Source organism: Pandoraea sputorum, from assembly GCF_000814845.2.
In the GTDB taxonomy this organism is placed as follows: Bacteria; Pseudomonadota; Gammaproteobacteria; order Burkholderiales; family Burkholderiaceae; genus Pandoraea; species Pandoraea sputorum.
On sequence record NZ_CP010431.2, the window covers coordinates 4,487,508 to 4,544,934 of the forward strand.

49 protein-coding genes and 3 pseudogenes (1 of these 52 running past the window's edge) are annotated in these 57,427 nt (G+C 62.9%); 28 read left to right on the forward strand and 24 right to left on the reverse strand.

Annotated elements, in window-relative coordinates; all coding sequences use genetic code 11:
- A protein-coding gene (locus NA29_RS19685) for a YeeE/YedE family protein (protein ID WP_039400763.1) crosses the window boundary here: on the reverse strand, positions 1 to 251 show its 5' portion. It extends 196 nt beyond the left edge of the window; 251 of the gene's 447 nt are visible here — the first part of the coding sequence; it begins with the start codon at positions 249 to 251; the stop codon falls past the left edge of the window.
- 22 nt (positions 252 to 273) lie between these two features.
- Positions 274 to 627, reverse strand: coding sequence for an ArsR/SmtB family transcription factor (locus NA29_RS19690; RefSeq protein WP_052253079.1), 354 nt, complete (start codon positions 625 to 627; stop codon positions 274 to 276).
- A 131-nt stretch (positions 628 to 758) separates the two neighbouring features.
- Here NA29_RS19690 and NA29_RS19695 point away from each other — a divergent pair, with 131 nt between their 5' ends.
- Complete coding sequence (locus NA29_RS19695) at positions 759 to 1,628, forward strand: MBL fold metallo-hydrolase (protein ID WP_039400766.1); 870 nt, start codon at positions 759 to 761, stop codon at positions 1,626 to 1,628.
- Here NA29_RS19695 and NA29_RS19700 read toward each other — a convergent pair.
- Entirely contained in the window at positions 1,615 to 2,559 is a 945-nt protein-coding gene (locus tag NA29_RS19700; RefSeq protein WP_072633335.1) for a LysR family transcriptional regulator, read from the reverse strand. The genes NA29_RS19695 and NA29_RS19700 overlap by 14 nt on opposite strands.
- A gap of 110 nt (positions 2,560 to 2,669) precedes the next feature.
- Here NA29_RS19700 and NA29_RS19705 point away from each other — a divergent pair, with 110 nt between their 5' ends.
- The 5 genes and pseudogenes from NA29_RS19705 to NA29_RS19725 form a co-directional block, all read left to right on the forward strand.
- Complete coding sequence (locus NA29_RS19705; protein ID WP_039400769.1) at positions 2,670 to 3,071, forward strand: tautomerase family protein; 402 nt, start codon at positions 2,670 to 2,672, stop codon at positions 3,069 to 3,071.
- 176 nt (positions 3,072 to 3,247) lie between these two features.
- Positions 3,248 to 3,646 carry a YXWGXW repeat-containing protein gene (locus NA29_RS19710; protein WP_039404061.1) on the forward strand — a complete coding sequence of 133 codons (399 nt, stop codon included), beginning with the start codon at positions 3,248 to 3,250 and terminating at the stop codon, positions 3,644 to 3,646.
- A 225-nt stretch (positions 3,647 to 3,871) separates the two neighbouring features.
- Entirely contained in the window at positions 3,872 to 4,654 is a 783-nt protein-coding gene (locus tag NA29_RS19715; protein WP_371328944.1) for an ABC transporter substrate-binding protein, read from the forward strand.
- Positions 4,651 to 5,373, forward strand: a complete 723-nt coding sequence (locus tag NA29_RS19720) for an amino acid ABC transporter permease (protein ID WP_039400774.1) — start codon at positions 4,651 to 4,653, stop codon at positions 5,371 to 5,373. Before NA29_RS19715 ends, NA29_RS19720 begins: the two co-directional genes overlap by 4 nt.
- A 79-nt stretch (positions 5,374 to 5,452) precedes the next feature.
- Positions 5,453 to 6,089 (forward strand): annotated as a pseudogene (locus tag NA29_RS19725) (amino acid ABC transporter permease); the annotation flags it as partial.
- A gap of 222 nt (positions 6,090 to 6,311) precedes the next feature.
- On the opposite strand, the gene NA29_RS19730 reads toward NA29_RS19725, so the two are convergent.
- Positions 6,312 to 8,600 (reverse strand): NADP-dependent malic enzyme, encoded by a 2,289-nt coding sequence (locus NA29_RS19730; RefSeq protein WP_039400777.1) that lies wholly within the window; start codon positions 8,598 to 8,600, stop codon positions 6,312 to 6,314.
- Positions 8,601 to 8,816: 216 nt separating this feature from the next.
- On the opposite strand from NA29_RS19730, the gene NA29_RS19735 reads away from it, so the two are divergent.
- The 4 genes from NA29_RS19735 (at position 8,817) to NA29_RS19750 (ending at position 12,310) form a co-directional block, all read left to right on the forward strand.
- Complete coding sequence (locus NA29_RS19735) at positions 8,817 to 9,779, forward strand: LysR family transcriptional regulator (protein ID WP_039404064.1); 963 nt, start codon at positions 8,817 to 8,819, stop codon at positions 9,777 to 9,779.
- Positions 9,780 to 9,903: 124 nt separating this feature from the next.
- The gene (locus NA29_RS19740; RefSeq protein ID WP_052253080.1) at positions 9,904 to 11,220 is read left to right on the forward strand and encodes an autotransporter strand-loop-strand O-heptosyltransferase; all 1,317 of its coding nucleotides are present in this window, start codon (positions 9,904 to 9,906) and stop codon (positions 11,218 to 11,220) included.
- Between the two features lie 137 nt (positions 11,221 to 11,357).
- A complete protein-coding gene (locus NA29_RS19745; RefSeq protein ID WP_039400780.1) occupies positions 11,358 to 11,897 on the forward strand; it encodes a helix-turn-helix transcriptional regulator in 540 nt (179 codons plus the stop codon).
- A complete protein-coding gene (locus tag NA29_RS19750) occupies positions 11,894 to 12,310 on the forward strand; it encodes a VOC family protein (protein WP_039400783.1) in 417 nt (138 codons plus the stop codon). The genes NA29_RS19745 and NA29_RS19750 overlap by 4 nt, the downstream gene beginning before the upstream one ends.
- 75 nt (positions 12,311 to 12,385) lie before the next feature.
- Here the strand turns inward: NA29_RS19750 and NA29_RS19755 are convergent, their stop codons facing one another.
- Together NA29_RS19755 and NA29_RS19760 are read right to left on the reverse strand one after the other, a co-directional pair.
- Positions 12,386 to 14,578 (reverse strand): putative bifunctional diguanylate cyclase/phosphodiesterase, encoded by a 2,193-nt coding sequence (locus NA29_RS19755; protein WP_039400786.1) that lies wholly within the window; start codon positions 14,576 to 14,578, stop codon positions 12,386 to 12,388.
- A 455-nt stretch (positions 14,579 to 15,033) separates the two neighbouring features.
- Positions 15,034 to 15,954 (reverse strand): LysR family transcriptional regulator, encoded by a 921-nt coding sequence (locus NA29_RS19760; RefSeq protein WP_039400789.1) that lies wholly within the window; start codon positions 15,952 to 15,954, stop codon positions 15,034 to 15,036.
- Positions 15,955 to 16,078: 124 nt separating this feature from the next.
- On the opposite strand from NA29_RS19760, the gene leuC reads away from it, so the two are divergent.
- The 3 genes from leuC (at position 16,079) to NA29_RS19775 (ending at position 19,526) form a co-directional block, all read left to right on the forward strand.
- Complete coding sequence (gene leuC, locus NA29_RS19765) at positions 16,079 to 17,491, forward strand: 3-isopropylmalate dehydratase large subunit (protein WP_039400792.1); 1,413 nt, start codon at positions 16,079 to 16,081, stop codon at positions 17,489 to 17,491.
- Complete coding sequence (gene leuD, locus NA29_RS19770) at positions 17,484 to 18,122, forward strand: 3-isopropylmalate dehydratase small subunit (protein ID WP_039400795.1); 639 nt, start codon at positions 17,484 to 17,486, stop codon at positions 18,120 to 18,122. Before leuC ends, leuD begins: the two co-directional genes overlap by 8 nt.
- Positions 18,123 to 18,203: 81 nt before the next feature.
- Positions 18,204 to 19,526, forward strand: coding sequence for a 2-hydroxycarboxylate transporter family protein (locus NA29_RS19775; protein ID WP_039400796.1), 1,323 nt, complete (start codon positions 18,204 to 18,206; stop codon positions 19,524 to 19,526).
- Positions 19,527 to 19,586: 60 nt separating this feature from the next.
- On the opposite strand, the gene NA29_RS19780 is transcribed toward NA29_RS19775, so the two are convergent.
- On the reverse strand, positions 19,587 to 20,603 hold the full coding sequence (locus tag NA29_RS19780) for a transporter (RefSeq protein WP_039400798.1): 1,017 nt from the start codon (positions 20,601 to 20,603) through the stop codon (positions 19,587 to 19,589).
- A 319-nt stretch (positions 20,604 to 20,922) separates the two neighbouring features.
- Between NA29_RS19780 and ppk2 the strand changes: the two genes are divergently transcribed.
- Positions 20,923 to 21,843 (forward strand): polyphosphate kinase 2, encoded by a 921-nt coding sequence (ppk2, locus tag NA29_RS19785; protein ID WP_039400800.1) that lies wholly within the window; start codon positions 20,923 to 20,925, stop codon positions 21,841 to 21,843.
- On the opposite strand, the gene NA29_RS19790 is transcribed toward ppk2, so the two are convergent.
- The 3 genes and pseudogenes from NA29_RS19790 to NA29_RS19800 form a co-directional block, all read right to left on the reverse strand.
- Complete coding sequence (locus NA29_RS19790; RefSeq protein ID WP_224786960.1) at positions 21,821 to 23,170, reverse strand: ATP-binding protein; 1,350 nt, start codon at positions 23,168 to 23,170, stop codon at positions 21,821 to 21,823. The genes ppk2 and NA29_RS19790 overlap by 23 nt on opposite strands.
- A 125-nt stretch (positions 23,171 to 23,295) precedes the next feature.
- Positions 23,296 to 24,024, reverse strand: a pseudogene (locus NA29_RS19795) (response regulator); the annotation flags it as partial.
- A gap of 17 nt (positions 24,025 to 24,041) precedes the next feature.
- Entirely contained in the window at positions 24,042 to 24,263 is a 222-nt protein-coding gene (locus NA29_RS19800; protein WP_039400802.1) for a hypothetical protein, read from the reverse strand.
- A gap of 672 nt (positions 24,264 to 24,935) precedes the next feature.
- On the opposite strand from NA29_RS19800, the gene macA reads away from it, so the two are divergent.
- The 3 genes from macA to NA29_RS19815 all read left to right on the forward strand — a co-directional run bounded on the left by macA (position 24,936) and on the right by NA29_RS19815 (position 29,736).
- Positions 24,936 to 26,102, forward strand: coding sequence for a macrolide transporter subunit MacA (macA, locus tag NA29_RS19805; RefSeq protein ID WP_039400805.1), 1,167 nt, complete (start codon positions 24,936 to 24,938; stop codon positions 26,100 to 26,102).
- Positions 26,099 to 28,165 (forward strand): MacB family efflux pump subunit, encoded by a 2,067-nt coding sequence (locus tag NA29_RS19810; RefSeq protein WP_039400807.1) that lies wholly within the window; start codon positions 26,099 to 26,101, stop codon positions 28,163 to 28,165. Before macA ends, NA29_RS19810 begins: the two co-directional genes overlap by 4 nt.
- A gap of 101 nt (positions 28,166 to 28,266) precedes the next feature.
- A complete protein-coding gene (locus NA29_RS19815; protein WP_072633337.1) occupies positions 28,267 to 29,736 on the forward strand; it encodes an efflux transporter outer membrane subunit in 1,470 nt (489 codons plus the stop codon).
- 5 nt (positions 29,737 to 29,741) lie between these two features.
- On the opposite strand, the pseudogene NA29_RS19820 reads toward NA29_RS19815, so the two are convergent.
- Positions 29,742 to 30,823 (reverse strand): annotated as a pseudogene (locus NA29_RS19820) (Rossmann-fold NAD(P)-binding domain-containing protein).
- A 15-nt stretch (positions 30,824 to 30,838) separates the two neighbouring features.
- On the opposite strand from NA29_RS19820, the gene NA29_RS19825 reads away from it, so the two are divergent.
- From NA29_RS19825 to NA29_RS19840, 4 genes are all read left to right on the forward strand, one after another.
- The gene (locus tag NA29_RS19825; protein WP_039400812.1) at positions 30,839 to 31,873 is read left to right on the forward strand and encodes a CDP-6-deoxy-delta-3,4-glucoseen reductase; all 1,035 of its coding nucleotides are present in this window, start codon (positions 30,839 to 30,841) and stop codon (positions 31,871 to 31,873) included.
- A 301-nt stretch (positions 31,874 to 32,174) separates the two neighbouring features.
- Positions 32,175 to 33,443: an acetylornithine transaminase gene (locus NA29_RS19830; RefSeq protein WP_224786959.1), complete on the forward strand. Its 1,269-nt coding sequence runs from the start codon at positions 32,175 to 32,177 to the stop codon at positions 33,441 to 33,443.
- Positions 33,444 to 33,534: 91 nt separating this feature from the next.
- Positions 33,535 to 34,032 (forward strand): GNAT family N-acetyltransferase, encoded by a 498-nt coding sequence (locus tag NA29_RS19835; RefSeq protein WP_052253082.1) that lies wholly within the window; start codon positions 33,535 to 33,537, stop codon positions 34,030 to 34,032.
- Positions 34,029 to 34,493, forward strand: coding sequence for a GNAT family acetyltransferase (locus tag NA29_RS19840; protein WP_095178475.1), 465 nt, complete (start codon positions 34,029 to 34,031; stop codon positions 34,491 to 34,493). The genes NA29_RS19835 and NA29_RS19840 overlap by 4 nt, the downstream gene beginning before the upstream one ends.
- A 130-nt stretch (positions 34,494 to 34,623) precedes the next feature.
- Here the strand turns inward: NA29_RS19840 and NA29_RS19845 are convergent, their stop codons facing one another.
- From NA29_RS19845 to NA29_RS19875, 7 genes are all read right to left on the reverse strand, one after another.
- Positions 34,624 to 35,337 carry an ABC transporter ATP-binding protein gene (locus tag NA29_RS19845; protein WP_039400814.1) on the reverse strand — a complete coding sequence of 238 codons (714 nt, stop codon included), beginning with the start codon at positions 35,335 to 35,337 and terminating at the stop codon, positions 34,624 to 34,626.
- Positions 35,337 to 36,110, reverse strand: coding sequence for an ABC transporter ATP-binding protein (locus NA29_RS19850; protein ID WP_039397213.1), 774 nt, complete (start codon positions 36,108 to 36,110; stop codon positions 35,337 to 35,339). Before NA29_RS19850 ends, NA29_RS19845 begins: the two co-directional genes overlap by 1 nt.
- Positions 36,111 to 36,131: 21 nt before the next feature.
- Positions 36,132 to 37,262 (reverse strand): ABC transporter permease subunit, encoded by a 1,131-nt coding sequence (locus NA29_RS19855; RefSeq protein WP_039400817.1) that lies wholly within the window; start codon positions 37,260 to 37,262, stop codon positions 36,132 to 36,134.
- Between the two features lie 18 nt (positions 37,263 to 37,280).
- Positions 37,281 to 38,231, reverse strand: coding sequence for a branched-chain amino acid ABC transporter permease (locus tag NA29_RS19860; protein WP_039400819.1), 951 nt, complete (start codon positions 38,229 to 38,231; stop codon positions 37,281 to 37,283).
- Between the two features lie 211 nt (positions 38,232 to 38,442).
- Entirely contained in the window at positions 38,443 to 39,651 is a 1,209-nt protein-coding gene (locus NA29_RS19865) for a branched-chain amino acid ABC transporter substrate-binding protein (protein ID WP_039400822.1), read from the reverse strand.
- Positions 39,652 to 40,419: 768 nt separating this feature from the next.
- Positions 40,420 to 41,391, reverse strand: coding sequence for a 4-hydroxy-3-methylbut-2-enyl diphosphate reductase (ispH, locus tag NA29_RS19870; RefSeq protein ID WP_039400824.1), 972 nt, complete (start codon positions 41,389 to 41,391; stop codon positions 40,420 to 40,422).
- Positions 41,392 to 41,399: 8 nt separating this feature from the next.
- Positions 41,400 to 41,855 carry an FKBP-type peptidyl-prolyl cis-trans isomerase gene (locus tag NA29_RS19875; RefSeq protein ID WP_039400826.1) on the reverse strand — a complete coding sequence of 152 codons (456 nt, stop codon included), beginning with the start codon at positions 41,853 to 41,855 and terminating at the stop codon, positions 41,400 to 41,402.
- 188 nt (positions 41,856 to 42,043) lie between these two features.
- Here NA29_RS19875 and radC point away from each other — a divergent pair, with 188 nt between their 5' ends.
- From radC to nadB, 4 genes are all read left to right on the forward strand, one after another.
- Complete coding sequence (radC, locus tag NA29_RS19880; RefSeq protein WP_039400829.1) at positions 42,044 to 42,718, forward strand: RadC family protein; 675 nt, start codon at positions 42,044 to 42,046, stop codon at positions 42,716 to 42,718.
- Positions 42,719 to 42,943: 225 nt separating this feature from the next.
- A complete protein-coding gene (gene rpmB / locus NA29_RS19885) occupies positions 42,944 to 43,177 on the forward strand; it encodes a 50S ribosomal protein L28 (protein WP_039400832.1) in 234 nt (77 codons plus the stop codon).
- 15 nt (positions 43,178 to 43,192) lie between these two features.
- The gene (rpmG, locus tag NA29_RS19890) at positions 43,193 to 43,360 is read left to right on the forward strand and encodes a 50S ribosomal protein L33 (protein ID WP_039400834.1); all 168 of its coding nucleotides are present in this window, start codon (positions 43,193 to 43,195) and stop codon (positions 43,358 to 43,360) included.
- A 243-nt stretch (positions 43,361 to 43,603) separates the two neighbouring features.
- A complete protein-coding gene (gene nadB, locus NA29_RS19895) occupies positions 43,604 to 45,208 on the forward strand; it encodes an L-aspartate oxidase (RefSeq protein WP_039400837.1) in 1,605 nt (534 codons plus the stop codon).
- 103 nt (positions 45,209 to 45,311) lie between these two features.
- Here the strand turns inward: nadB and nadC are convergent, their stop codons facing one another.
- The 6 genes from nadC to purN all read right to left on the reverse strand — a co-directional run bounded on the left by nadC (position 45,312) and on the right by purN (position 52,594).
- On the reverse strand, positions 45,312 to 46,214 hold the full coding sequence (gene nadC, locus NA29_RS19900) for a carboxylating nicotinate-nucleotide diphosphorylase (RefSeq protein WP_039400840.1): 903 nt from the start codon (positions 46,212 to 46,214) through the stop codon (positions 45,312 to 45,314).
- Entirely contained in the window at positions 46,214 to 47,347 is a 1,134-nt protein-coding gene (gene nadA, locus NA29_RS19905) for a quinolinate synthase NadA (protein ID WP_039400843.1), read from the reverse strand. The genes nadC and nadA overlap by 1 nt, the downstream gene beginning before the upstream one ends.
- A 94-nt stretch (positions 47,348 to 47,441) precedes the next feature.
- On the reverse strand, positions 47,442 to 48,638 hold the full coding sequence (locus tag NA29_RS19910; RefSeq protein ID WP_039400845.1) for a DesA family fatty acid desaturase: 1,197 nt from the start codon (positions 48,636 to 48,638) through the stop codon (positions 47,442 to 47,444).
- 317 nt (positions 48,639 to 48,955) lie between these two features.
- Positions 48,956 to 50,398 (reverse strand): mechanosensitive ion channel family protein, encoded by a 1,443-nt coding sequence (locus tag NA29_RS19915; RefSeq protein WP_072633338.1) that lies wholly within the window; start codon positions 50,396 to 50,398, stop codon positions 48,956 to 48,958.
- Positions 50,399 to 50,417: 19 nt separating this feature from the next.
- Positions 50,418 to 51,728, reverse strand: coding sequence for an RsmB/NOP family class I SAM-dependent RNA methyltransferase (locus tag NA29_RS19920; protein ID WP_052253333.1), 1,311 nt, complete (start codon positions 51,726 to 51,728; stop codon positions 50,418 to 50,420).
- 206 nt (positions 51,729 to 51,934) lie between these two features.
- Positions 51,935 to 52,594 (reverse strand): phosphoribosylglycinamide formyltransferase, encoded by a 660-nt coding sequence (gene purN, locus NA29_RS19925; protein ID WP_039400848.1) that lies wholly within the window; start codon positions 52,592 to 52,594, stop codon positions 51,935 to 51,937.
- Positions 52,595 to 52,808: 214 nt separating this feature from the next.
- Here purN and NA29_RS19930 point away from each other — a divergent pair, with 214 nt between their 5' ends.
- The 3 genes from NA29_RS19930 to lspA all read left to right on the forward strand — a co-directional run bounded on the left by NA29_RS19930 (position 52,809) and on the right by lspA (position 57,349).
- Positions 52,809 to 53,801, forward strand: a complete 993-nt coding sequence (locus tag NA29_RS19930) for a bifunctional riboflavin kinase/FAD synthetase (RefSeq protein WP_039400851.1) — start codon at positions 52,809 to 52,811, stop codon at positions 53,799 to 53,801.
- Positions 53,802 to 53,969: 168 nt separating this feature from the next.
- Entirely contained in the window at positions 53,970 to 56,807 is a 2,838-nt protein-coding gene (gene ileS, locus NA29_RS19935; RefSeq protein WP_039400854.1) for an isoleucine--tRNA ligase, read from the forward strand.
- Positions 56,807 to 57,349 carry a signal peptidase II gene (gene lspA, locus NA29_RS19940; RefSeq protein WP_039400857.1) on the forward strand — a complete coding sequence of 181 codons (543 nt, stop codon included), beginning with the start codon at positions 56,807 to 56,809 and terminating at the stop codon, positions 57,347 to 57,349. The genes ileS and lspA overlap by 1 nt, the downstream gene beginning before the upstream one ends.
- The last annotated feature ends 78 nt before the right edge of the window (positions 57,350 to 57,427 follow it).

The window sequence follows — 57,427 nt, forward strand, 5'->3', positions numbered from 1 at the left end:
GCGCTCGCCTCCACCTGCACCTCGGGCACGATCGCCACGGCGCGGTACACCCATGGCGCAGCCATCAGGCCGACGATGAATGCGACGCGCCAGGCCACGTCGCCTGCACGCGGCCGCAACAACCCGCCTGCGATGCCGGAGATGCCAGCAATTCGTCCGGCAGACAACATCAGCCAGACGGCCGCAATGCCGATCAGCACGCCTCCCGCGAGCGATGCCCACGGCGTGAAATGAAGGGAGTCGAGTGTCATGAGGAGAGGCTCCGTCGTGGAATCAGGATTTCGGACAGAACTGATCGTAGAGGCACGCCAGCACGGCCAGCACCGCGCCGTCGGCCACGGCGTAATAGATGCGCTTGCCGTCGCGCCGGGTCGTCACCAGTGCTTCGCTGCGTAGAACGGCGAGTTGCTGAGAGAGCGTTGGCTGCCGGATATCGAGCTGCGCTTCAAGTTCGCCCACCGATAACTCGCCCTGCGTGAGCTGACACAGGATGAGTAGACGGTCCTCGTTGGCGAGGGCTCGCAACAGTGCCGTCGCGTCGTGCGCCGCGGCACGCAGGCGCGCGAGATCGAGCGAAGCCGCCGGGGCGACAGGCGCAACAGGGGATAGCGCAGTGACTCGTGGCATGGCAGGATCGATGCAAATCAGGAAACCGGACCGCGACGAGATGCCGCGCCCATTCGAAAGATGTCACGCGTAGCGCGTACACTTTACTGATTTATAATATATGAATCGATAAATTTTTGCAGGAGCCGGTCATGTCAGCCACGCCAGCACACATCGAAGCCTTTTTCGACACGGCCACCTCCACGGTGACTTACGTCGTGTTCGATGCGCCCGGTGGTCGCGCGGCGATCATCGACCCGGTGCTCGATTACGACCCGAAGGCGGGCCGCACGCACACCGGTTCGGCCGAGCGCGTGCTCGACTTCGTCGCCGCGCAGAAGCTGAGCGTCGACTGGATTCTGGAGACGCATGCGCACGCCGACCATCTGTCGTCGGCCCGCTGGCTCAAGGAACGCGTGGGCGGGCGTATTGCGATCGGTGCACACATCCGCGACGTGCAACACGTGTTCAAGAAGCTCTTCCATCTGGGCGCGGACGTGCCGCCCGACGGCTCGCAATTCGACCATCTTTTCGAAGATGGGGAGACGTTCGCCATCGGCACATTGCAGGCCGAGGCGATGTTCGTACCGGGCCACACACCGGCGGACATGGCGTACCGGGTGGGCGATGCCGTCTTCGTGGGCGACACCCTGTTCATGCCCGACGTGGGCACCGCACGATGCGACTTCCCCGGCGGCAACGCGCACACGTTGTTCCGCTCGATCCGACGCTTGCTGACCCTCCCCGAATCGACACGTCTGTACATGTGTCACGACTATCCGCCCGCCGGGCGCACGGCGCATTGGCAGACGACCGTAGGCGAGCAGCGGCGCGCGAACATCCATGTGCATGACGGCATCGACGAGGACGCCTTCGTCGCCATGCGCGAAGCGCGCGACCGCACGCTCGACATGCCGACGCTGATCCTGCCCGCCGTGCAGGTCAACATCCGCGCAGGCGACATGCCCGCGCCGGAGGCGAACGGCACGCGCTATCTGAAGATTCCGCTCAACGCGTTGTAACCGAAGTAGCTGACGGAGCCGAAGTCAGCGACGCAGACGTCGTCAGATGTTCGGCCAGTGCGTCGCGGGCCTGCGTCACCCACTCGGGCTCGCCACGCCGCGCCGGTAGCAGATGAAACTCGGCTTCCGGCAGCGGCGGCAAGCGCCGCCCCGGCATCAGCTTGTCGACGCGCGCGAGCGACGGCCCCGCCGCCGACGTATTCAGACACGCCACGCCCAACCCCGCACTCAACGCCAACTGCAACCCCGCCACGCCCGACGCCACATGCGCGATCGTGTACGGTACCTGCTGCTCGTCGAGCCATTGCGTCGTGAAGCGATGCAGCGCGCACGTGTCGGGCAGCACCAGCAGCGGTAGCGGCGCATCCGCGTCCAGCACGAAATCCGAAGACGCCACCCAATCGAGCGACTCGCGGCCGAGCGCACGGGTGCCTGCGACGGCGTCGCGCCCCAGCGACTTGCCAAGAATGCGCATCGACAAGCCGATGTCGAAATCACCCGTGTCGTAACCGCTCTCGATCACGCCGCTCTTCAGAATCGTCACGTGGATGCGCAACGACGGATACGCCACACCGAGATGCCGGAGCATGCGCGCCACATCGCCAGGACGAAAGTAGTCGGTGATCGCCAGCCGCAACTCTCCCGAGAGCGAGAAACCGCGCACGTCGTGCCAGGCACTTTCCGACTGCGCGAGCAGATGTCTCGCATGCCCGAGCAACCGCTCGCCGGCCGGCGTCGTGGCCACGCCCTGCTTGCCGCGCGTGAACAACGTCACGCCGATACGCTCTTCGAGCTTGCGCATCTGTTCACTGACAGAGGATTGCGACAGAAACACGCGAGGGGCTGCGGCCGACAGACTGCCAGCCTCGGCAACGGCGACAAAGGTACGCAACTGATCGAAATCGAAACCGGGGGCCATGATCTCACCCATTGAAGAAACCGATGGATAAAATCGTATATTCCCGCTTTTCCGATGTCAAACATCTCCCTAGACTGAAGTCGTTGTCACTGCACCGACTCTCACTCTCAAGGAGCTTCACCATGCCGCACATCGTCCTGCAACTCTCCGGCACGCCCGACGACACGCTCTCGCGCAATGCTGTTCGCATCGTCTCGCAACTGACTGTCGACACCTTGCACAAGGCACCGGAAGTCATCGCCGTGACCGTCGATTACATTCCGCACGAACGCTGGTTCATCGGCGGCGCACCGCTCTCGGAGCAAGGCAAGAACGCGTTCCATCTGGATATCAGCGTGACGGACGAAACGAATACGAAAGCCGAAAAGGCGCGGTTCATCGCACAGGTATTCGAATCGCTGTCCGGCCTGCTCGGCAACGTGCACGAATGCTCGTACATCCATGTGATCGACGCGCGTGCTGCGGCGTATGGTTACGGCGGTCGCACGCAGGAGTACCGGCATCAGCGTGCGCCCTCACTGTAAGGTGGATGTGCGCAAAGCCGACCGACGGTCAATGCCACCGAAGCTAATGTTCACGCGGCTTCTCGCGGGACGAAACGAAACAATTTCAACATTTTCTTACGACTATTAGCTTCGTAACCGACGCGCCCCCTCGTACGATGAAGGTGTACCAAGACATCGCTTGCAAGGGGGCGAAAATGAAAAAACTGACGTTGACCATCGCGCTCGTTACTGCCACGCTCGGCGGCTTTGCCGTAGCACCGGCTCACGCTCAGGTGGGCGTGTCCATTAGCATCGGCGCGCCGCCGCCGCCGCGTTATGAACCGGTCCCGCCGCCGCGTGCGGGTTACGTCTGGGCCCCGGGCTTCTGGGACTGGGACGGCCATCGTCACGACTGGCGCGCCGGTCACTGGGAACGTGCGCGCCCGGGGTATGCCTACCGTGCACCGGCCTGGCATCAGGGTCCGCGTGGCTGGGAGTTGAACCGTGGCGGATGGGATCATGGTGGCGGCCCGAACCGACATGACGATCGTGGCCACGGCGGTCATGGCGACCATGGCGATCACGACCACGACCATGACCGCTATCACGGGTAATCGTTTCTGATTCAAGACGTGGTATCGAAACGCCGGCGCTTATCAGCGCCGGCGTTTTGCTAAGGAAAATCGGTTGGTTGGGCACGAGCGCTCGCGCCGTTATCGTAGACATCCGCTCGCTGCTATCCGCAACGATCTACGAAAATCGGAGCCCAACAGGCCATGCAAAACAATATTCGCCAGCCACGCACACGTCTTGCCGTTTCCTCAATTGCTGCGGCAATCATGTCCATCGCAGCCCTCGTGCCGCTCGCCGCACACGCCGACAAGCTCGACGACATCAAGAAGGCGGGTGTGCTGCGCGTCGCGACCTTCGACAGCAATCCGCCGTTCGGCTACGTCGACGCGAAGTCGCACAAGATTGTCGGCCTCGATGTCGATTACGCGAAGGCACTGGCCGACAAGCTCGGCGTGAAGCTCGAACTGCAACCGACGAACCCTGCCAACCGAATTCCGTTCCTCACGTCCAAGAAGGTCGATCTCGTACTGGCCAACTTCACGATCACGGACGAGCGCGCCAAGCAAGTCGACTTCAGCATTCCCTATTTCTCCTCGGGCCAGCAGTTCCTCGCGAAGAAGGGCACGTTGTCGTCGCCGGATCAGTTGAGTGCGCTGCGCATCGGTGCAGACAAGGGCACGACGAACGAAATCACGCTTCGTGAGAAATTCCCGAAAGCGACCATCGTCGCGTTCGACGACACTCCGTTCGCTTTCGCAGCGCTGCGTACGGGCACCGTGCAAGCCATCACGCAGGACGGGCCGAAGCTCGTCGGCCTGCTCGCCAATGTGCCGGACAAGCAGAACTACGAGATTCCTGCCTTCACGATTTCGAACGACTACATGGGGGTGGGCGTACCCAAGGGTGAGGCGCGGCTGACGGCGTTCGTGAACGACACGCTGCGCGATCTGGAAAAGGACGGCACCGCCGCCAACATCTACGACCGCTGGTTCGGTCCGAAGTCGGCCCAGCCGTTGCCGCGTCTGTTCAAGATCGGCGACAAGGCGTGACGGACTGGCTCGCTCCCAAGTATCTCGACTGGCTGTTCACGGGCTTCGGCGTCACCGTCGCACTGGCTGTCGCGGCCAGCGCGACGGCGACGCTGCTCGGCTTCGCGCTGGCCGTGGCGCGCAACTCGCACAGCGCGTTGTTCGCCCGCCCTGCGACCGCGTACGTTGCGCTCATGCGCAACACGCCGCTGCTCGTCCAGCTCTTCTTCTGGTACTTCGGCGTCGCCGCGTTGCTGCCTGCGAGCGCCGTGCAATGGCTCTCGCAGGCGCATGTCTGGCATGTTGTGGTGTTCGACATTCGCTGGCCCACGCTGGAGACGCTCGCCGGTTTCATCGGCCTCACGCTTTACACAACGGCGTTCATCGGCGAAGAGATTCGCGCGGGCCTGCGAGGGGTGCCTGCCGGACAAACGCACGCGGGCGCTGCGCTAGGCCTGAGCCGCTTCGCGATCTTCCGTCATGTCGTGCTGCCGCAGGCGGTGCGCATCGCGATGCCACCATTGTTCGGGCAATACATGAACGTGGTGAAGAACTCTTCGCTGACGATGGCGATCGGCCTCGCGGAACTCTCATATGCCTCGCGTCAGGTCGAGACCGAAACGTTCAAGACGTTTCAGGCGTTCGGCATTGCCACGCTGCTTTATGTCGGCGCGATTGCACTGATCGAAGCCGTCAGCATGGCCACGACGCATCGTCACGCCGCGGCCCCTTCACGCTGAGTTAGCTGAGTTAGCTGAGTCAACTGAGTTAGCTGTCCCTACCGCACCCGACGCCAGCGCCCTCCCCTCTAACGTCCTCATGAATTTCTCCGCCGTCTTCGACAACCTGCCCTACCTGCTCTGGGGCGACTTTCCCGACGGCCCGCTCTCCGGCGCCGCGCTCACGCTGGTGCTCGCCACGGTGAGCGCAGTGGCGTCCGGCGTACTGGGTCTGGCAGGCGGCATCGCCCTCGCGATGCTCGGCGGCCCGGCGCGCTGGGTACTGACTTTCGTGATCGGCTTCTTTCGCGCCATTCCGGTGCTGATGCTGATCTTCTGGACGTACTTTCTGCTGCCGATCCTGTTCGGCGTCGACGTGCCGGGACTCGCCACGGTGGCGTGCGCGCTCGCGCTGATCGGCGGCGCATACCTCTCGCACACGGTCTACGCGGGGATTCGTGGTGTGGGCACGGCGCAATGGCAGGCGGGCATGTCGCTCGGCCTGACACGCGTGCAGACTTTGCGCCACGTCGTGCTGCCGCAGGCGCTGCGCATCATGACACCGTCGTTCGTCAATCAGTGGATATCGCTGGTGAAGGACACCTCGCTCGCGTACATCGTCGGCGTGGCGGAGTTGTCGTTCGTCGCCACACAGGTGAACAGCCGACTGATGGTCTACCCGGCGGAAGTGTTCGCGTTCGTCGCGCTGATCTACTTTGTGATGTGCACCGCGCTCGAATGGCTTTGCACGACGCTGCTCGGCAAACCTCTGCAACCGCAAGCCAGCGCTCCGGACGACGCAAAAGCAAAGCCCCGGCGGGGCTGGCAACGCATCGTATCGATACGGTTGCCGAACTCGCCGGGGCTTGCAAGATTCACTCGATGGCTAAGCCGTCTGGCACATCGCGACCGACGTCGCGCCCCGGAACAACTGCCGGAGCATCGACGCCGGGTGGACTTCAGTCGCGATTGGCCTGGATGACGGTCAGGGCCGTCATGTTGATGATGCGTCGCACGGTCGAGCTGGACGTCAGCACGTTGACCGGTGCGCCCACGCCCAACAGGAACGGTCCGACGGCGACGTTGCTGCCCGCGCCCGTCTTCAACAGGTTGTAGGCGATGTTGCCGGAGTCGACGTTCGGGCACACCAGCAGGTTGGCGGCACCCTTCAGACGCGAATGCGGCAGGATACGGCTGCGCAGACCTTCGTCGAGCGCGCAGTCGCCGTGCATTTCGCCGTCGATCTCCAGATCCGGCGCTTGCGCCGTCACCATCTCCAGCACACGGCGCATCTTCGTGCCCGACGCTGCACTGCCCGAGCCGAAGTTCGAGCGCGAGAGCAGCGCGACCTTCGGGTTGAGGTTCAGACGCGTCATCTGCTTGGCGGCCGCCAGCGTGAACTCGGTAATTTGCTCAGCCGTCGGATCGTCGTTCACGTGCGTGTCGACCAGTGCCACCGTGCGCTTGTCGAGCAGCAGGATATTCATCGCGGCGTAGGTGTTCGCGCCCGGCTGCTTGCCGATGACTTCATCGACGAAGCGCAGGTGGTCGTGATACGCACCGACCGTGCCGCAGATCATGCCGTCGGCGTCACCCAGACGCACCATCATCGCGCCGATCAGCGTGAGACGGCGACGCATCTCGACACGCGCCATTTCCTTGGTGATGCCGTCGCGGCAACGCAGTTCCCAGTAGCTGGTCCAGTACTGATGGAAGCGCTCGTCGTAGTACGGGTTGGTGACTTCGACGTCTTCGCCCAGACGCAGACGCAGACCGAACTTCTCGATGCGGGCGAGCAGCACTTCCGGACGACCGACCAGAATCGGGCGCGCCAGCTTCTCGTCAACGATCACCTGCACGGCACGCAGCACGCGCTCTTCTTCGCCTTCGGCGAACACGATGCGCGACTTGCCGCCATCACGCACGAGTTGCTTTGCGGCCGAGAAGATCGGCTTCATGAACGCGCCCGAGTGGTACACGAACTGCTGCAACTGGTCGGCGTAAGCGTCGAAGTCGGCGATCGGACGCGTGGCCACGCCGTCTTCCATCGCAGCGCGCGCCACTGCCGGGGCGATGCGCACGATCAGGCGCGAGTCGAAAGGCTTCGGAATCAGGTATTCCGGCCCGAACGACAGGTCGTATGCGCCATAAGCATTGGCGACGGAGTCGTTCAGTTCTTCCTGTGCCAGACCGGCAATTGCGTGCACGGCCGCGATTTCCATATTGCGCGTGATGGTGGTCGCACCCACGTCGAGCGCACCGCGGAAGATGTACGGGAAGCACAGCACGTTGTTGACCTGGTTCGGGAAGTCCGAACGGCCGGTGGCGAGCACCACGTCTTCACGGGCGGCGCGGGCGTCTTCCGGGAAGATTTCCGGGGTCGGGTTGGCCAGGGCCAGAATCAGCGGACGGGCTGCCATGTTCTTGAGCATTTCCGGCTTGAGCACGCCGCCGGCGGACAGACCGAGGAACACGTCGGCGCCGTCGATCACTTCGGCGAGCGTGCGCTTGTCGGTCTTCTGGGCAAAGCGCGCCTTGTCCGGGTCCATGCCGACCGTGCGGCCTTCGAACACCACACCGTCGATATCCGTCGCCCAGATGTTCTCGAGGGGCAGGCCGAGGTCGATCATGAGGTCCAGACAGGCGAGAGCCGCCGCCCCCGCGCCCGAGGTCACGACCTTCACTTCGCGGATGTCCTTACCCACGACCTTCAGGCCGTTGATGAACGCGGCGCTCACGGTGATGGCGGTGCCGTGCTGGTCGTCGTGGAAGACCGGAATCTTCATGCGCTCGCGCAGCTTGCGCTCGACCGTGAAGCACTCCGGCGCCTTGATGTCTTCAAGGTTGATGCCGCCGAACGTGGCTTCGAGGCTGGCGATGATGTCGACCAGCTTGTCGGGGTCGCTCTCGGTCACTTCGATGTCGAACACATCGATGCCAGCGAATTTCTTGAAGAGAACGGCCTTGCCTTCCATGACGGGCTTGGAGGCGAGCGCGCCGATGTTGCCCAGACCCAGCACGGCGGAGCCGTTGGTGATCACGCCGACGAGATTGCCACGGCCGGTGTACTTGAACGAAGCCGACGGGTCAGCCGCGATTTCCTGACACGGGATAGCGACGCCCGGGGTGTAGGCGAGCGCCAGATCGCGCTGGGTGACGAGCGGCTTGCTGGCCGTCACGGAGATCTTGCCCGGGGTCGGGAACTGGTGATACTCCAGGGCGGCCTGGTGATCGTTGCTGTTGCTCATGGCAATGTCGTCCTCGTAGGTTCTCTGAACTTGTGTCTCGCTCTGTTTTGCGCGGCGAACCGTTCTGGTGACGGCTGTCGACCCTGACGCATAGAGGTGAGGCCATTCTAGGGAGCCGCCAGCGGGGGGCGATTCTGAATTACTATGGGGGCATCATGTTTTCGATATAAGCCCCGAGCATCGGGGGTTTCAGGGGATTCAGGACAGATGGTGGCGATGCCTTTCGATACCGGGGAAGTGGTCCGGCGGCTGACGACCCGGCTCAAGATGCGTCATCTCGTGCTGTTGTTGCAGATTCAGCAGCACGGCTCGCTCACGCGCGTGGCCGAGCATATGGCGACGAGCCAGCCAGCCGTGACCAGCGCGCTGGCCGAGCTGGAAAGCATGCTGGGCGGCCCGCTATTCGACCGCACCCCGCGTGGCATGACGCCGACACCGCTTGGCGACGTGGTGCTGGCCCGCGCGCAGGCGATGGTCCACGATCTCGATCACCTGACCCGCGATATCGAAGCCGTCATGGCCGGGCATGCTGCCCGCCTTCAGGTCGGTGTGATCCCGTATATCTCCGGCAAGACCCTCTCCGCCGCCATCCAGCAGACGCTGGCCCAGATTCCCCAACGCCTGACCGTCACGTTGCATGAAGGCACGAGCGAATCGCTGATGGCGCAATTGCGCGATCACACGCTGGACGTGGTGATCGCCCGCGCGGCGGCGAACGTCGACGTCACGCAGGTGCAGTTCGAAGTCCTGCACCACCAGGCCCCGCGCGTGGTGGCGAGCCGTCGTCTGGCCGCCCGACTGGGGCGCGGTGCCCCGGTGTGGGCGCAACTGGCAGAACTCGACTGGGTGATGGGCGCACCGAATACGCCGATGCGCGACCAGCTCTCCGACCTCTTCCTGCATGCCGGGGTGGTGCCGCCGGTGCCGGTGGTGGAGAGTTTTTCGTCCCGGTTGACGGGCGAATTGCTGGCCAGCAGCGAGCGCGCGGTGTCGCTGCTACCGGCGGATATCGCCGAGGAACTGGTACGCATCGCGGGCGTGGCCATCGTGCCGTGGTCGCTCACGTGGACACTGCCGCCGGTGGCCATGTTCACCCGCCGCGAGAACCCTCGCGAGACGCACCGACTCTTTACGCAGGCGCTGCGCGCGCAGTATCAGTTGGTGGCTGGAACGTCCTGAGCCGGCACCGGAAAGGCGCTGAAAGTCCCTTTGCCGTCAAAACCGGCGAATTTCGGGAAATGAGGCCTTTTCAGCTCGTTTCCCGCACGATTGCCCGATTTGTGTCCGTCGTATCGTGTGGCCCATGAACGACGCCGTCTCCCTCCCCCCTCAGAACACCACGACATCGGACGCCCCTGCATCGGCCGGGACGCCGCCTGTCACGCCACCTGTCACGCCGCCCATCACGCCATTCGTCGCATCTCCGCACCAGATCTTTCTGGCTCCGGCGTTGCTACCTACGCAGGTCGGCCCTGCCGGGCTGCGCTTCGACTTCAACGACGGCGCGCGCGTGGTCATCCCCGACTTCGGTCAACCGCTGCCTTGGCGCGTGCGCATCAGCGATTTGCGCGACGAGAGCACGCTCACGGAAGTCTCGCTGTCGTCAGGCGTGGTGCGCAGCCCGGCGAAGTACTACGTGCCGTATGGCATCACGATCTGGCTGAACGACGTGGTGGTCTTCGAGCATCGCTTCGACCTCCGCGATCAGGACGTGCTGATCCAGATTCCGCTGGCGGCCCTGGGCGATGTGCTGGGATGGATACCGTACGCCCTGCGCTTCAAGGACGTGCATGGCTGCCGTCTGGCGTGCGTGGTCACGCCAGCGGTGGCCGCGCTGTTCCGCGACGCGCATCCCGACGTCGAATTCGTTGAACAGGAGAAGGTGGAGCGACGCAAGTACTACGCGACGTACAACATCGGCCTGTTCTTCGACGATAAGGAATTCGTCCAGCAACCACGCGACTTTCGCGAGACGGGACTGCACCGTACGGCTGCGCACATTCTCGGCGTCGACGAGACGGAAGCACGGGCGAAGACGGCGTTGCCGGATGTGTCTCGTCCGATGGCCGAGCCTTATGTGTGTATCGCCGTGCAGAGTACGGCGCAGTGTAAATACTGGAACCACCCCGGGGGATGGGACGCCGTCGTGGCAGGCTTGCGCGAGCGCGGCTTCCAGGTGGTCTGTGTCGATCAGAAGCCGCGCTACGGCAAAAACGATTTCTGGCAGTCGATCCCCGTAGGGGCCATCGATGCGACGGGTGACCTGCCGCTGACCGAACGCGCGCGCTGGCTGACGCATGCGAGCGCCTTCATCGGCTTGTCGAGCGGCCTGTCGTGGCTGGCATGGACGATGGACACACCGACGGTCCTGATCTCAGGCTTCACCTTGCCGCACAACGAGTTCGCGACCCCGTACCGCGTGATCAACCCCGACGTCTGCACCGGCTGCTGGCACGACCCCGCCATCCGCTACAACCACGACGACTTCCACTTCTGCCCGCGCCACAAGGGCACGGAACGCGCGTTCGAATGCACTACGTCGATTACGCCGGAAGCGGTGTTGTCGGCGGTGGATCGGGTACCGGGGATGCGTCGAACACCGGACGCCTCGTGTTCGTGAAATCGAGCCTTGGCTGCACAAAGATCGATTTCACGAACATGTGCGGAGTGAACCTACGCTCACGTTAGCGGCCGCTCGGACGGCATGACGCGTGTTGGGCCTAAACTACCCACACCTTCCCTGCGCCGTCAGCCCTCATGCCCGCTAAAGCACGCAGCCGCGTCATCGCTACGCCTACCGAGCCGCCTGCGGCCGCCCCCGTGCAATCGCCTGCGCTGCTGCGCCGCTTGCTGCGCGCCAAAGACCGCATGGACGCCGCCTCGCACGAGGCATGGCCCGTCAAGCGGCTAGCGGACGTCAGCGGCACGTCCGAAGCGCACTTCTCCCGTTCGTTCAAACAGGCTTTCGGACTCCCCCCGCATCGCTATCTGCTGACCCGGCGCATCGAACAGGCCAGCACCCTCCTGCGTGACACCGACTTCAGCGTTACGGAAATCGCTTTCGCAACCGGCTGGGAGAGCATCGGCACCTTCGGACGGATCTTTCGCGACATCACAGGGCAGAGTCCCGGCGAATTTCGCGAGCAGGCCCGGGTCAACGGCACGCCGTTCGATCAGGTACCAGGCTGCGTCCTGAAGGCCGCCCAACGTCCCGATCTCAATATCGCAGTTTTGGAGAAGCGCCGCCGGATGGCCAACGGTAAAGTCCCTCCATCAACCAACGAGGAGGTCTTATGAACGAAGGAATTGGCGTGGTGGGGCTGTATGTCGACGATCAGGACGAAGCACTGGCGTTCTATGTCGACAAGCTCGGTTTTCGCGTGCACACCGATGTGCGCAACGGCCCGTACCGTTGGCTGACGGTGCAGCATCCCGATCAGCCCGCGTTCCAGCTCGGCCTGTTCGCACCCGGCGCACCGATTCACGACGACGCCACCGCGCAAACGCTACGTGCCATGGTCGCCAAGGGCGCCATGCCGCCACTCGTGCTCTACGTGGCCGATTGCCGCGCGCACTACGCGCGCCTGAAGGAGAAAGGCGTGGAATTCACGCAGGAGCCGGTGGATCGCTACGGCAGCGTCGACGCCGGTTTCCGGGATCCGGCAGGCAACGGCTGGAAGATGATTCAGCCGCCGAAAGAAGCGAAGTAAGGAAGTCACGCAAGCCCAGTGAAATGGATGCGCCGCTATACCCGTCGGGGTAAGCGGCGCATCGCTACGTCGCACTCACGCTTGATTCAACTGCCGTCCCACGTCGAACATCTCACCGAATTCGACGGCAGGCATGGGCATGCCGAACAGGTATCCCTGCCCCTCGTCGCAGCCGAGGCGACGCAGGTTGTCGCGCTGCTGCTCCGTCTCCACACCCTCGGCGATCGTGCGTAGATCGAAGCTGCGCGTCATGTCCACCAGTGCACGCACCACGGACGCATCGCGCTCCGACTCCATCATCCCCTGGACGAACGACCGATCGATCTTGATACGACTTAACGGATAGCGTCGCAGCATGCTGATCGACGCGTAGCCGGTGCCGAAGTCGTCGAAGGCGATACTCACACCGTACGCATGCAAACGCTGCAACGCTTCGAGCACGACGTCGTCATCCAGCACGATGCTCTCCGTCACCTCAAGCTCAAGCGCCTGCGGCGGCAGCCCGTGCCGGCTAAGCACCGCGACCACCTCGTCGAAGATGCTGCCGATGCGAAATTGCAGTCCGAACAAGTTGACGCCGATCCGGAAACACGGCGCCCCATTGCGTCGCCAATACGCGGCCTGTGCGCACGCCTCGTCAAGCACCCACGCACCCACCGACGCCGCCAGCGGCCCGCGTTCGAGCGCCGGTAGAAACGCGGCGGGCGACAGCAGTCCACGTTGCGGATGCCGCCAGCGAATCAGCGCCTCGGCCCCCGTCAGCGAGCCATCGGCGAAATCCACCTGCGGTTGATAGAAGAGCACGAACTCGCCGTCGTTCACCGCACGATGCAGCTCGATGTTGTAGACGCGCCGCGCCGCCGCTTCGATGCGCAGCGCGTCGACGAAAACGAACGTTTGCCCGGCCCCATGCTGTTTCGCCCGCGACAGCGCCAGATCGGCGTTGCTGATCAGACTCAACGCCTCCTCCGCCTGCTGCGGAACGACAGCAATGCCGCAGCAAGCGCTCACGCGCACATCGAACCCGCCGATCACCATCGGTTCGGCAATCGCCAACAGCGCCGCATCGGCGCGGCGACGGGCCTCCACCGCATCCGTCACGCCCCAAAGCAGCAATGCGAGTTCGTCCGCGCCGATGCGCGCCACCGTGTCGACCGTGCGCACGAGACGCGTCAAACGTCGCGCCACTTCACACAGAATGCCGTCGCCGACCGCATGGCCCAGCGTATCGTTGATGTCCTTGAACCCATCGAGATCGAATATCGCGACGGCTGCGCCGCGCAGACAGACCGACGCCACCTCCGCGTCGCGATAGAAGCTCGCGCGATTCGCGATGCCCGTCAGCACGTCGGTGTTCGCGAGCCGCCGCAACACGTCCCCGCCCTCACGCAGCGTGCTGAGGTCATGCAGGTGCGCGTTGAACGTCTGCACATCGTTCTCGACCCAGCAGAATAGCGAGAGACTCATCGGAAACTCGCGACCGTCGCGACGCAGGCCATAGACCTCCGAGGGCATCGTCATACCATCGACCGAGCCAGCGCTCACCGCCTGTGTGATCTGATCGCGAAGCGCCGAGCGGCTACGCCCGGCGAGCAGCGTCTCCAGCGAACGCCCCGGGCCGTCGGCCATCGCGTAGCCGAACATCGTCAATGCCGCATGGTTCCAGTCGAGGATCTCGCCGAAGGCGTCGAAGCGGATCATCGCCGTGGGCGAATAGCGCTCCGGCTCGGCAAAGGTGCGCCGTTCGCGTTCGATGAACAGCTCCACGCGACGTAATTCCAGCCGGTCGGACGCCATGCGTCCCAGCTCGCGCAAGCGCTCACGATCCACTTCGGAGAATGTGTGATTCGGCTTGTTGTCGATGACGCACAGCGCACCGAGTGCGTGACCGTCCACCGACACAAGCGGCACGCCCGCGTAAAAGCGCACTTGTGCGTTGCCCGTCACGAGCGGGTTGTCGTGAAAACGCTCGTCTGCCGTGGCGTCGGGCACCACCATCACACCGTCGCCATTGATCGCGTGCGCGCAGAAAGATGCGTCGCGGCTCATGTCGACATCGGTATTGGTGCAGGAAAAGCCCGTGGCCGCCGCGAAAAATACGTGATCGTTGCCCACCATGTTGACGGCCGCGACCGGCACGCCAAACATGTGCGCGGCAATATGCACAACGGCATCGAGGCTCGGAAGCGGACGTTCACTGCCCAGGCCGTACTCCGCCAGTGCAGCTAGCCTCTGCGTTTCCATGGGCAATACAGCGGGACACTTCATCGTCGGTCTCCTCGCCTGAAAGCGGCTTGATGGACAACTTCGGATGCCGTGGTGAGGACGCGCGAAACACGGGCACTCCCCCGTGTCATTACGCGTCATTTAAACCGGCGATTGATGCGCGCAACGCCATGCACCCCGTGATGACTTCGCAGGTTTGCGCGCAACCGCCCGGATATTCGACGCCCGATTCAGCGGATTATAAGGGGAAGACCGGAATTCATGCCTCCGAATTGTTCGTTATGCAAACCTTATTTCAATTCGAACCGAGTACCCGTTCGTTAACATCTGAGGCGCCGTGCCCAATGGCGGCAAGCGCCGCCGCCGCGCGCACAAAGCCTCTTCGTCACATATTCACACGACTGTTTGGAATTTATATTTGAACATTGAAATTGCATGCAAATCGCAATGCACGACGCACACGATTTTCGCAATCGATATCAGCGAATACATTTAATTCATTGGGCGGTTTCGCCGACATCCCTATTCAATTCACGCGCCAGATAGCGCTCCATAAACTCGACAAATAGCCGTACCTTGGCCGAGAGATTGAGCCGCTCCGGATAGATCGCGTAGATATCGGCGGCCGGTAATGCCCAGTCGCTTAGCAATTGCGTCAGTGCATTCGAAGCCAATGCGGATTGCACATCCCATTCCGATCTCACGAGTACGCCATGGCCGTCGAGCGCCCAGCGCAGTGTCGCTTCGCCGTCGTTGCTGCTCATCGCCCCGTGCACTTTCACCAGTTCGTGACGTTTGCCCTTGGTGAAATGCCATGTCCCGTACGCCGTATCGTTCTCGCGCAGCACGATGCACAGGTGATTGCGCAGATCGTCGGGCACCTTCGGCACACCGTGGCGCGCGAGGTATTTGGGGGAAGCACACACCAACCGCCGGTTCGCCGCGATGCGGCGTCCTACGACGCGCTGGTCGGGTAGTTCGCCGAAGCGAATGCCGACGTCGAACGCGAACTCGGCCAGATTCATCGGGCGATCCGTCAGATCGAGCTGCACTTCGACCTCGGGGTACTGCTCGCGAAATTCGGATAGCGCAGGCACGACATGGCGGCGTCCGAAGCCGAATGTCGCATTCACCTTCAGCAGACCGCGCGGCAGATCGCGGCTGCTCGACACCATGCGCTCCAGCTCCTGCACCTGTTCGATGATCTTCGAGCCGGTACCGAGATACAGCTCCCCCTCGTGCGTCATCGCCAGACGCCGGGTGGTGCGGTTCAGCAGCTTGACGCCGAGTCGTCGCTCCAGTTGGCTTAGCCGTGCGCTGATCGCAGGCGGTGTCACGCCAAGATCACGCGCTAGCGCCGACAGGCTGCCCAACGTCACCAGACGGGCGAAGAATTCCAGATCGGCGATGGCGTCCATTATTAAATTTAACTTAAAAATAGGTTAAGCGAATATGCATTTTGCGATTCTATGAACGAATTAGACTGCACGCAAGGTTGCGAGACAGAGCAAAACGACGACCGCCCCCTTCGTGGAGTACCTCATGGGACAAACGCTTTACCAAAAGATCGTGCGAAGCCACACGGCCTTCGACGTCGATGCGCAGCACGTCGCGCTCTATGCCGACCTGCACATCATGAACGAGTACACGAGCCCGCAAGCGTTCGCGGGACTGGCTGAGAAAGGCCTGCCGGTGCGCTGCCCGCAGAAGCAGATGGGGATCGTGGATCACGTCATTCCCACGCACCCGGTGCCGGTCGACAAACGCACCATCGTGATCGACGCCGCCGCCCATCAGGCCGCCAACTTCACCCGCAACTGCCACAAGCACGGCATTCATCTGTTCGACGTGACGGACCCGGAGCAAGGCATCGAACACGTGGTGGCCCCGGAACTGGGGCTGATTCGTCCCGGCATGGTGGTACTTTGCGGCGACAGCCACACGACCACCTACGGCGCACTCGGCGCGCTGGGGTTCGGTATCGGCACATCGGAAGTCGAGCACGTGCTGGCGACGCAAACGCTCATTTACCGCGTGGCACGCGACATGCGAATCCACGTCGACGGCGCGCTGGCGAGCGGCACCACGTCGAAAGACCTCGTGCTGTACATCATTGCCCGTATCGGTGCGCAAGGCGCGCGCGGCTTCGTCGTCGAGTACACGGGCGCGGCCATCGAGGCGCTGTCCGCCGAAGCTCGCATGACGTTGTGCAACATGACCGTCGAAGCGGGCGCGCGCGGTGCGCTCATCGCGCCAGACACCACCACGCTGCAATACGTCGGCGACCACATTCGCGATCTGTCCGGCGACGCGCTGGAAGAGGCCAAGCACCGCTGGCTCGCGCTGCGCTCCGACGAGGATGCGACGTTCGACGTCACGCACCGCTTCGATGCCACCGACGTCGCGCCCTTCGTGACGTGGGGCACGAGCCCCGATCAGGCGATTGCGATCAACGCGCGGATTCCCTCGTTGTCGGAAGACGAGGGGGAGCGGCACAACGCATTGAAGGCGCTGGGCTACATGGGGCTCGACGCCGGTCAGTCGCTCGACGGTCTGCCCATCGATCACGTTTTCATCGGGTCCTGCACCAACGCGCGTATCGAAGACCTGCGCGCGATTGCGGAGATCGTACGGGGTCACAAGATGGCCGACGGCGTGCGTGCCATGGTCGTGCCGGGTTCGGGTCGCGTACGCGATCAGGCCGAGCGTGAAGGCATTGCGGATGCACTGAAAGACGCCGGTTTCGAATGGCGTCAGCCGGGCTGCTCGATGTGCCTCGCCATGAACGACGACATTCTCAAGCCCGCTCAGCGATGCGCGTCGACCACCAACCGCAATTTCGAGGGACGTCAGGGGCGTGGCGCACGCACGCACCTGATGAGCCCCGCCATGGCCGCCGCCGCCGCCATCGCTGGCCGCATCGTCGATATTCGCAAGGAGACCGCTCATGGCTGAGCATACGATCGTGACCGGCACAGCCGCACCGCTGCCGCTGAACAATCTGGATACGGACCAGATCATGCCCAAGCAATTTCTGCTCGGCATCGACAAGTCCGGCCTCGCGCGCGGTGTGCTGTACGACCTGCGCACGAATGCCGACGGCACGCCCAACGACGCGTTCGTTCTGAACCGTCCCGCCTATCGCGACGCCCGCATTCTGGTGGCCGGGGCCAACTTCGGTTGCGGGTCGAGCCGTGAGCACGCGGTGTGGGGTTTGCAGCAATCGGGGATTGAAGCGGTCATCGCACCGAGCTTCGGCGAGATCTTCTACTTCAACGCGCAGAACAACCGTCTGCTATTGATCGTGCTCACCCCGGAGGACATCGCAAAGCTGACCGAGACAGTAAGCGATCCCGCGCAGAACGCGCTGACCATCGACGTCGAGCGCCAGTGCGTGGTGACGGCAAACGGAGACGCATTCGCGTTCGATCTGCCGGCGCGTCAGAAGCGCATGTTCGTGGAAGGTCTCGACATGATCCGCATGACGCTCAAGGACGGCGATGCCATCGGCGCATTCGAAGCCCGCCATCGCATCGATTTCCCCTGGATGCAAATCGATCTGCCCAGACAACAACGTACCGCCTGAGTGACAAGAGGCGCACGGCATTGAGTCAGTGCCGCGAGCGCCCTCACTCGCAACAGGTATTCCACCCTTTCAGGAGACACCATGAAAAGCCAGGCCGCTCAGGCGAGCGCGACGCCGCTCGCCACCCCCTCTCTGATGTCGAAATTCACCATCGGCGGCGCACCGCTGCCGATGTTCGTCGCCATTGCCGTCATCACTGGCCTTGCGGCTGTCACCGGACGCCTGCCTGCCGACATGATCGGCGGCTTCGCGGTGCTGATGATCGCAGGCATGTTGCTCGGCGAGATCGGCGGCGCGATTCCGGTCTTCAAGCACATCGGCGGCCCTGCGATCCTCTGCCTGTTCGTACCGGCCGCCTTGCTCGGCAACGGGCTGATGGACGACGCGATCCTCAAGGCCATCACCGTCACGATGAAGACGGCCAATCTGCAATATCTCTATATCGCGTGTCTGGTCGCGGGCAGCATGCTCGGCATGAATCGAAAGATCCTGATTCAGGGCTTTCTGAAGATGTTCGTGCCGCTGCTGATCGGCACGCTCGCGGCCATTGCCGCCGGATGTCTCGCAGGATTGCTGTTCGGCTTCAGCCCGCGTCACACGTTCTTCTTCATCGTGATGCCGATTCTCGGCGGCGGTATCGGCGAGGGCATTCTGCCGTTGTCGATCGGCTATTCGGAGATTACGGGCGAGGCGCAGGGGCATCTGATTGCGACGATGGTCCCCGCCGCGCTCATCGGCAACGTCGTGGCGATTCTTTCGGCGGGGCTGCTCAAGCGCTTCGGCGAGAAGCGTCCGCATTACAACGGCAACGGCATGCTGGTGCGCAGTGGCGAAGATCGCGCACTGCTCGAAGGGCAGAACGTAGAACACGCGCTGGATCTGCGTTTGATGGGACACGGTTTGCTGCTGGCCTGCACGCTGTTCATTCTTGGTGCATTGCTTGCGCCTGTGACCGGCATTCCGGGGCCGGTGCTGATGATCGTCGCAGCGGCGGTGCTGAAGGTCTCGCGCCTGATTCCGGAAAGCATGGAGACCGGTGCGTATCAGATGTACAAGTTCATGTCGACGAATCTGACGTTCGCGATTCTGGTCGGACTCGGGACGTTGTTCGTGTCGTGGGACAAACTCGTCGGCGCGTTTTCGACGGCCTACTTCGTGATCTGCGCGTCGACGGTGATCGCGATGGTCGTCTCCGGATTCTTCGTCGGCATGTGGCTGAAGATGTTCCCGGTCGAGTCTGCCATCGTCACCGCCTGTCATAGCGGTCTTGGCGGCACGGGCGACGTGGCAATTCTGTCGTCATCGAATCGCATGGGACTGATGCCGTTCGCGCAGATTTCAACGCGTATCGGCGGTGCCGGGATGGTGGTGATCGCAACGCTGCTGATGAAGTTCTGGCATTGATGCGACAGCGCAATTAGTCCCCGAAGTCCCCCATCCCCTCGGGCAGCGGCGGTCCGGACCTCAGTCCGGCCGCCGCCGGAACGCCCACCAGCCTGCGGCCGCAGTGCCTGTCGCCACAATAAACACGAGCACCCAGAAGCCATGCGGATGATCCGAGAGCGGAATGCCGCCGACGTTCATCCCGAAAAAGCCCGCCACGATGTTGATGGGCAACGCGAGTACGGTCACGACCGTCAGCGTGTAAATGGTGCGGTCGGTGCGCTCGCTGACCATCGCCGCAATTTCTTCCTGAAGCAACTTGATGCGCTCCAGCAACGCCGACAGGTCGTTCAGGACGACGGCGAATTCTTCGGTTGCCTGGCGGAATTCCTGAACGTCGTCGGCATGGCCCCATATCGGCGGGCGACTTAGCAGACGAAAAAGCGCCGCCGGCTCCGGGGCGAGCAGACGTTGCAGACGAACGAGCACCCGGCGCAATGACCCGAGGTCGGCTCGGTTGCTCTCGATGCGCTGCTGCAACAGGCGATCTTCGACGGTGTCCACGCGGCGGCTCGTCTCGCGTACGATGCGCTCAAGTACGTCCGCCTGATCGCGCAGCAGGTGCACGAGTAAAGCGAGCGGCGAGCGGAAGGCGTCGCCACGTTTGACGGATGCGCGCAGCTTGTCGATGGAGCGCAGCGGTTTTACGCGTCCGGTCACGAGCAGGCGGGCGTTGGCCGCCACACGCAGCGTCGAGATCTCGGACTGCGCGATGTCGAACGCGAAAATCACGTCGTTGATGACGGCCAGCAGCCAATCGTCGGAATGTTCGATGCGCGTGGAGCGCGACCCTTCGCTCAGGCTCTCGTAGAACTCTTCGGGCAGGTGCATCTGCTGCTTGAGCCACTTCTCGCACGCGGCGTGCGCGAAATTGAAATGCAGCCAGAGGAAGCCGTCGGCGTGCTCGCCTTTTGCCAGCCACGCCAATGCCTCGGTCGAATCGACCGGTTGCGGGGGCGCGCCGTCAGTGAAACGATAGCCGTAGATCAGACCCGCCTGATCGCAGCCATATGCGTTGTGAGCTAATTCGGCGAACATGCGCGCGGTATCTGTGACGAGGCGTGGGGGACGGACGTGAACCGCCCCGTAGCACGGTGGGACTTGCCATCATGACAATGTCATATTTCATTTTTGTGACAATTTCGGCGTGCTCGCGAATCCCAGGCAATACGGTGGCGGCACCGCCGGGCGGGGCACGCGAGGGAACTACGTCACACGGTATTCGTCAACGCCATGTTGGTGTCATAAAATCGTCGCATACTGAAACGCATCATCGGGCGCGCATTTTGTCCGTCCGCCGTCACCCGGGGCAGTACGGGGTGCCTTTTGTGTTTGCTGGCCGTAAGAGATCGTCGCCATGACTAAATTCGATTCCGACGCCGACCACGACGCAATGCTTGCGCGTCGTCTCCAAGATGACCTGATCGACAGCTACGACGAAGAGATCGAGATGGAAATCGACGATCTGCGTCTGCCCGGTCTGAACGATCTCAGCGCCGAGGCGCGCGACGACCGTCTTCACTATTTCCGCGAACTGTTCCGCCTTCAGGGCGAGCTGGTGAAGTTGCAGGACTGGGTCATCCGCAGCCGTCACCGTCTTGTGGTGATCTTCGAAGGCCGCGACGCCGCCGGCAAGGGCGGCGCGATCAAGCGCATCACGCAGCGCCTGAATCCTCGCGTGTGCCGTGTGGCCGCACTACCCGCGCCTAACGACCGCGAACGCACCCAGTGGTACTTCCAGCGCTATGTCCAGCATCTGCCTGCGGCTGGCGAGATCGTGCTGTTCGACCGAAGCTGGTACAACCGCGCCGGAGTCGAGCATGTGATGGGCTTTTGCACGGAGAACGAGTACGAGGAGTTCTTCCGCTCGGTGCCGGAGTTCGAAAAAATGCTGGTGCGCAGCGGCATCCAGATCGTCAAATACTGGTTCTCGATTTCGGACGAAGAGCAGGAAGCGCGCTTTATGGCCCGCATTCAGGATCCGCTCAAGCAGTGGAAGTTGAGCCCGATGGATCTGGAGAGCCGCACGCGTTGGGAGAAGTACACGGTCGCAAAGGAAGTCATGCTCGAGCGCACGCACATTCCGGAAGCGCCGTGGTGGGTAGTGCAGGCCGACGACAAGAAGCGCGCGCGTCTGAACTGCATTCACCACCTGCTCAACCAGGTGCCGTATCACGACGTGGAGCGCTCGCAGGTGGTGTTGCCCGAGCGTGCCCGCAGCGAAAGCTACATGCGCCACCCGGTGCCGCCGGAGATCATAGTGCCGGAGATTTATTGAACATCGGCAGTTTGAGCGTCACACGCAATCCCCCGCCGGGCGATCGGTCGAGACGCACCGCACCGCCCAGCCCTTCCACGAGCCGTACGACGAGCGACAGCCCGAGTCCGCAGTGGCCTTCGCCACCCCGCGAGGCATCGAGTCGAACGAACGGACGCATCGCGAGCGCCACCTGATCGTCCGGGATGCCTTTGCCGCAGTCACTGACTTCGATGTATCCCATCGCCTCGTCGCGCCATGTCGCCAGACGCACGGTTGGCTCACCGTGCTCAAGCGCATTGTCGACGAGGTTCGACATCACGCGATTGAGCAGCGTGCGCGGCAGCATGAATTCAGGCCCTGCGCGCAAGTTGCTGACGAATAGCGAAGCATCGTCGACGGCTTCGGCGGTTCGATCGATGGGGCCCGTGACAGCGCCGGAAACAGCGCCGGAAGCGGACGATTCTTCGTCTGCCGGAAATTGTTCGCGTAGGAACGCGTCGACGCCGATCAACGGGCTGGTGTCCGCTTCGTCTCTCGCATAGGCGAGAAATTGCTGAACGATGTGGTCGATGGACGCGATATCGCGCACGAAGCCATCGCGTGAAGTCTCACTATCGATGAGATCGGCGCGCAGGCGCAAACGCGTGAGCGGCGACTTGAGATCGTGCGCGATGCCCGCGAGCATGATGGCCTGATTGTCTTCGGCTTCGGCAAGCCGCTTGGCCATCTCGTTGAACGCGTGGGTCAGGTCACGCAGCTCGTGCGGTCCTTGCTCGGGCAACAATGCGGGACGCCGTCCGCGGGCGATCACCCGGGCGGCATGCGCAAGCCGGGCGATGGGTCGTTGCATCTGCCATGCCACGAGCAGCGCGAGCAGCACGGCACCGATAAGAATACCGACGGTCTCGCGCACGAACGGCGGCATCGGCGGAAGATCGAGTTCGATGACGATCCACTCGTCGCGCTGCGGCAACAGCACCCAGATATTGCTGCGTTTGCGATCGTTGACGATATGGAGTTGGGTGTCTGGCGGCAGACGCGAGAGCAGTTCGTGACGAAGACGCGTGCCGCGCTCGTCGTCGACTTCGTGGGTGAATGTCGGCGTTTGCGCCACAGGAACGCGACGCACGGCATGCGGTGGCGCGAGGCTGCCGGGGTCGACAGCCCGCTGATCGACGCTTTGAATGGCCACCAGCAAGCCTCGGGCGAAACCGTCGACTTGCTGGCGCGGGCGCTGGTAGAACACCAGCGCGCTCCACACGAGATGCATCACCAACAGGACGGCAATGCCCAGCCATGCCATGCGCGCGAACAGCGAGTCGCGCAGCAACCAACGCAAATTCACGCAGCGGACTCCCGCCAGCCGCGCACGGTGCGCTTGCCTGCCGACGCCGTGGTAGCGAGCGACATACCGTCGTCGCCGACACTGCCGATATCACCGGCGTCGCCCATGCCATCGGCGCGCTCACGGGCCTCAGACGTCGCGCCCTCGGTCAGCTCACCGCCCGGCACGAACACATAACCTTTGCCGCGAATGGTCTGGATATAGCGCGGCTCCGACGGGTCGGTTTCGATGAGTCTGCGCAGACGCCACACCGGCACGTCGAGGCTACGGTCGCGGAAGGCGATACCGTCGCCATACAGCATGGCGTGCAGTTTGACGCGCGGCAGCACCTGCATGGGATGCTGAGTGAATGCCTTGAGCATGGCGAATTCGGTATCGCGCAGCGGCAGGCGCTCGCCCTCGCGCTGAAGGGTGCGCAGCGTGTAATCGAGCTCGAACGGGCCGAATCGGTACGGTGCACGAGCGTCCGGCGCGCTGGCCGCGACCGGACCACGGCGGCGCAGCACCGCGTGGATACGCGCCAGCAACTCGCGCGGATCGAACGGCTTGGCAAGATAATCGTCGGCGCCCAGCTCAAGGCCCAGGGCACGATCGAGCGGGCCGCCACGCGCCGACAACATGATGACGGGGATATCCTCGCCCGCCGCACGCAAGTCCTGCAATGCCCGCAGGCCGTCGCGCTCCGGCATCATGATGTCGAGCAAAATGACGGACGGTCGTTCGAGCTCCAACCGGCGCAGCAACGACGCGCCGTTGTGAAGTACCGAGACCTGCATGCCATTGGCGTGCAGCAATTCGCGCAATAGGTCGCGAACGACGGGATCGTCATCGACCAGAAGAACATGCAGACTCATGAATATTTCTCGGTAAATTAAGTTGCGCGCGGTGCCGTCGCGTTTTGCGACAGTTTCACTGCATCGTCTTGCGTGACGGACACGGGCTCCGGCGTACTGGAGAGCGCCCGCAGCGCATTGGCATATCGATCTGCTCCCGACGCCGCACGATGTGTGCCGACCGTCGAAGCCGCCCCTTGTCCCGGCAAGCGCCAGGCACGATGCACCGCCGCATCCGGCGAACCAATGGCAATGGCCATGCTTTGTACCCCTCCTTGACGAGATACACCGCAGTTTGCGCGCCCGTCCAGTGAAGCGTTGACCGAAGCATCCAACAGAATGGCGTCCAATCCTTATTTCAGAAAGGATTGGTAAGGCAGGCTGAGACCATTTCACGGCCCCACGGCGACACCCAAGGCCAAATAATCAAAATTTCGCCGACGTTGAGCGAATTAAGGCGAAATTATAGCGAATTTAGCGATCCCTCGTCGCAGCGCTTGCCTTACACGATGCTCCTCGGATCGACGCCGTACGCCGACGACGATCCGCAATCTTCACACTGTGCAGACCTTCCGTCGCCCCACCGTCAGCCCGTTCGAAATCCCTCTCGCCCTTACGGAATAAGGCGTTCACGCCCTTACTCACACCAAAACCACAACCCGCAGCGCCCCTTTCCGGCTCTCCACATTTCCCCTTCCCGCCGCCCCTACCACCTCCTCCCCTCGTAACGGACCGCCCCTCCTTTGCGCCGCTCGTCCTCCCGATCATTTGTTTCTTTTTGTCTCCATTGATCGCGTCTCTTTGTTTTTTCTTTCTCGTTATCTCTGTTCACAAAGTCCCAACAACTTAAAACAGTTTGTCCCCCCACCTTTGTTTAGCATCCCCTCACGTTCGCCCCACCCAGCGACGGCTTTCGCCATTTCTTTCCATCAATGACGCGCCTCCTTTCTCGCTTCTCTTCTTTTCGCTTTACCCGACGTCGCAAGATCGGCGGCGCCGTCGTCGTCCTGTTCGCAACCCTCGTCGCATGGCAATGGCCCCGGCCCACGCCGCCCGCCTATCTTTTCGCTAAGGTCACCCGCGCCGATCTCGAAGACGCCGTCCTCGCCACCGGCGTCCTTCAACCCATTAAGCAAGTCGAAGTCGGCTCGCAAGCCAACGGACAACTTCGGTCGCTCAAGGTAGTGCTCGGCGATGCCGTCTCGAAGGGGCAACTGCTCGCTGAAATCGATCCGACGTCCAGCGATAACGACCTGCGCGAAGCCAACGCCGGACTCACCACACTCGCTGCCGACCGACGCGCTAAAACCATTCGCCACGCCCAAGCCGCTCGCGAACTCGCCCGTCAACAACAACTCGCCCACGACGACGCCACTTCGCCCCGTGACCTCGAAAAGGCCCGCACGGAAGCCGATGCCCTCTCGGCCGAACTCGCCTCCCTGGACTCCCAGATCAGTCAGCAAAAGGTGAAGGTCGATAAGGCACGCACGAATTTGTCCTATACGCGTATTACCGCGCCCATTAGCGGCACGGTCACCGCCATCACCACCCAGGAAGGCCAGACGGTCACCGCCATCTATCAAATCCCGACGATCCTGAAGGTCGCCGACCTCTCGATGATGACGATTCGCGCGCAGGTTTCCGAAGCCGACGTCGTGCGCATCCGTGCAGGTCAACCCGTCTACTTCACGATCCTCGGCGCCCCCGAACAGCGCTACGAAGGCAAGCTCCGCGTCATTCAACCCTCGCCCGAGAAGATCAATAACGCCATCTTCTTTAACGCCCTCTTCGATGTGCCCAATCCGGCGGGTGTCCTCCGTCCCGATATGACCGCGCAAGTGTCGATCGTGCGTGCGCGTATCGCGAATGCGCTGACGTTTCCTTCCGTCGCCCTCGGCGAGAAGCGCACCGACGGCCGTTATCGCGTCCGTGTGCTCGACGCCAAGGGCGTCGCCCACCCACGCTGGGTGAAGGTCGGACTCGACAACCGCCTGAGCGCGCAGGCCCTCGACGGACTCGCCGAAGGGGATCGTGTCGTGACGGCCGACCCCACCGACGCGCCGCCGTCCGGTAGCAACGACGCAGGAACCCTCCTGTGACGAACGCCTCCACCCCGCTCCTGCGACTCTCCGGCATCTCGCGCTCTTTCGGCGAGGGTGACGGCGCCGTCACGGTCCTGCGTGAGGTCGAACTTGTCATCGAGCGCGGCGAGATGGTCGCGATCATGGGCCCCTCCGGCTCCGGTAAGTCGACACTCATGAACGTGCTCGGCTGCCTCGACCGGGCCACCCGCGGACGCTACGAAATCGACGGGCACGATGTCGCTTCACTCTCGGACGACGCGCTCGCACAGCTGCGCCGCGAGTACTTCGGCTTCATCTTCCAGCGCTATCACCTGATGGGCCATCTCTCGGCCCAGGGCAACGTGGAAGTGCCCGCCGTCTACGCCAGCATTGCGCGCTCGCAACGATCGATGCGCTCCGCCGCGCTGCTCGAACGCCTCGGACTCGGCAAGCACCTCTCGCACCGGCCTTCGCAAATGTCCGGCGGCCAACAACAACGCGTCAGTATTGCCCGCGCGCTCATGAACGGCGGCGACATCATCCTCGCCGACGAACCGACCGGCGCACTCGACAGTCACAGCGGGCTGGAAGTGATGCACATCCTGCGCGAACTCCACGCGCGCGGGCACACGATCATCCTCGTCACGCACGATCCGAACGTCGCCGCATGGGCGCAACGCGTGATTGAAATCGCCGACGGACGCATCAAGTGCGATCGCCTGAACGACACACCCCATGCGGTCGAAACTTCGGTGCCGGGCGAGACGCGCAGCGTGGCGTCCGGTCTCGGAAGATCGACGGACTCGTCGACGGACTCGTCGACAGATTCGTCGACGGATTCGCGGGTCGCCGATGCGCCGGAAATGTCGCGCGGCAATTCGCTGACTCGCTGGATGAGTGGCTGGCCGACATTTGCGGAAAGCCTGTCGATGGCATGGCACGCGCTTGCCTCGCACCGCCTGCGCACTGGTCTCACGATGCTCGGCATCATCATCGGCATCACGTCGGTGGTCTCACTGTCGGCCATCGGCGAAGGGACGAAGCGGCGCGTGCTCAACGATATCGGCAACATCGCCCCGAATACGATCACGGTGCTGCGCGGCAAGGACTTCAACGACGACAAGGCCGCAGAGATTCGTACGCTCCTGCCCCGCGACGCCGATCTGCTCGCCGCCCAGCCCTACACGGACAGCGTGACGGCACAAGTCGGCCCGCGCACGGCCCGCATGCGCTTCGGTCGCATCGACACGGACGCGCAAGTGCACGGCGAGGGTGCCGACTTCATGCGTGCCAACGGTCTGAAACTCGCCCGTGGACGCAGCTTCGACGCCAGTGAAGTGGAACGTCAGGCACAAGTTGCCCTGCTCGGTGAAAACACGCTGCGCAAGCTCTTGCCGAACGGCGGTGACCCCATCGGTCAAATCGTGCTCGCGGGTTCGCTCCCGCTGCGCGTGATCGGCGTTGTGCGCGATCGCTCGTCGATGTTCGTCAGCCGCTCGCTCAATGTCTACGTCCCCTGGACAACCGTCGCGAGCCGACTCGCCGGTCAACAACATCTGGAATCGATCACAGTCCGCATTCTCGACGGCCACCCGCCCGCCGCCGCCGAAGCCGGGATCATTCGCCTGCTCACGCGCGCCCACGGCAAGAAGGATTTCTTCACGTTCAACATGGACACGATCGTGAAGTCCATCTCACGCACGAGCCAGATGCTCACGTTGCTGCTCTCGTTCGTCGCCCTCATCTCGCTCGTGGTCGGTGGCATCGGCGTGATGAACATCATGCTGGTCTCGGTGACGGAGCGCACGCGAGAGATCGGCATCCGTCGCGCGATCGGCGCACGCCGACAGGACATCCTCCGGCAGTTCCTCATCGAAGCGGTTCTCGTCTGCCTGATGGGCGGCGCGGTCGGCGTGGTGCTGTCTTACGCCATCGGCTGGCTGGTTGCGACGTTCGTGCCGCAGGTCTCGGTGGTCTTTTCGACGAATACGTTTGCCGCAGCCGTGGCTTGCGCCTGCGCCATCGGCATGCTCAGTGGCTGGCTCCCGGCGCGCAGTGCCGCACGTCTCGATCCGGTGGATGCCCTGGCCCGTGAATGATTGCCCCCGCCGTCCCGCTGCATCCCCCCTCAGGCTCGGGATGGCTTTTATACCCCGCGCGCGATTCGGTGTCGCGCGCGGGGGTCTTTTTGACAGATTCGATGAATTGCCTTTCAGGATTTTTCCGGCCACGCCCGGGCATCGCGCCGTCGCTGGTGGCGCTCGCCGTTTGCATGATGTTCAGCGCTTGCAGCCTGACCCGCACAGACTATGAACGCCCGACGTTGCACGTCCCGTCGCAATACCGCACGCCCATCGACGGCGCTCAGCCAGGTGCAGCACAAGGGGAAAGCACACGCCCGGCAGACGACGCCGAGATTTCACCTTGGTGGCGCGCGTTTCGCGAACCGCAGCTCGACTCGCTCATCGCTCAGGCGCTCGCCGCCAACCCCGCACTCGCCCTCAAAGCCCTGCAAGCGGATCGCGACGCGCTCCAGGCCGGACTGACGCACGCCAATCGCTGGCCACAATTTTCCGCCAGCATCACCGGCTCGAAGGCGCGCGCGCTCGACGGCGGACAAGCCGCGCAGCGCATGAACGGACAGACACAGACGACCTCCGGCGCAAGCGTCGGCATCAGCTACGAGGTCGATCTCTGGAACAAGCTCGCCGCGCAACGCGACGCCGCCAACTGGCAGGCCGCCGCCAGTGCATGGGACCGCCGCGCCGCCGCCCTCTCGCTCTCGAGCCAGGTCGCCTCGCTCTACTGGCGCGTCGCTTATCTGAACGAGAATGTGCGCAGCGCGACGGAAGACCTCGCCGCAGCCGAGCGTGCCGTTGCTCTGGTCGCGGCGCGTCGGCGCGCCGGATCAGTGTCGGCCCTTGACCCCGTGCAGGCACAGCAAGATCGCGACGCCGTCGCAGGCGCACTCGCTGAATGGGAACGGTTGCGCGATGCCGCCCGGCACTCACTGGCGAACGCGCTGGGACGTCCTGCGCAGACACGCTTCACTGAGCGCGATTCACTCGTCGTCGCGCAGTTGCCCGAGGTCGCGCCCGGTCTGCCTGCATCGCTTCTCGCACAGCGCCCGGACCTCGCGGCCGCCGAGACGCGTGTTCGCGCGCGTCTGGCAGATGTGGACGCCGCGCGTCTGTCGTTCTATCCATCGCTCACGCTCACCGGCACCGCGCAAACCACCAGCGAGTCGCTCTCGCGTCTGCTCGCGAATCCGGTCGGCACCCTCGCCGCTTCGATCGCGATGCCGTTCGTTCAGGTGCAAACGGCACGCTTTACGACAGCACTCGCGCGCAATGACTACGAGCAATCGGTTGCGACGTTTCGCAACACGTTACTCACCGCGCTGACGGAAGTCGAAGATGCCCTCTCGGCGCGCGAGCGAACGTCGTCGCAGTACGCGTCGCTCGCCAGCGCCGCTGCCCTGGCGCAACGAGCGGCCGAACTCTCGGAAGCACGCTATCGCGCAGGCGACATCGACCTGCAATCGTGGCTCGACGCTCAACGCCTCGCACGCCAGGCCCGCCGCAACGCCGCGCAGTCCCGCCTCGCGCAGATCGACGCAACACTCTCGCTCGTCAAAGCGCTTGGTGGGACGTTGGGCAACGATGGTTAGGTGATCTAGGGTGATGCAAACGTCGACAACAGCGCCGCCACGTCGGGATACTTCAACGTGTACCCGAGTTCGCGCTTGAGCCGCGTGTTTGCAAGGCGTCGCGACTCTGACATAAAGGAGAGCAACGTCGGCTCCAGTACCCGTTGTGCCTCTTCACGAGACACACGCGGCGGCCGGGGCAAGCCCAGCGCATCCGCGACCCGGTCGAAGTACTCGCCCATGCGCCACTCGGTGTCGTCGCTCGCATGCACGACCCGCTGCGCCTTGCCACGCCACATGGCGCGAATCAGGATCGCCGCGAGGTCGTCGGCGTGGATATGGTTGGTGAAGACGTCGTCCGACGCCACTAACGCGGGCGTGCCCTTCTGCAAACGCGCCAGCGGCAGACGCTCAGCCGCATAGATCCCCGGAATCCGCACGACAGACGCCCGCCACGACACCCGTGCATGCACCGTCCGGCGCCACGACGCCTTCGTACCGGACATCGACGCCATACGTGCTCGCGCAGCCCCCGTCGTCAACACACGTCTCGGATCGCGGCCATGAAAGGACGGACGGCCCAGCGTGCGCACCGTGCGCTCGGCATCGACACGACGCTGCCCACGAGGCGAACGCGGGACCGGCGTACGGGTCTCGTCCACCAACGCGCCGCCACAGTCGCCATAGACGCCACTGGTGCTCGCGTAGACGAGAATCCGGCGCGGCGAGGGTGCCAGGTGAGCTAGGCCCGACACGGCGTGAAGCCCCCCTCGGGTACAATATTGCGTTTCGACGGCCGGTTCAGCGCAGCGCGCAAACGGCGTGTACGCAGGTCCTGCGTACCGCTACCCGCGACCCCGGCAGGCGGTGCGAGATGCAACACCCGTGAGGCCAGACGACCCAAGCGGTGCAAGCTCGCAGCGTCATCCAGATTGGCAACGACGGGCACCGCGCCCGCCGCACGCAACGCCGCATGGCGCGCGTCGCTGGACGTCACGGCAAAGACACGAAAACGTTCGACGAGAGCCGGCAGTGCGCGCATGCCGACGTCGCCGCAGCCCACGATCAGCAGGCGCGGACGACCGAGAGGTTTGGACGGTTTTTTCATTTTTCGGATTGTAGTATGGCTTACAACGTTACCCTCGTGCCGAGCGGGCGCGAGTTCCAGATCGAAGATGGCGAGGCCGTCCTTTCCGCCGCACTGCGCCAGGGCATCGGCCTGCCTTACGGTTGCAAAAACGGCGGTTGCGGCTCGTGCAAAGCCAAACTGGTCGAAGGCACCGTCGAACACGGCGCACACGCCAGCTCGGCCCTCTCCAAGGACGAGGAAACCCGTGGCTTCGCCTTGCTCTGCTGCGCCCACACGAAAGGCGACCTCGTCATCGAGTCGCGTGAGGTCAAGGGCATCGGCGACATCCCGGTCAAGCGCCTGCCGTGCCGTGTGAATGCGCTGGAACGCCGCGCCGACGACGTCATCGTCATGCGCCTCCAACTGCCCGCCAACGAGCGCTTCCAGTACCTCGCCGGTCAATACATCGAATTCATCCTGAAAGACGGCAAACGTCGCAGCTATTCGATGGCCACCGCGCCCCACGAAGAAGGCTTCCTCGAACTCCATCTGCGCCACATGCCCGGCGGCGTCTTCACCGACCATGTGTTCAACAACATGAAGGAGCGAGAGATCCTGCGCTTCGAAGGTCCGCTCGGCACGTTCTTCCTGCGGGAAGACTCCGACAAGCCGATCGTGCTGCTCGCCTCGGGCACCGGCTTCGCGCCGATCAAGGCCATCGTCGAACACGCCGCACACAAGGGCCTTGACCGCCCGATGACGCTCTATTGGGGCGCGCGTCAGCTCAAAGACATCTACCTGCGCGAACTTGCCGAGCAATGGGCCCGTGAGATTCCCGGCTTCAAGTTCGTGCCGGTCCTCTCCGAAGCCGCGCCCGAAGACGCCTGGCAGGGCCGCACGGGCTTCGTGCACCGCGCCGTCGCCGAAGACCTGCCGGATATGTCGGGCTACGAGGTCTACGCCTGCGGTGCGCCCGTGATGGTGGAATCGGCCCGTCGCGACTTCATCGCTCATCACCAGTTGCCGGAAGACGCTTTCTTCGCCGATGCCTTCACCACCGAAGCCGATAACCCCGGCGGCGGCCAATGACCCCGTGACCATCAGGCCGTGACGTCCGGCGGCGCATCGAAGGGATGCGCAAAAGATGCATGCAAACCACACCGCATGCATTCCCTTTGACAAGCGCCGCGTCACCGCCTTATTCTTGCCGACATGAACCTGATTGCCATCGCCTCGATCCGACGTCGCCGTACGCTGCCCCAACCGGGATGCCGCGCGGCACGCTATCGACTGCGATAACACGCAAGTTCTCAAGCACAGCGAAGCCACGGGCACCCCCGTGGCTTTTTTTATTCCTCCAGTCTCTTCTCACCTACCTTCGGAGACCGTCATGTCGCTTGCTCAACCGTCCGCCGCCGCATCGTCAACCTCGCCCACCACGCCTAAGGCGGCACGTCACGCCAAGTTCGCGGATTTGCCCACACAGGCGCTGCTGCCGATTACCACGCGTCCCGAACTCGTGTTCACGCACGGCAAGGGCGGCTGGCTGTACGACCACGAAGGCAAGCGATATCTCGATTTCATCCAGGGCTGGGCCGTGAACAGCCTCGGCCATTGCCACCCGGTCATGCGCGACGCCCTCGCCACGCAAGGCTCGTTGCTGCTCAACCCGAGCCCCGCCTACTACAATCTGCCGATGATCGAGCTGGCCGACCTGCTCGCCAATCTCTCCGGCCTCGGCAAGGTTTTCTTCGCCAACAGCGGCGCGGAAGCCAACGAAAGCGCTATCAAACTTGCCCGGAAGTGGGGGCAACTGCACCCGAACAGCGCAGGCAAGGCTCGTTTCGAAATCATCACGTTCAAGAACGCCTTCCACGGCCGTACGCTCGCGACGATGTCTGCAAGCGGCAAGCCCGGCTGGGACACGATCTTCGCGCCGCAGGTGCCCGGCTTTCCGAAGGCCGAGCTGAACGACATCGCATCGGTCGAAGCCCTCATCGGGCCGGAGACGGTGGCCGTGATGCTCGAACCGATTCAGGGCGAAGCCGGTGTCGTGCCCGCAACGCCTGAGTTCATGAAAGCGTTGCGCGAACTGACGACGGCGCGCGGGCTTCTGCTGATCGTGGACGAAGTGCAGACCGGCTGCGGACGCACCGGCACGCTCTTCCAGTATCAGCAGTCGGGCATCGTGCCCGACATCATGACGCTGGGCAAAGGCATCGGTGGCGGTGTGCCGCTGGCCGCCATGCTGTGCGGCGACGAGTTCGCCGTCTTCCAACCGGGCGATCAGGGCGGCACGTACAACGGCAACCCGCTGATGTGCGCCGTCGGCCTCGCCGTGATGCGCACGGTCAGCTCCCCGGGCTTCCTCGAATTCGTGCGCGCGCAAGCGGATTATCTGAGCGCCGGATTGCAGCATCTGTCGTCGCGCTACGGCGGTCAGGGGGAACGCGGCGCGGGTCTGCTGCGCGCGTTGCTGCTCGGTCGTGACATCGGCCCGCAACTGGTCGAAGCTGCACGCGACATGACACCGGACGGGCTGCTCCTCAACTCGGCGCGCCCGAACCTGCTGCGCTTCATGCCCGCACTGAACGTGAGTCGCGAAGAGATCGATCAGATGCTCTCGATGCTCGACACGCTGCTCGCGAAGCACGTCTGAATGCACGTCTGAACTCAGCGTTTCGCATGACGACACTCGCCCGAATGTGATTCGGGCGAGTCAGAACGTCACCTCATTGGAGACTCCATCGATGAACGACATGAGCCAGGGCCACCCGACACCGCCCGCCGACGCCATCGTCGAGATTTCGGCCGATCCGGCGCGGCTCGACATCGGCTTCATCCACAATGCCTTGTCGACGCAAACGGCGTGGGCGCAAGGCATTCCGCGCCACACGCTCGTGCGCGCGATCACGCACTCGCTTTGCTTCGGCGCGTACGCAACGCAGGTCGAAGGCGGTCCGGCACGTCAGGTCGGCTTCGCCCGCGTGATCACCGACCACGCCACGTTCGCCTATCTCGCCGACGTGTTCGTCGATCCGTCCATGCGCGGCCTGGGGATCGGCAAGCGCCTGTGCGAGGATGTGCTCGCGCATCCGGCACTGCAAGGGCTGCGCCGCTTCCTGCTCGCCACGACCGATGCCGCCAGTCTTTACTCGCGTTATGGCTTCGAACCGCTCGGCGCAGTGAACAAGATGATGCAGATTCACCGGCCCGACATCTACACAGGCCAACAGGAAGCGCCATGAACCGCATGCCCACCGACATCCATATCCGCACGTTCGACGACGCGGATACCGACGCCGTTATCGCGCTCTGGCGTGAAGCCTTTCCGGAGTACAACCGCGCCGACAAACCGCATCGCGAACCGCGACGCTCGATTGCCAACAAAGTGGCCATGAAGGATGACCTGTTCTTCGTCGCCGTGCGCGAACGCAAGATCGTCGGCACCGTCATGGCCGGTTATGACGGACATCGCGGCTGGGTCTATTCGCTGGCCGTCGCGCATGCGCTGCGACGTCGCGGTGTGGCAAGCGCGCTGCTGCATCACGCCGAAATCGCGCTGGCCGCGCGCGGCTGCCTCAAGCTCAATCTGCAAGTGCTCACGCAGTCGCGCGAAGCCCTCGCGTTCTATAACGCACACGGCTACGCCGCCGACGATGTCGTAAGCCTCGGCAAGCGGCTGCCGCTGACGGCGGTGGCGCAATAGGCGCTGCGTCGCGCAGTCTTCGAATGTCGTGAAAACACAAAGGGCGCCGGAAGTTGCCTTCGGCGCCCTTTGCTCATTCACCGACCGACTGACGACGGATCGCCGTCGGTCGGTCACGCGAGTTCGACACTTACTCCCCGAGATACGCTGCACGCACCTTCGGATCGTCGAGCATGTCTTTCGCGTCACCCGTCATGGTCACAAGGCCGCTGTCCATCACATAGCCCCGGTGCGCCGCTTGCAGCGCCAGACGTGCGTTCTGCTCCACGAGCAGCACCGTCACGCCTTCGCCCGAGACCGTACGCACCACTTCGAAGATCTTCTCCACCATGATCGGCGAGAGACCCATCGACGGTTCGTCGAGCAGCAACAGCTTGGGCTGGCTCATCAGCGCACGCGCCATCGCAAGCATCTGCTGCTCGCCGCCCGAGAGCGTGCCTGCGAGCTGATCTTTGCGCTCCTTCAGACGCGGGAAAATGCCGAACATCTTGTCGATGTCCTGCTTGATGCCCGCGGTGTCGTTGCGCAGATATGCCCCCATCTGCATGTTCTCGAGGATGGTCATGCGCGTGAAGATGCCGCGACCTTCGGGCACCATCGCCAACCCCTGCTTGAGCAGGTCGAACGCCTTCACGCCGCGAATCGACTTGCCCAGATACTCGATGTCACCATCGGCCCACGGCAACAAGCCCGTGATCGCCTTCATGGTGGTCGTCTTGCCTGCACCGTTCGCGCCGATGAGCGTGACCAGCTCGCCCGGCTCAATGTTCAGGTCGATGCCCTTGACCGCCTTGATCCCGCCGTAAGCGACTTTCAGGCCCTTGATCGTCAACATTGCGCTCATCAATGGCCTCCCGAACCCAGATACGCTTCAATCACCGCCGGATTCTTCTGCACATCCTGCGGCAAACCTTCGGCAATCACCTTGCCGTAATCGAGCACCGTCATGCGGTTGCACAAACCCATCACCAGCTTCACGTCGTGCTCGATGAGCAGAATCGTCTTGCCGTCGCTACGGATCTTGTCGAGCAAACCACGCAACTCGACCTTCTCCGTGGCGTTCATGCCAGCAGCCGGTTCGTCCAGCGCCAGCAACTTCGGATCGGTCGCCAATGCGCGTGCAATCTCCAGACGACGCTGGTGGCCGTACGAGAGGTTCGCTGCCGTGTAGTTGGCGTACTTCGCTACGCCCACGTATTCGAGCAACTCCATCGCACGATCGCGGATGGCGCGCTCCTCGGCCTTCGCCCCCGGATACCGGACGATGGCGCCGATCACGCCCATCTTCGTACGCACGTGACGGCCCACCATCACGTTCTCGATGACGGTCATGCCGCCAAACAGACGAATGTTCTGGAACGTACGCGCGATACCGGCCTTGGCCACTTCGTGCACGGCGGTCGGCTTGTAAGCCGCGCCGTCGAGCTTGAATTCGCCGGAGTCCGGGGTGTAGAGACCGGTGATCACGTTGAAGAACGTGGTCTTGCCGGCGCCGTTCGGGCCGATCAGCCCGTAGATCTGCCCCGGCTTGATCTCCAGGCCCACGTCGGTGAGGGCCTGCAGACCGCCGAAGCGCTTGTTCACGCCCTTGACGGACAGAAGAATTTGTTCGCTCATATTCAGGTCATCTCCCTCGACTTACAGAGTCCGCTCTTCCGGACGCGGCGACGGCCACAGGCCGGCCGGACGGTACAGCATGATCAGAATCATGGCCAGACCGTACAGCAACTGCCGGATCACTTCGGGATCGACGATGACGCTACCGAACAACTTCATCTGCAACGGGCCCATGGTCGAGCGCAGGATCTCGGGGAACGCCGAGAGCAGCACACCGCCCAGAATCACGCCCGGAATGTGGCCCATGCCGCCGAGCACCACCATCGAGAGCACAACGATCGACTCCCAGAAAGTGAACGACTCGGGCGAGACGAAGCCCTGGAACGCGGAGAACATGCCACCTGCCACGCCGCCGAACGACGCCCCCATCGCGAACGCGAGCAGCTTGATGTTGCGCGTGTTGATGCCCATCGCCTTGGCGGCGATTTCGTCTTCACGGATGGCCACCCAGGCGCGTCCGATGCGCGAGTGCTGCAAGCGCACGCAAATGAAGGCGATCAGCAACGCGAGGAACACGAACAGGTAGTAGTACATGTACACCGAGCTGACCTGGAACCCGAAGAAGTTGTGCGCCTTCGAGAAATCGAAGCCGAACAACGACGCGGGCTGGATGCCGGTGATCCCCTTCGGGCCGTTGGTGATGTTGATCGGCCGGTCGAGGTTGTTCATGAAGATACGGATGATCTCCCCGAAACCCAGCGTCACGATGGCCAGATAGTCCCCGCGCAGACGCAGCGTGGGCGCACCGAGCAAGATGCCGAAGATCGCCGCGACCGCAGCGCCGATCGGAATCGTGAACCACACGGGCACATGCAGCCCGCCGGGGAACATCGCACCGATCCACTCGAACTGCGTGCTCAGGTGAGGAGAACTCAGGAAGGCCGTGACGTACGCCCCCACGGCATAGAACGCGATGTAACCCAAATCGAGCAGGCCAGCAAAGCCCACCACGATGTTCAGGCCCAGCGCGAGCATGATGTAGAGCAGCGCGAAGTCGAGCACCCGCACCCAGTAGTTACCGCCGGCATAGCCGACGAGCACGGGCGCGAGAATGGCGGCCAGCAGGAAAAATGCGAGGCCTCGATAAGCCTTGCGGGTCGCAGCGGCGGCAGAAATCTGCGTCACCGGCGACGTTTGCACGGGTTGATTCATGATGTCGATCCTCCCCGCTTATGCACGATCTGCCACGCGCTCGCCGAGCAGACCGCTCGGACGGAACACCAGCACCACAATCAGCACGACAAACGCAAAGACGTCCTGATAGTTACTCCCGAACACGCCACCGGTCAGATCGCCGATGTAGCCCGCGCCCAATGCTTCGATCAGGCCCAGCAGCACGCCGCCGACCATGGCGCCCTGCAAGTTGCCGATACCGCCGAGCACCGCAGCGGTGAACGCCTTCATGCCGGGAATAAAGCCCATGTAGAAGTGCGCGTTGCCGTAGTTCGAGGCCATCATCACGCCCGCGAGCGCGGCGAGCGCGCCACCGAGGGCGAACGTCGCGGAGATCACGAAGTTCGGGTTCACGCCCATGAGACCGGCGACGTTGCGGTTTTCCGCCGTCGCACGCATGGCACGCCCGAGCTTGGTGCGGTTCACGAGCTGGGTCAGACCGAACATGACGAGGAACGCCACGACAACGATCACGATGCCGGTGCCGTTTGTGACCGCGCCGGGATGGTCGCCGCGCGGCGGAATGACGTTCATGGCGTCGGTCGGCAGCAGTTGCGGGAACGAGAGGGGGTTACGCGACCAGATCAGCATGGCGATCGTCTGCAGAAGCAGCGAGACGCCGATGGCGGTGATCAGAGGGGCCAGGCGCGGCGCATTGCGCAACGGCCGGTAGGCCACACGCTCGATCACGAAGTTGGCTATCGCACACACGGGCATACACACGAGCGTGGCAATCGCCAGCATGAGCGCCGGGTTCATGTCCGGCGCGATCTTCAAAAGCAGGTTGATGGTGGACAGCGCGACCATCGCGCCGATCATCATCACATCGGCGTGGGCAAAGTTGATGATGCCCAGAATGCCGTAGACCATCGTATAGCCCAGTGCAATGATCGCGTAGACGCTGCCAAGCACGAGGCCGTTCAAGATTTGTTGGATAAAAATATCCATGAAGCTAACTCCTTGTCCCGGAAACGGGCTCTCGACACGCTTGCCCGATAGGGCGCGCGAGGGGGCCGAGAGAACTGCGGGTTATGAGGCGTAATCCTGTGTCAGGAGGAGAGCCGTGCCCGTCATGCAGGCACGGCGTCTTTCCGCAGATAGTGATACGGCACCGAACGGGTAGGCAGCGGTGCCGTTTCATGGCGCGAACGCCCGGGACTTACATCTTCACCACGTCAAGCACGCTCTTCTTCTTATCCTTGTAGTTGTAGAGCGTGATCACCGGCTCCTTCATGTCGCCCTTGCTGTCGAAGGCGATGTGGCCGATGACACCCTTGTAGTCCGTGGCCGGCATAGCCGCCAGGATCTTGGCCGGGTCTGCCGAGTTGGCACGCTTCATCGCGTCGACGATCACGTTCACAGCGTCATACGTGAACGGGGCGTAGATCTGGATCGGCTGCTTGAAGCGGTCTTCGTAACGCTTCGAGAAGTCCGCACCGCCTTCCATCTTCGACAGCGCCATACCCGCTTCCGAGCAGACGATGTTGTCGATGGCGTCGCCAGCGAGTTCGGCCACCTTATCGGTACACACGCCGTCACCGGCCAGCACCTTGGCGCCAATACCCAGTTCCTTCGATTGCTTGGCGAACGGGCCGCCGGTGGCATCCATACCGCCGTACATGATGATGTCCGGCTTCTCACCCTTGATCTTGGTCAGAATGGCGCGGAAGTCCGTGGCCTTGTCGTTGGTCGCGTCGTGCGAGAGCACCTTCAGGCCGTTGGCCTTGGCGGTCTTCTCGAACTCGTCGGCCAGACCCTTGCCGTACGCCGTGGCGTCGTCGACGATGGCGACCGACTTGGCATTAAGCGACTTGGTCGCATAGTTAGCCAGTGCCGGGCCTTGCTGCGCGTCGGTAGCGACCACGCGGTAGGTCGTCTTGAAGCCCTGCAGCGTGTAAGCCGGGTTGGTCGCCGACGGCGAGATCTGCACGATGCCCGCATCGCTGTAGATCTTCGAGGCCGGGATCGTCGTGCCCGAATTCAAGTGGCCCACCACGGCGACGACCTTCTCGTCGACCAGTTTCTGAGCCACCTGCGTTGCGGTCTTCGGATCGGCGGCGTCGTCTTCTGCCACGAGCTCAAGCTTGACCGGCTTGCCATCGATGGTCAGACCCGCCTTGTTGGCCTCTTCAATGGCCAGGCGTGCACCATTTTCGTTATCTTTGCCCAAGTGAGCAATTTGGCCCGTCAACGGTGCAACGTGACCGATCTTAATGACAACCGCATCGCCGCCCCCGCTGGCGGCCGTCGTCGCGGCAGGTGCAGAAGCGGCACCCGAATCGGCCTGCTTTTCTTCCTTCTTGCCGCAAGCCACCAGCAGCGTCACTGCGGCGACTACGGGCAGTACCTTCGCGAACTTGAGTTGCATGTGATTATCTCCAGATTGTCGGCGATTTAATAACGCCAAATCGATGTTTCGTATGCGAAACGCGCGCATTGTAACTCCATTCTTTGCGGCTGCGACGCCGGTAGCCACAGGGTTTTCCATAATGGAGGACTAAGGTTTTATACCGACTTGTGCAACCCTATCTTTTCAAAAGCGCAACCCCGAATTTGTGAATGGTTTTACGCGCCCGTGCGCGACTCCCCGGGCGGCCTTATGGTGCAACCGGTGCACCATTCAAGGGCCCGGATGCCATACCAATCTAATAAGCAATTAGCATGCCCATTTGATTTGGAGTGTTCTTTCTAATTAAGCAAGCATATAAATAATTAGATTCCGGAAATCCAGACGGTTTTTATTTTCTTTAATTCTATATCCGTTGAATTACGAATAACGTCATTCGGTTTTGACTGGCGAGACGTTAAAACTTCCAATTTCGGACGTGCGGGGGTTGTGCGAAATATAGGGTGATGATGCGAAAACACCGCAACGGGTTTTTGCCGAGGACTGCGGGCGGATGGGCGAACGGCGCTCGGTAACGTCAGGTGGCCTGATGCGACCGATAACGGAACAGGGGCGGGGGAGCAGGAAGCGCGCAGGGGGCGGCAGACGCGGCGCGGACTGGCGTAAAAAAACCGGGGCCGTGAGGTACGGCACCCGGTTTATCGGCCATGCGATGTAAGCACGGGCCGTGAGTCTTGCTGCTGGGTGGTCGGTGCGCCGCTGGCGCCGCAATCCAACCCGGCGTGCTGCTTAGCTCGCCATTTGGGTCAAGCCCTTGGGCAGCGGGAACGCGATGTTCTCTTCCACGCCGTCGAGCACCTTGACCTGATTGACGCCCAGTTCGCGCAGACGCGACACGATCGACTGCGCCAGCACCTCGGGTGCCGATGCGCCGGCCGTCACACCGATGCGACGCTTGCCGTCGAACCACTCCGGCTTGAGCTGATCCGGCGAGTCCACCATATAGGCCGGCACGCCCATCTTTTCGGCCACTTCACGCAGACGGTTCGAGTTGGAACTGTTCGGGCTGCCGACGACCACGACCACGTCGCACTGCGGTGCCATGAACTTCACGGCGTCCTGACGGTTCTGCGTGGCGTAGCAAATGTCCTGCTTCTTCGGCTCGGTGATCAGCGGGAAGCGCTTCTTGAGCGCGTTGATGACTTCGGCGGCGTCATCGACCGACAACGTCGTCTGCGTCACGAATGCCAACTTGCTTTCATCCGCCACTTGCAGCGCAAGCACATCTTCGATCGTCTCGACGAGGAACATGCCCTCGCCCGACTGGCCCATCGTGCCTTCCACTTCGGGGTGCCCCTTGTGGCCGATCATGATGATTTCGAGACCTTGTCCGCGCATCTTGGCGACTTCGACGTGAACCTTCGTCACGAGCGGGCAGGTCGCATCGAAAATGCGCAGACCGCGCGATTCCGCCTCGGCACGCACCGCCTGAGAGACGCCGTGCGCGCTGAAGATCAGCGTGTTGCCCGAAGGCACGTCGGACAATTCTTCGATGAAGATCGCGCCCTTCTTGCGAAGGTTCTCGACGACATACACGTTGTGCACGATTTCGTGACGCACGTAGATCGGTGCGCCATACATCGCCAGCGCGCGCTCGACAATCTCGATCGCGCGGTCGACACCCGCGCAAAAGCCGCGCGGCTGAGCCAGCAGGATTTCTGCATCCGACAGCGTCGGTGCTACGACTTGGGTGGCGCTCATTTCGATTCCTACAGAATGCCGATAATCTGGACTTCGAACACGATCGGCTGGCCCGCCAGCGGATGGTTGAAGTCGAACAATGCCCAGCCGTCGCCCAGTTCGCGCAGGATGCCCGCATAGCGGCCACCGCTCGGCGCGTTGAACTCGACCAGATCGCCAACGCTATATTCTTCCCCAAAGTTGCTGTTCTCCTGCAACGTCTTCATCGAGACGCGTTGCAGCAGATCCGGATTGCGCGGGCCGAAGGCCTGCTCCGGTGCCAGTTCAACGCGGCGTCGCTCCCCCACTGTCATGCCCAGCATTGCCTGCTCCAGCGTCGGCGCCATCTGGCCGCCGCCCAGTTGCATCGTCGCAGGGGTGCCTTCGAAAGTGTTGACAATGTCCGCGCCGTCGGGCGCGCCAATCCGGTAGTGGAGCGTCAGATAGGAATTGTCTTGAACCACGGGGGTTGCAACAGAACTCATGGGGGTCTCACAGCAAGGTCAAGCTATTATTGTAAGCGACGACGCGTTGCGCGTCCGGCTCCCCATCAAAGCCGCCCCGAAATTTTCCCGTGGCGGCTTCCCGGTTTTGTCTTTCCCCTGTCATCAGTGACACCCGCGATCATGCGCGTGGCCGTGTCCGATCATCGGTCCCCGATCATGGAGTCGTCATGTCCATCGCCCACTGGCCGCTCGCTGAGCGCCCCCGTGAAAAAATGCTGGCCCACGGGCCGAATGCCCTGTCCGACGCCGAGTTACTCGCCATCCTGCTGCGCACCGGGTCGCAAGGCCGTAATGCCGTCGAACTCGGGCGCGAGCTGTTGACCCGCACCGGCTCGCTTGCCCGCCTGCTTGCCACCCCGTTCGAGACGCTGTGTCAGATACCGGGCCTCGGCCAGACGAAATCGCTTCAATTTCAGGCGGCCCTCGAAGTCGCGCGCCGCATGTTGCGCGAGGGGATGCAATCGGGCTGTCTGCTCGATTCGCCCACCCGCGTGCGCGACTATCTACGTCTTACATTGCGGGATATGTCTCGCGAGCGCTTCGTCTGCCTCTTTCTGGATGCAGCCCACCGGCTGATCGGCACGCGCATCATGTTCGAGGGCACACTCACCCAGACATGCGCCTACCCGCGGGAGATCGTGCGTGCGGCGCTGGACCTTCATGCGGCTGCCATCATCGTGGCGCACAATCACCCTTCCGGTATCCCGACGCCCAGTGCGGCCGATGTTGCGCTCACTCGCCAGTTGGGCGATGCGCTGGCCCTGCTGGAGATCCGTCTGCTCGATCATTTCATCGTGGCGGGAGACACCGTCTACTCAATGGCCGAGGGTGGTGAACTGTGACGCGGAACAACACCCTGCACATAAATTTGGCACCCGGGTCGCATTCGTGCCCGGCTTACGCTATACTCCGTCCCTTCCCCGAATCTCCGACAGACGTTTCCCGCCAGGGACTCACGTCCTACATCGACTAAAGCGATTGATTTGTCTGGGATTTTTGTGGTATTATCGCGGTCTGTCTTTTCGACTCACCTTTTTTTACACAGAATTCTGGGTTAGGAGTGCTTCATGGCACGCGTATGTCAAGTGACCGGGAAAGCGCCGATGGTCGGCAACAACGTTTCCCACGCCAATAACAAAACCAAGCGTCGTTTCCTCCCGAACTTGCAAAATCGCCGGTTCTGGGTTGAGAGCGAAAACCGCTTTGTGCGTCTGCGTCTTTCGAACGCCGGCTTGCGCCTGATCGATAAGGTCGGCATCGATGCCGTTCTCGCGGACCTGCGTTCGCGTAACGCCATCTAAGTTTAGGAGCTCATCATGGCAAAAGGCGCTCGCGACAAGATCAAACTGGAATCGACCGCAGGTACGGGTCATTTCTACACGACCACCAAGAACAAGCGTACCCATCCGGAAAAGATGGCTATCAGCAAGTTCGACCCGGTGGCTCGTAAGCACGTCGAATACAAAGAAACCAAGATCAAATAAGATCAACAGGTTTCATCGCGGTAGCTTGCTACTGCGTTCAATACCCCGCCTCTGGCGGGGTATTTTCGTTTGGGCGTCCCGAAAACTGCGCCGCTACGCTATGCGTAGTCTTTCCAGGCGCAATTTCCCCGATGTGCGCATAGGGTCATATGCCAAGCGCGTATTGACTCGCTATACTGGCTCCTCTCCCATTACGAGGATCGCGCGAGTGTCGCTGCGTCGATCCCAGACACCGCGCGTATCATGAATTTCGATGTCGTCATCGTCGGCAGCGGGCTTGCCGGCCAGTCCGTCGCCCTGCATCTGGCCAATACCTGCCGCGTGGCGCTCGTCGCCAAACGTCCGATGCCCGAAGGTGCGAGCGACTGGGCACAGGGCGGCATCGCCGCCGTACTGGATTCGACTGACAGTGTCGACGAGCATGTCTCCGATACGCTGATCGCCGGCGCAGGACTTTGCGACGAAGCGGCCACGCGATTCATCGTCGAACACAGCCGGGAAGCCATTGAATGGCTCATCGAACAGGGCGTGCCTTTCACCCGCGACGCCGACGCTGAGCTCGGCTTTCACCTGACGCGCGAAGGCGGACATAGCCACCGCCGCATCATCCACGCCGCCGACGCCACCGGGCACGCCGTCATCGCGACGCTCACCGAGCGCGTGCGCAAGCATCCGAACATCACCCTCTTCGAAAACCATTTCGCCGTCGATCTGATCACCTCCGATCGCACCGACGACGCGCCCACAGTCGGCCGTCACTGCCAGGGGTTGTACGTTCAGGATCTCGGCACCGGCGAGGTGCACGCCATGACAGCCCGACACACGGTGCTGGCCACCGGTGGTGCAGGCAAGGTCTATCTCTATACGACGAACCCCGATACGGCGACCGGCGACGGCATTGCCATGGCGTCGCGCGCAGGTTGTCGCATTGCGAACATGGAGTTCATCCAGTTCCACCCGACGTGCCTCTACCATCCGTACGCCAAGTCGTTCCTGATCACGGAAGCCGTGCGTGGCGAAGGCGGCCGCCTGGTGCTACCCGACGGCACCCGCTTCATGCTGCAACACGACCCGCGCGCCGAACTGGCACCGCGCGACATCGTCGCCCGCGCCATCGACTTCGAGATGAAAAAGCACGGCCTCGACTGTGTGTATCTCGACATCAGCCACCAAAGCCCCGAGTTCCTGCGCGAGCATTTCCCGACGATTCTGGCGCGCTGCGCAGAGCTGGGCATCGACATCACGAAGCAACCGATTCCGGTCGTGCCCGCAGCGCACTACACCTGCGGTGGGGTGGTGACCGATATGCGCGGCCGAACCGATCTGCCGGGGCTTTACGCCGTCGGCGAAGCGACGTACACGGGCCTGCACGGTGCGAACCGGCTCGCCAGTAACTCTCTGTTGGAGTGCATTGTGCTCGGGAAGGCGGCAGCAGAAGATATTCAGCGGGACGAAGCCAAACATCCGCCCACCACCGACGCGCCCGCATGGGACGAAAGCCGCGTCTCGGATGCGGATGAAGAAGTCGTCGTCGCCCACAATTGGGACGAACTGCGCCGCATGATGTGGAACTACGTCGGCATCGTGCGCACGACCAAACGACTGGAGCGCGCGCAGCATCGCATCGCCCTGCTGCGTGAAGAGATCGCCGAGTACTACGCGAATTTCCGCGTCAGCCGGGATTTGCTTGAGCTTCGGAATCTAGTGGACGTCGCGTCACTGATCGTCGATAGCGCGTTGTCGCGTCGCGAAAGCCGGGGGCTGCACTTCTCGCGCGACTTCCCCGATACGCTGCCGAAGGCGCTGCCGACCGTGATTTCGCCACCGCTGCCACGCCGCAAACGCTAAGTCGGGCGCTCGACCGAGCAGGCAAACAAAAAGGCCGCAGGGTGAAACCTGCGGCCTTTTTGCTTGCCACCCTATTTCAGCGCGGTGGAACGAATTGCGACAATTACCCCACCGTCTCGATAATCCGCATGGAGAAGTCGGTCGCACGGACATCCTTCGTCAACCCACCGATGGAAATACGGTCGACGCCCGTCTCCGCAATCGCACGCACCGTTTCAAGATTGATGCCGCCCGACGCTTCCAGCACAGCACGTCCATCCGAGATGCGGGCCGCCTCACGCATCATTTCCAACGTGAAGTTGTCGAGCAGGATCGACGTTGCGCCGCATTCGAGCGCCGTCGCCAACTCTTCCAGCGACTCCACTTCAATCTGGACGGACGCTCCGTCAGCCAGACGATCGGCGTTTGCCAGCACCTGACGAATACCGCCAGCGGCCGCGATGTGATTCTCTTTGATCAGAATGCCGTCGTAGAGCGCGAGACGTTGATTCGCCCCACCACCAACGAGCACCGCGAACTTCTGCGCGAGGCGCAGGCCGGGCAACGTCTTGCGGGTATCGAGGACGCGCGCCTTGGTACCTTCCACGATATCCGCATACCGGCGCACGGAGGTCGCAACGCCTGAGAGCATCTGAAGGAAGTTCATCGACGTGCGCTCACCCGTAAGCAACGCGCGCGCCGGACCCTGTATGTCGCAAACTACCGAATCGGGTGCCATGCGCTCACCTTCGCGGTAGTGCCACTGCACGCGTACGGACGGGTCCACGCTCTGCATGCACAGATCGAACCAGCGCACACCGCAAAGCACGGCCGACTCACGCACGATGATGCGCGCATGCGCCATTTCGTCCGCCGGCACCAACAGGCCCGTCAGGTCACCGCTGCCGATGTCTTCGTCCAGCGCGTCACGCACATTGCGCGTCATTGCCGCTTCGATCGGCGCGCCGAAAATGGCGAATTCAGGAGAGAGTGCCTCGGCAGTGCTCAACGTTTTCGATTGCGTCATTATGCGGGGCCCACACCGGAAAAGAGTGCGCCGTCGCGCGCGAAATCACCGCTGGCGCGCACGTTCTGTTTGCGCGCTTCAGCGAACGTCAGCATGCGGTCGATACAGGTATGGGCGCGACGGCCGATCTCCGGATCGACGTGAATTTCGTTCGCCCCGGTCTCCAGCACGTCGGCCAGATTTTGCAGGCTGTTCATCGCCATCCACGGGCAGTGTGCACAGCTCTTGCACGTGGCGCTGTTGCCCGCCGTCGGCGCTTCGATAAAGCGCTTGCCCGGTGCTGCGGCGCGCATCTTGTGCAAAATACCGTTGTCGGTGGCCACGATGAACTCGGTGGCGTCCATGGTCTGCGCCGCCGCGATCATCTGCGACGTCGAACCGACCACGTCCGCCAGTTCGACAACCGCCGCAGGCGACTCCGGGTGCACCAGCACCTTGGCGTTCGGGTATTCGCGGCGCAGCAGTCCAAGTTCGGTGCCCTTGAACTCATCGTGTACGAGACAAGCGCCCTGCCACAACAACATGTCGGCCCCGGTCTGCTTCTGGACGTAGCTGCCCAGATGTCGGTCCGGTGCCCAGAGAATCTTCTTACCCTGCGCGTGCAGATGCGCCACGATTTCGAGGCCGATGGACGACGTCACCATCCAGTCTGCACGCGCCTTCACGGCTGCACTCGTATTCGCGTAGACGACGACCGTGCGATCCGGATGCGCATCGCAGAATGCGGCGAACTCGTCTGCCGGACAACCCAGATCGAGCGAACATGTCGCGTCGAGATCAGGCATCAAAATGCGTTTTTCGGGACTCAGAATCTTCGACGTCTCGCCCATGAAACGCACACCGGCGACCACGAGCGTCTTGGCGGCATGATTCCGGCCGAAACGCGCCATTTCGAGCGAATCGGCCACGCAGCCGCCGGTCTCTTCGGCGAGATCCTGCAGGTCGGAATCGACGTAATAGTGCGCCACCAATACGGCGTCCCGCTCGACGAGCAAACGCTTGATCTTGGCCTTGAGCGCCGCGCGTTCCTCCTGCGACGGCGCCTCCGGGACACGTGCCCAGGCGTGGGCTACGCACGTGGCGCCGCTCGATGCGGGGCGCTCGAATTCTACGGATTTAAGTGAGGCATTCATTTTCGCGTGGCCCGAGGAGGGACCGGGAATGACAAAACCCCGCCGTGGCGGGGTTTCGATTATGCGTCAAAAACAGATTTCTGGCTGAACCCGTTCACGCGTAGCGGCGCAGACGCGTCGCGAATTCCTGCAATGCGTGAATACCGCTCTGCTCGGCGCGATGGCACCAGCTCTGCAACTGACCCAGCAACTGCTCGCGCGACGCGTTCGAACGATCCCAGATACCGGCCAGTTCGCGACGCAGTTCGTAGTACGTCTTCACAGCGTTGCTGTGCGCGAAGATCTCGCCCAGTTGCTGCTTCTGCGGCTCTTGCAGCGAGGCTTCGTCGTGATGCAGCCACTTGCGCGCGCCGCGGAACAACTGATATTCGCCATGCTGACGCTTGTCCTTGAAGCGCGCCAGTTCTTCGCCATAGGCACGCTTGAAGGTCTTGGCGTAACGCGCCATCACTTCATAGCGGTTCGAGAGCACAGCCTGCAACGTATCGTCGTCGCATGCCGCCTTGATCTTGGCGAGCTTCGGCGTCGGCGCAACCTTCTTCACCTTGGCCAGACCCACAAACGACAGCGTACGGATGTACAACCAGCCGATGTCGAATTCGTACCACTTGTTCGACAGCTTGGCCGACGTGGCGTACGTGTGGTGGTTGTTGTGCAGTTCTTCGCCGCCGATGATGATGCCCCACGGCAGCAGGTTCGTCGACGCATCGGCGCAATTGAAGTTGCGGTAGCCCCAATAGTGGCCCAGACCGTTGATCACGCCAGCGGCCCAGAACGGGATCCACACCATCTGCACAGCCCACACGGTCAGACCGATGGCACCGAACAGCGCGATGTTGATGATCATCATCATGCTGATGCCCAGAATCGGGTAACGCTTGTAGACGTTGTTCTCGATCCAGTCGTTCGGCGTGCCGTGGCTGAACTTGCGCAGCGTTTCTTCGTTCTTCGCTTCGGCGCGATAGAGTTCGGCACCTTCGGCCAGCACCTTCCACAGGCCGCGCGTTTGCGGGCTATGCGGGTCTTCCGGCGTTTCGCACTTGGCGTGGTGCTTGCGGTGAATTGCAGCCCACTCGCTCGTGATCATGCCCGTGGTCATCCACAGCCAGAAACGGAAGAAATGGGCGACGATCGGATGCACGTCGAGCGCGCGGTGCGCCTGGCAACGATGCAGATAGATGGTCACACCGGCGATCGTCACATGGGTGACGGCCAACGTGTAGAAGAAGATCTTCCAGCCGCTCCAGTCGAGCAGGCCGGTCGAGAGAAATCCAAGGAGACTGTCCAGCAAAATATCACTCCAAACTAATCAATACGGTAGCCATCACGGCAAAGCATCGAAATGTGCCGTGTCTTGTCTTGTCGGGCCGAAGCGGCCGATGTGGACATAGGCCGTCGCGTCAGGTCTCGTTCTTGCGCTCGCTTGACGCTTCGATTCGCTGGAGGACGGCAAGTTGCGTATGCCGGTGCGATATGGGCGGAAAACGTGCCAGTGAACGTCTGGTTTTATGGTTTGCGACGCATTTTACCCGACGGACCGTTGCCCGTGTGTCGCCTTGCAGCCACGCAATTTGTCGCAGGTCAACCCGTCGGCTTAGGTGAAAGGGTCTATCGGGCCGTCTTTCCAGCGTCACCCGCCTGTGGCAAGGGCGTTTGGGGCGTTGCATTGGCCGAATCCGGCAAATCGCGCGCGCCCTCCGGCGAAACGGGGCCATCGACCGGCAGATGAGGGGCTTGCGCAGGAATCCCATCCGCCCAGTCGTTCAGGATACGTATTTCGCGCTGAGCATACGGAATTTCAATACCGTGTTCACGAAATGTGCGCCAAATCCGCAAATTAATGGCGGAACGGATGCCGCCGCTCCCTTGTGCCGGATCCTGCACCCAAAATCCCATTTCCAGATCCATCCCATCGGCACCGAAGTTCAGCAGCAGCGCCGAGGGCGGCGGATCCGTCAGCACGCGGGGAATGTCTTCGGCCGCCTTGAGCATCAGCGACATCGCCAGTTCAACGTCCGCGCTATATGCGACCTGCACATTCACTTTGGCGCGCCCCCGGGTCTCGGTGAACGAATGGTTCTGCACCACGTTCGTCACCAGTTGCTCGTTCGGCACCAGCGCTTCGACGCCGTCCAGCCCGCGCACAACCGAGTACCGCGTGTTGATTTGCGAGACGGTGCCGTGATACGTCGACACCGTGATCAGGTCGCCGATGCGCACGGAGCGGTCCAGCAGGATGATGAAGCCCGACACGAGGTTCGAGGCGATCTTCTGCAAGCCGAATCCCAACCCCACGCCAAGCGCACCGCCGAACACGCCCAGCACGGTGATGTCGATGCCAACGAACGACAGCGTCGCGAGCACGGCGATCAGCGTCAGCAGGCCCTTGACCACACGCGAGAGCACCACCTTCAGGTTGCCGTCGAGCGTGGTCGTGCGCATGATCCGGTCTTCGATCAGCGAGCCGACCCACATCGCCAGCACCAGCGTCACGCCGATCCAGAGCAGGCCGGACAGCATCGAGAGCAACGTCAGATGGCTCGAGCCGACAGCAAACTTCACGCTGGCGAGCCACTTGAGGATGTCGTCGTGCACGCCCAGCACGTAGGCGAGCATCGAGAACCAGGCGAGCGTCGTGAACACCCGCTCGAACACCTTGAGCAGCCCCGAAGCATGGGGCGACGAGGCAAACAGGCGACGGGCGAAGTAGAACGCGAGATAGATGAGCGCGGTGCCGAACAGCGGGACTTCCGCGAGCATCAGCAGCGAGACGTGCGTGTATTCCTGAAGCACCACGCGCGTGAGCGCCACGCACATCCAGCCGAACATCGGGAAGAACGAGCGGCGCAGGCTCGACGAGCCCGCGCGGCGTGCGGGTGCAACGCGCTCGAAATGGCGGTCGAGGCGTCCGATCATCCAGCGACGCAGCACGAGGGCGACGGCGAGCGCGCCCACGAGTGCCACGATCTGCCAGATGATCTGCGGATCGCCGAAGTCGCGAACGACATCGCGCACCAACCTCGCGAAAGCCGGACTTTCCTGCATCGCCATATCCCTTTATCTCTTCTTGTTATTCGTCGATCTTCGCTGACGACACGACGGAGGCCTTGGCAGCCGGACGACGCTCGAATACGGCGGCGAAAAAGCCGTCGGTCCCGTTGCGATGCGGCAGCAGTTCAAGGTACTTGCCCGTGTCGAGTCCGATTTTCTGCGCCGCCAGCAATTCGTTCGCAGGCAGCAGCACAAAGTCCGGATGTGCAGCGAGGAACGCCTCCGCAATCGCGCCGTTCTCTTCGGTCAGCACACTGCACGTCGCGTACACGAGGCGGCCGCCCGGCTTCACGAGGCGCGCGGCGCTCGCGAGGATGGACGTCTGCTTCTGCGTGAGTTCTTCGACCGACTGCGGCGACTGACGCCACTTCAGGTCCGGATTGCGACGCAGCGTGCCGAGCCCGCTGCACGGCGCATCGACCAGCACGCGGTCGATCTTGCCCGCCAGACGCTTGATCTTGCTGTCGTTCTCACTGTCGATCATCACCGGATAGACGTTCGACAGGCCGCTGCGCGCCAGACGCGGCTTGAGCTTGGCCAGACGCTTCTCCGACACGTCGAACGCATACAGACGCCCGGTCGAGCGCATGGCCGCACCGATCGCGAGGGTCTTGCCGCCCGCCCCTGCGCAGAAGTCGACGATCATCTCACCACGACGCGGTGCGACCAGTTGGCACAGCAGCTGGCTGCCTTCGTCCTGCACTTCGATTGCGCCGGACATGAACAACGGGTGCTTCTGCAACGCCGGCTTGCCCGCCAGACGAATGCCATTAGGCGCCATGGGCGTCGGCTCGGCCGAGAACCCGCTTTCGCGCAGGCCAGCCAGCACGTCGTCGCGGTTCGCCTTGATCAGGTTCACGCGGCAGTCCAGCGGCGCCGGCTGGTTCAGCGCGGCGGCGAGGGCTTCCAGTTCGGTCGCATCGAAACGCGCGGCCAGACGGTCGTACAGCCACGCAGGCAAGTTAGTACGCACTCGCGGCGCAAGGCTGGCCGGATCGATCTGACCCACGTGCTCAAGCCACGTGGCTTCTTCGGGGGTGGCGACCAGTTCTACCGACGCGATGCCGCGCGTGAAGGCCAGTCCGAGCAGCGCGAGACGGCGCTCCTGCGAGCCCGTGCCGCTCACGGCATGCTGACCGAACTCGAGCTTGCGACGCAGGATAGCGAAGACCGTCTCCGCCAGCACACCGCGCTCGCGGTGCCCCAGCTTGTCGTTGGCGCGGAAGTACGTGCTAACCAGCGTGTCGGCCGGGCCGGTGAACGTCAGCACGCTGCCGAGCAGGCGCTGCGTATGTTCGAACAACGCCGGGGGCAGACGCTCGCCACGCATGCCGGTGCCACCGACCGGGGCGTCCGGACGGCGCTCGTAGCGCGTGCGGTCGTACTTATCGGGACGGACGTAGCGCTCCTGGCGCTCGCCATTACCGCCATTACCACCATTGCCGCCCTTGGACGACTGACGGTTATCGGAGGAACGGCCGCCGGAGCGGTGACCGGATTGTTTGGCGCCATCGCGGCGCTGGGTCGGGCGGGTGCTCATACGTCCTCACCAAAAAGCCATTGCGAATCTTGTGAATCGGAAGTGCCGTCAGCACGCGGCGTCAGGGTCACGCGCCCCTCGGCGATGACCAGACGGTCTTCCACGAACCAGCGCACAGCGCGCGGGTAAATGATGTGTTCCAGGGGCAGAATGCGCTCCGCCAGTGTCTCGGGCGTGTCGCCGTCGCGCACAGGCAAGGCCGTTTGCACCACGTACGGGCCATGGTCCAGCTCGGCCGTCACGAAATGCACCGTTGCGCCGACGATCTTGCAGCCGGCTTCCAGTGCACGGGCGTGCGTTTGCAGCCCCGGGAACGCGGGCAACAGCGACGGATGGATGTTGATGAGACGTCCGGCGTAGCGGCCGGTGAATTCCGGCGTGAGAATGCGCATGAACCCGGCAAGCACGACCAGATCGGGCTGATGGCGGTCGATCTCGGCGGCAAGCTCGGCGTCGAAATCTTCGCGGGTCTTGCCGCGACTCGGAATCACGGCCGTGGGGATGCCGTTTTCCTGGGCAAATGCCAGGCCTTCGGCGTCGGGACGATTGGCGATGATGGCGGCCACGCGGGCCGGCCAGCCTTCTGCGGTACAGGCCCGGACGATGGCCTGCATGTTGCTGCCTCGTCCGGAAATCAGGATGACAATGTTCTTCATCGCCGGATTTTATCATTGGCGCGGCGCACCAGACAGCGCGATCCACGCCGCGATGGCCCCGAAGCGTTTATAATTCAACGTTCTGCGGCGCCGCAATGTCGGTTGGAGCGCCCTGTGTCGACCGGTTGTGCCCGGGCGCGACAGGCCGCCAGACCCTCCCAGCCACGCCGCGCGGCTATTTCATCACTCAACGTCCTGTAGACGCTTCTTTATCGTGCGAGTCTTCCGGGGTCTACCCAACGCGCAAAGCAAAGCGCCCTGCGTGCTGACGATCGGCAATTTCGACGGCGTGCATCTGGGCCACCAGGCACTGCTCGCGCGCGTGCGCGCGGCGGCGGCTGCGCGCGGCTTGCCGGTGTGCGTGATGACGTTCGAGCCGCATCCCCGCGAATACTTCACGCCCGACCGGGCGCCTGCCCGCATCTCCAATTTGCGCGACAAGTTCGAAGCGCTGCGCTCGCACGGCGTCGACCGTCTCGTGGTGGAGCACTTCAACGCCCATTTCGCCGGACAGTCGCCCGAAGACTTCGTGCGCAACATCATTGTCGATGGCCTGCATACGCGCTGGCTGCTGGTGGGTGACGATTTCCGCTTCGGCGCGAAGCGCGCGGGCGACATCGAATATCTGCGCGACGCCGGCCGTCGCTTCGACTTCGTCGTCGAGCAGATGCCGACCATCGCACACGACGGCGTGCGTATTTCCAGTTCGGAAGTGCGTACGGCGCTCGCCGACGGCAACTTCGAGCGCGCTCACGCGCTGCTCGGGCGTCCGTACGCCATCACCGGTCACGTCGTGCACGGCATGAAGCTCGGCCGCAAGCTGGGCTTCCCGACGCTCAATCTGCGCATCGCGCACAAGCACCCGGCCCTCTCGGGCATCTTCGTCGTTCAGGTGCACGGTCTGGCGGACAAACCGCTACCCGCCGTGGCAAGCCTGGGCCTGCGCCCGACTGTGGACGATTCCGGTCGCGTGCTGCTCGAAGTGCATCTGCTCGACTTCGTCGGCGATTGCTACGGCAAACTGGTGCGCGTGGAATTTTTGCAGAAGCTGCGTGACGAAGTGAAATACGACGGACTGGCCGAACTCGAAGCTGCGATCGCGCAGGACACGCGCGAAGCCCGCGCCTATTTCGCCCATGCGCTCGACGCCAACGGCCCGAGCGCACGACGCGACTTCGCCACCACGGCGACCGACCGAATTAGTTGATCTTCGCCCGCGTGCGTCGGCGCCCTGCGCCTCGCGCGCGGCCCGCAGCCGTCTCTGGCACCTGCCCGGACGCCGCCCTTCACGGCCCACAAGGCCAACAAGGCTCCGGCAACGCCACCGGCGCGAGCGCCCCACACCCGATACCCAAAATTCGATAGCGTTGCATCCATGAGCGAAAAGAAAGCCCCGAGCAAATACCCTGTCAACCTGCTGGACACGCCGTTCCCGATGCGTGGCGACCTGCCCAAGCGCGAGCCGCTGTGGGTCAAGCAATGGCAGGAAAAGAAGATCTACGACAAGATCCGCAAAGCCAGCAAAGGCCGTCCGAAGTTCATCCTGCACGACGGCCCGCCGTATGCGAACGGCGACATCCACATCGGTCACGCGGTCAACAAGATCCTCAAGGACATGATCGTCAAGGCGCGCAGCCTCGCGGGCTTCGACGCCGCCTACGTGCCGGGCTGGGACTGCCACGGCATGCCCATCGAAATCCAGATCGAAAAGCAGTTCGGCAAGCACCTGCCGGTGCGCGAAGTGCAGGAAAAGGCGCGCGCCTACGCTGCAGTGCAGATCGAGCGCCAGAAGGCCGACTTCGAGCGCCTGGGCGTGCTCGGCGACTGGGACAATCCGTACAAGACCATGAACTTTGCGAACGAGGCCGGTGAGCTTCGTGCGCTCGCGAAGATCCTGGAGAACGGCTACGTGTATCGTGGTCTGAAGCCGGTGAACTGGTGCTTCGATTGCGGCTCGGCGCTGGCCGAAGCGGAAGTCGAATACAAGGACAAGACCGATCTGGCCATCGACGTGGGCTTCGCCTTCGCGGAACCGGAAAAGGTCGCCAAGGCCTTCGGTCTGCCGAAGCTGCCGCGCGAAGACGGGTTCATCGTCATCTGGACGACGACCCCGTGGACCATCCCGTCGAACCAGGCGCTCAATGTCCATCCGGAAATCGAGTACGCCCTCGTTTCGACCGAGCGCGGCCTGCTGATTCTGGCGACCGATCGCGTCGAAGAGTGCCTGAAGACTTACGGCCTGCACGGCGAGATCGTCGCGCGCACGAAGGGTGAAGCGCTCTCGCTGATCCGCTTCCGTCACCCGCTCGCCACCGCCGACGAGGGTTACAACCGCACCTCGCCGGTCTACCTCGGCGACTATGTGACGACCGATACCGGTACCGGTATCGTCCACTCGGCCCCGGCCTACGGCGTGGAAGACTTCGTGTCGTGCAAGGCGCACGGCATGGTGGACGCCGACATCCGCATGCCGGTGCTGGGCGACGGCCGCTATCAGGACAGCCTGCCGCTGTTCGGCGGCCAGTCGATCTGGGACGCCAACCCGCAGATCGTCGACACGCTGCGCGACGCGGGCACGCTGTTCCATTCGTTCAAGTACACGCACAGCTACATGCACTGCTGGCGTCACAAGTCGCCGATCATCTATCGCGCGACGAACCAGTGGTTTGCAGGCATGGACGTGAAGCCGGTCGACGGCGCACCGGGCAACGGCCAGACACTGCGCGAGATCGCGCTCGCCGGTATCGAAGCGACGGAGTTCTTCCCGTCGTGGGGCAAGCAACGTCTGCACAACATGATCGCGCATCGCCCGGACTGGACGCTCTCGCGTCAGCGCCAATGGGGCGTGCCGATGGCGTTCTTCGTCCACAAGGAAACCGGTGCCCTGCACCCGCGCACGCCCGAGCTGCTCGAAGCCGTGGCCAAGCGTGTGGAAACCGAAGGCATCGAAGCCTGGCAGACGCTCGACCCGGTCGAGCTGCTCGGCGACGAGGCCAAGGATTACGTGAAGAACCGCGACACGCTCGACGTGTGGTTCGACTCGGGCACCACGCACTGGCACGTGCTGCGCGGCTCGCATGCGCATGAGTTGGGCTTCCCGGCCGATCTGTATCTGGAAGGCTCGGACCAGCACCGCGGCTGGTTCCATTCGTCGCTGCTGACCGCATCGATGCTCGACGGCCGCCCGCCCTACAAGGCGCTGCTCACACACGGCTTCACCGTCGACGGTCAGGGCCGCAAGATGTCGAAGTCGATCGGCAACACGATCGTGCCGCAGGAAGTTGCCGACAAGCTTGGCGCGGAAATCATCCGTCTGTGGGTGGCCTCGACCGACTACTCGGGCGAGCTGTCTATCTCGGACGAGATCCTCAAGCGCGTGACGGAAGGCTACCGCCGCATCCGCAACACGCTGCGCTTCCTGCTCGCGAACCTGGCCGACTACGACCACGCGAAGCACGCCATGCCCGCGGATCAGTGGCTGGAAATCGACCGTTACGCCGTGGCGCTGTCGCAATCGCTGCAAACCGAAGTCCTCGGCCATTACGATCGTTACGAGTTCCACCCGGTCGTGTCCAAGCTCCAGACGTTCTGCTCGGAAGACCTCGGCGGCTTCTACCTCGACATCCTCAAGGATCGTCTGTACACGAGCGCGCCGGACGCCCCGGCACGCCGCGCCGCGCAGAACGCGCTGTATCACATCACGCAGGGCCTGCTGAAGATGATGGCGCCGTTCCTGTCGTTCACGGCGGAAGAAGCGTGGCAGGTGTTCCAGCCGGGCAACGACACGATCTTCACGGAAACTTACTACGCCTATCCGGAAGTCGCGGAAGGTTCGCGTCTGCTTGAGAAGTGGCATCTGCTGCGCACCGTGCGCGGCGACGTCACCAAGGCGCTGGAAGAAGCGCGCGCCGCCGAGCAAATCGGCTCGTCGCTGCAAGCCGAAGTGGACGTGCGCGTCTCGGGTCGCAAGTATGACGTGCTGGCCAGCCTTGGCGACGACCTGCGTTTCGTGCTGATCACGTCGGCCGCGAAGGTCTCGCAGGTTGCTTCGGAAGCCGAGGAAGGCGTGGTCGTCACGCCGTCGACGCATCAAAAGTGCGAGCGCTGCTGGCACTATCGTGAAGACGTGGGCGCAGACGCCGCTCACCCCACCCTTTGCGGACGTTGCGTGTCGAATCTGTTCGGCAGCGGCGAACACCGGAGCGCGGCATAATGGCAAGCAAAGCAGGCGCCCGTACGGGCGCGAAACGTGGTGGTGGCAGCAATGCCCGTAGCGGCGCGTCCCTCGGGCTGGCGCCGTGGCTGGGCATCGCGGTCATTGCGATCCTGATCGATCAGGTCACCAAACTTACGATTCTGAAGACGTTCCAGTATGGCGAATTCCGTCCGCTGACCTCGTTCTTCAATCTCGTGCTGGTGTACAACAAGGGCGCAGCGTTCAACTTCCTGGCCGCCGCCGGGGGCTGGCAACGCTGGTTCTTCACGCTGCTCGGCATCGTGGCTGCGACGGTCATCGTGGTGTTGCTCAAGCGTCATAACGGTCAGAAGATGTTCTGCCTGTCGCTGTCGCTGATTCTCGGTGGCGCGCTGGGCAACGTGATCGATCGGGTGGTCTACGGCCATGTGATCGACTTTCTGGACTTTCACGTCGGCGGCTGGCACTGGCCGGCGTTCAATGTGGCCGACTCGGCCATTTGCGTGGGCGCAGTGCTGCTGGTGATCGACGAGTTGCGACGCGTGCGGCGCGGCAAGTAGCGCAGCAGAACGGGGTCGCAGCGATCTGCGGCACGATGCGTCCACGGCGTGCAGTCGGTGTGACGAATCGGTCAGCAG

Bases quoted from the DNA above. Each gene is read 5' to 3' on its own strand.
- NA29_RS19920 (WP_052253333.1), bottom strand. From the start codon at position 51,728: ATGCGTGGCGAGCGTCTGCCCCCGGCGTTGTTCGAACATACGCAGCGC.
- NA29_RS19745 (WP_039400780.1), top strand. From the start codon at position 11,358: ATGCCCGCTAAAGCACGCAGCCGCGTCATCGCTACGCCTACCGAGCCG.
- ispH (WP_039400824.1), bottom strand. From the start codon at position 41,391: ATGAGCGCCACCCAAGTCGTAGCACCGACGCTGTCGGATGCAGAAATC.
- NA29_RS19715 (WP_371328944.1), top strand. From the start codon at position 3,872: ATGTCCATCGCAGCCCTCGTGCCGCTCGCCGCACACGCCGACAAGCTC.
- lspA (WP_039400857.1), top strand. From the start codon at position 56,807: ATGGCAAGCAAAGCAGGCGCCCGTACGGGCGCGAAACGTGGTGGTGGC.
- NA29_RS19705 (WP_039400769.1), top strand. From the start codon at position 2,670: ATGCCGCACATCGTCCTGCAACTCTCCGGCACGCCCGACGACACGCTC.
- NA29_RS19825 (WP_039400812.1), top strand. From the start codon at position 30,839: ATGGCTTACAACGTTACCCTCGTGCCGAGCGGGCGCGAGTTCCAGATC.
- NA29_RS19865 (WP_039400822.1), bottom strand. From the start codon at position 39,651: ATGCAACTCAAGTTCGCGAAGGTACTGCCCGTAGTCGCCGCAGTGACG.
- nadB (WP_039400837.1), top strand. From the start codon at position 43,604: ATGAATTTCGATGTCGTCATCGTCGGCAGCGGGCTTGCCGGCCAGTCC.
- NA29_RS19855 (WP_039400817.1), bottom strand. From the start codon at position 37,262: ATGAATCAACCCGTGCAAACGTCGCCGGTGACGCAGATTTCTGCCGCC.
- NA29_RS19850 (WP_039397213.1), bottom strand. From the start codon at position 36,110: ATGAGCGAACAAATTCTTCTGTCCGTCAAGGGCGTGAACAAGCGCTTC.
- ppk2 (WP_039400800.1), top strand. From the start codon at position 20,923: ATGACTAAATTCGATTCCGACGCCGACCACGACGCAATGCTTGCGCGT.
- NA29_RS19915 (WP_072633338.1), bottom strand. From the start codon at position 50,398: ATGGCGATGCAGGAAAGTCCGGCTTTCGCGAGGTTGGTGCGCGATGTC.
- purN (WP_039400848.1), bottom strand. From the start codon at position 52,594: ATGAAGAACATTGTCATCCTGATTTCCGGACGAGGCAGCAACATGCAG.
- NA29_RS19775 (WP_039400796.1), top strand. From the start codon at position 18,204: ATGAAAAGCCAGGCCGCTCAGGCGAGCGCGACGCCGCTCGCCACCCCC.
- leuD (WP_039400795.1), top strand. From the start codon at position 17,484: ATGGCTGAGCATACGATCGTGACCGGCACAGCCGCACCGCTGCCGCTG.
- NA29_RS19700 (WP_072633335.1), bottom strand. From the start codon at position 2,559: ATGGGTGAGATCATGGCCCCCGGTTTCGATTTCGATCAGTTGCGTACC.
- NA29_RS19710 (WP_039404061.1), top strand. From the start codon at position 3,248: ATGAAAAAACTGACGTTGACCATCGCGCTCGTTACTGCCACGCTCGGC.
- ileS (WP_039400854.1), top strand. From the start codon at position 53,970: ATGAGCGAAAAGAAAGCCCCGAGCAAATACCCTGTCAACCTGCTGGAC.
- NA29_RS19740 (WP_052253080.1), top strand. From the start codon at position 9,904: ATGAACGACGCCGTCTCCCTCCCCCCTCAGAACACCACGACATCGGAC.
- NA29_RS19695 (WP_039400766.1), top strand. From the start codon at position 759: ATGTCAGCCACGCCAGCACACATCGAAGCCTTTTTCGACACGGCCACC.
- NA29_RS19690 (WP_052253079.1), bottom strand. From the start codon at position 627: ATGCCACGAGTCACTGCGCTATCCCCTGTTGCGCCTGTCGCCCCGGCG.
- NA29_RS19860 (WP_039400819.1), bottom strand. From the start codon at position 38,231: ATGGATATTTTTATCCAACAAATCTTGAACGGCCTCGTGCTTGGCAGC.
- NA29_RS19760 (WP_039400789.1), bottom strand. From the start codon at position 15,954: ATGGACGCCATCGCCGATCTGGAATTCTTCGCCCGTCTGGTGACGTTG.
- NA29_RS19875 (WP_039400826.1), bottom strand. From the start codon at position 41,855: ATGAGTTCTGTTGCAACCCCCGTGGTTCAAGACAATTCCTATCTGACG.
- nadA (WP_039400843.1), bottom strand. From the start codon at position 47,347: ATGAATGCCTCACTTAAATCCGTAGAATTCGAGCGCCCCGCATCGAGC.
- macA (WP_039400805.1), top strand. From the start codon at position 24,936: ATGACGCGCCTCCTTTCTCGCTTCTCTTCTTTTCGCTTTACCCGACGT.
- NA29_RS19780 (WP_039400798.1), bottom strand. From the start codon at position 20,603: ATGTTCGCCGAATTAGCTCACAACGCATATGGCTGCGATCAGGCGGGT.
- radC (WP_039400829.1), top strand. From the start codon at position 42,044: ATGTCCATCGCCCACTGGCCGCTCGCTGAGCGCCCCCGTGAAAAAATG.
- rpmB (WP_039400832.1), top strand. From the start codon at position 42,944: ATGGCACGCGTATGTCAAGTGACCGGGAAAGCGCCGATGGTCGGCAAC.
- leuC (WP_039400792.1), top strand. From the start codon at position 16,079: ATGGGACAAACGCTTTACCAAAAGATCGTGCGAAGCCACACGGCCTTC.
- NA29_RS19750 (WP_039400783.1), top strand. From the start codon at position 11,894: ATGAACGAAGGAATTGGCGTGGTGGGGCTGTATGTCGACGATCAGGAC.
- rpmG (WP_039400834.1), top strand. From the start codon at position 43,193: ATGGCAAAAGGCGCTCGCGACAAGATCAAACTGGAATCGACCGCAGGT.
- NA29_RS19755 (WP_039400786.1), bottom strand. From the start codon at position 14,578: ATGAAGTGTCCCGCTGTATTGCCCATGGAAACGCAGAGGCTAGCTGCA.
- NA29_RS19835 (WP_052253082.1), top strand. From the start codon at position 33,535: ATGAACGACATGAGCCAGGGCCACCCGACACCGCCCGCCGACGCCATC.
- NA29_RS19830 (WP_224786959.1), top strand. From the start codon at position 32,175: ATGTCGCTTGCTCAACCGTCCGCCGCCGCATCGTCAACCTCGCCCACC.
- NA29_RS19845 (WP_039400814.1), bottom strand. From the start codon at position 35,337: ATGAGCGCAATGTTGACGATCAAGGGCCTGAAAGTCGCTTACGGCGGG.
- NA29_RS19800 (WP_039400802.1), bottom strand. From the start codon at position 24,263: ATGGCCATTGCCATTGGTTCGCCGGATGCGGCGGTGCATCGTGCCTGG.
- nadC (WP_039400840.1), bottom strand. From the start codon at position 46,214: ATGACGCAATCGAAAACGTTGAGCACTGCCGAGGCACTCTCTCCTGAA.
- NA29_RS19840 (WP_095178475.1), top strand. From the start codon at position 34,029: ATGAACCGCATGCCCACCGACATCCATATCCGCACGTTCGACGACGCG.
- NA29_RS19735 (WP_039404064.1), top strand. From the start codon at position 8,817: ATGCCTTTCGATACCGGGGAAGTGGTCCGGCGGCTGACGACCCGGCTC.
- NA29_RS19730 (WP_039400777.1), bottom strand. From the start codon at position 8,600: ATGAGCAACAGCAACGATCACCAGGCCGCCCTGGAGTATCACCAGTTC.
- NA29_RS19815 (WP_072633337.1), top strand. From the start codon at position 28,267: ATGAATTGCCTTTCAGGATTTTTCCGGCCACGCCCGGGCATCGCGCCG.